Below are 56,149 nucleotides of genomic sequence, written 5' to 3' on the forward strand. Positions count from 1 at the left end.
CAGCGACAGCTGGCTCTACATCATCCTGGTGGGCTTCGTGGTCGGCCTGCTGGCGCGTTTCCTCGGCCCCAGCAGCGGGCGCTCCGGCTGCCTGTTCACCGTATTGCTGGGCATCGCCGGTGCGTTGCTGGCCGGCTGGTTCGGCCACTACATGGGCTGGTACAGCCGCGGCGAGCCGGCGGGCTTCTTGGGTGCGCTGCTCGGCGCCATCGCCCTGCTCGCCTTGTTGCGGCTGTTCTCCAGCAAGCGCTGAGGCGCGGCGCGGCGCTCGCCACGGCGGCGGCGCCCGTTTACGCTGTGCGGCTCGTTTCCGCCGCAGCCTGCCGATGAGCGCCAGCCCGACCGTTCCCGATGTCCTTGCGGCACGCGCCGCACACCGCCTGGCCTGGGCGCGCACGGCGCTGGGCGATGCACAGGCGACGCTGGAGCGCGCCTCGGTGGACGCCGGCCAGCGCAGCTACTGGCGCAGCCACGGCCATGGCGTCAGCCGCATCGTGATGGATTCGCCGCCGGACCTGGAAGACGTGCGGCCGTGGCTGCGCATGCACGCGCTGCTGCACGGCGGCGGCGTGCGGGTCCCGGAAATCCTGGCGCAGGACCCGGAAGCCGGCTTCCTGCTGCTGGAAGACCTGGGGCAACCGACTCTGGCGCAACGCCTGGACACGACCACCGCGGATGCGCACTTCGACGCTGCGCTCGGCCAGTTGCTGCGCCTGCAGGCGATCGCGCCGCCGCCCGGCATGGGCGTGTTCGGCGAGGCGCTGCTGCAGCGCGATGCCGGGCTGTTCGAGGACTGGTTCCTGCAACGCCATCTTGGGATCAGCCTGGATGACGACGAGCGCGCGGCCCTGCACGCAGTGCAGCGCCAGCTCATGGACAACGCGCTGGCGCAGCCGCAGGTGCTGGTGCATCGCGACTTCATGCCGCGCAACCTGATGCCGGCGGCCGACGGCCCGGCCGTGCTGGATTTCCAGGACTGCGTGATCGGGCCGGTGGCCTACGACCCGGTCAGCCTGTTCAAGGACACCACGGTCAGCTGGCCACTGGCACGGGTGGACGCCTGGCTGGCCGGCTACCACGCACGCGCGCTGCAGGCCGGCATTCCGGTGCCGCCGCTGGCGCAGTTCCTGCGCGACGCCGAGTGGATGGGCATCCAGCGTCACCTCAAGAACCTGGGCATCTTCGCGCGGCTCAACTACCGCGACGGCAAGGCCTGGTACCTGGACAACGTACCGCGCTTCATCGCCTACCTCGACGAGGCGCTGCCGCGGCACCCCACCTTGCAGCCGCTGGCACAGCTGCTGCAGACGCGGATCAAGCCGGCCCTGGCGCAGCGCGCGGCGGCCGGCGCATGAAGGCGCTGATCTTCGCCGCCGGCCTCGGCGAGCGCATGCGGCCGCTGACCGCGCACACGCCCAAGCCGCTGCTGGCGGTGGGCGGCACGCCGCTGATCGTCTGGCACCTGCACAAGCTCGCTGCGCTGGGCGTGCGCGAGGTGGTGATCAACACCTCGTGGCTGGCCGAGCAGTTCCCGCAGACGCTCGGCGACGGCAGCGCGTTCGGGCTGCATATCTCCTATTCCTACGAAGGCGCCACGCCGCTGGAAACCGGTGGCGGCATGTTGCACGCGCTGCCGCTGCTCGGCGAGGCGCCATTCCTGCTGGTCAACGGCGACATCTGGACCGACTTCGATTTCGCCCGGCTCGCGCCCGAGCCGCCCGGCCTGGCGCAACTGGTGCTGGTGGATCCGCCGGCCTATGCCGCGCACGGCGATTTCGCCCTGCAGGACGACGGGCACGTGCACAACACCCGCGAACCGCTGCTGACCTACGCCGGCATCGGCATGTACCGCCCTGCCCTGCTGCGCGACTGGCAGACCATCGCCACCCCGGCGCCGACCGCGCCGGGCGTGCCGCCCCGCTTCTCGGTGGTGCCGCTGCTGCGCGCGCATGCAGACCAAGGGCGACTCCATGGGCTGCGGCACCACGGACGCTGGACGGATGTGGGGACGCCGCAGCGGTTGGCGGAGTTGGATGAGGTGCTGGGAATGGGGAATCGGGAATTGGGAATGGGGAAAAGCTGAGGTCCCGCAGCTTGCCTGCGCCACGGCGGCACGCAGGCATCTCCAGAACCCTTCGATTCCGCGCACACGCGGAACATCAGCGGCGCCGTGCCCGGTCACGCGGCGCGAAGCGCGGTTTTTCTCGAATGCCGCAGTCCGGCTTCGGTTGCGGGAATCTCAGTTTTTCCCCATTCCCGATTCCCCATTCCCGATTCCCAGCCTCCGCAAAAACGGCACCGTCACCCGCCGCTGCGCCGCCAGCGATTCGCGGTCCAGGCGTTCCAGCAGGCCGATCAGGCCGGCCAGGTCGCGGCCGGCGTGCGTCAGCAGCCAGTCGATCGCCGCATCCTCCAGCACCAGGCCGCGGCGCTGGGCGCGTTCGCGCAGCACCGCGGCGCGGCCGGCGTCGTCCAGCGGCGCCAGCGCGATGCGGGTGCACTGCGACAGCCGCGAGCGCAGGTCCGGCAGGCTGAGCGCCAGGCCGTCGGGCATGGCCTGCGCGGTGTACAGCAGGGTCACCCCGGCGCTGCGCGCACGGTTGTGGAAATCGAACAGCGCCACTTCGTCCTCGCGCTGCCCGGCGATCGCTTCCAGGCCGTCGAGGGCGACCAGGTTGCGGCCCTCCAGCGCCTCCAGCGCATCGCGCAGGCGCCCGGCGGCGGCCTGCAGCGGCAGGTAGGCAGCACTGCGCCCGGCCTGTTCGGTGGCCGCGCACAGCGCCAGAGCCAGGTGGGTCTTGCCGGTGCCGGCGGGGCCGGACAGGTACACCCAGTCGTCGGCGGCGCCGTCGGCGACCGCCTGCAACTGCGCCAGCAGCCCGTCCGGCGCGCCCAGATAGCGGTCCAGGCGCTGCTCCGGCGGATAGCGCAGGGCCAGCGGCAGTTGCGGCACGCTCACGGTTGATCGGGGCTGCGCGGCGGCAGTTCGATGATGGTGGTGCGCTCGGTGGCGGTATCCAGCAGGATCGCCGACTTCTCGCCCGCATACAGATCGCTCTGCCGGTACTGCTCGTGCAGGTAGTGCAGCAGCACGTTGGCCACCGCCGCCACCGGCAGCGCCAGCAGCATGCCGAGGAAGCCGAACAGCTGGCCGCCGGCCATCACCGCGAAGATCACCGCCACCGGGTGCAGGCCGATCTTGTCGCCGACGATGCGCGGGGTCAGCACGTAGCTCTCCAGCAACTGGCCGACGGTGAACACCACGCCGACCAGGATCAGCAACTGCAGATCGAAGCCCTTGGCCTGCACCAGCGCGGCCAGTACCGCCAGCAGGATGCCGGTGGTCGCACCCAGGTAGGGAATGAAGCTGATCAGGCCGGCGACGATGCCGATCAACAGCCCGAGCTTGAGCCCGACCAGGGTCAGGCCGCCGGCGTAGATCACGCCCAGCGCCAGCATCACCAGGAACTGGCCACGGATGAACGCGCCCAGCACCTCGTTGGACTGCAGTGCCAGGCGGGTGATCGTGGCGACGTGGTTGCGCGGAATGGTGGCGGCCACGCGCGCGACCAGCAGGTCCCAGTCGCGCAGGAAGTAGAAGGTCAGGATCGGCAGCAGCACCAGGTTGACCACCCAGGTCACCATCGCGAAGCCCGAGCGCGACAGGTAGCCGAAGAAGGTCGCGGCGACGCCGCCGGCCTGCTGCCAGTGCCCGCGGATCCAGTCGATCAGCCGCTCCGGGTCCAGCCAGGCCATCAGCTCCAGCCCGGTCTTCTGCTCGGCCCACGGGATCGCGGTGCCGATGAACCAGTCGCGCGCCTGCGGCAGCACGTCGATGAAGGTGACGATCTGCCGCTCCAGCATCGGCACCAGGATCACCAACGCCAGCACCAGCAGCAGGACCATCAGCACGAACACCAGGGTCACCGCCATGTTGCGCGAGCGCCCGGCGCGCTCCAGGCGGTCCACCAGCGGATCGCCGAGCCAGCCGAGCAGCAGCGCCAGCACGAACGGGGTCAGGATCGGCGCCAGCAGCCACACCACCCACAGCACGCCGACGATCACCGCCGTCCATTTCAGGCGGCGCAGGAACAGCGCGATCTCGGCTTCGGGCGACAACATCATTTCAGGCGGTACTCCGTCGGCTCGCTGTTGAGGATCACCGGACCCTCGACCGGCGCGACCACCGGCTGCAGCGCGGCGTCCGGGCCGAGCATGCGGTTCAGGCCGGACACGCCGCTGAGCAGGTCCAGATCCAGTTCCAGGCGATCGCCGTCGGCACGGATCGGCACGATGCGCCGCACCACCGAGGCGTTCTGCAGCGCAGCGGAGGCGCGCAGATAGTCGTCGGCGCTGCGGATGCCGGTGATCGCCACCCGGTAGATGCCGGCCGGGCCGGCGCTGACCGCCTTGGCGTAGCGCTTGACCAGGGCGTCGGCGGCGCCGTCGGCACCGCTGGCCATGGCGCGGCGCGCGTCGGCGTCGCTGGCCGACCAGGTCGACAGCACCTTGCCGCCATCGACGAAGGTCCAGTCCGCGGTCCAGCCGCCGGCCTTGCCGCGGTACAGCTTGCCGATCAACTGCATCGGCGGGCTGTAGCGCGACGAGGCGCTGGCCACCGCGGCGGTGTCCTGGCGCCAGATCGCGCCGGCCAGGGCCTGCTCGGCGGCGTTGCCGGTGGGCAGGCCGAGGCGGAAGCCGCGCTCGATCGCGCGATCGAGCAGGCTGCGCGCGGCGTTGGACTGCTGCACGCCGACCAGGCGCGGGCCGCTGCCGTCGTCGATGGCCAGCCACACCACCGGCTTGGGCCGCGGCTGCGGCCACACCGGCAGCCCCAGCGCCGCGGCCAGGCCGTCCACGTCCTGCGGGCGGAAGCGCGCCACCAGGATGGTGCGGAAGGTCGGCGCGCCGCTCGGCGAGGTGCCCTGGTCCTGGCGGTAGTCGAAGGTGTCGACCAGATTCTTGGCGTTGCGCAGCGCCTGGGTCACCCCGGGCCGCGACATCACCCCCTTGTCGCCGGAGATCTTGCCCAGCACCACGCCGAGCGCGCGGGACAGGGCGCCGTTGCGGTCGGCCTCGCTCTGGCTGTTGACCGGCACTTCGGCGTCGTAGGGGCCGGTGGCGCCGGCCACGTCGCCCTCGGTGCGCAGCTCGGCCTGGGCCAGGGCGCTTGCGGCAGGCAGGCACAGCGCGAAAGACAGGAGGAAGGCAAGGCTGCGGCGCATGAAGGGTCCAGTACTCGACGTATCCGGGGCGAATTGTTGCCCGAATGCGGGCCTAGCGCCAATGCGGCCTGTTAAAATCGCCGCCTTTCCGCCGACCCCGCCGCCCGTGACCACTTCCCAGCCCCCCGCCGCCGCCCCGTTGACCTACCGCGACGCCGGCGTCGACATCGATGCCGGCAACGCCGTCGTCGAACGCATCAAGCCCCTGGTCAAGCGCAGTTTCCGCCCCGAGGTGATGGGCGGGCTGGGCGGCTTCGGCGCGCTGTTCGACCTGTCCGGCAAGTACCGCGAGCCGGTCCTGGTGTCCGGCACCGATGGCGTCGGCACCAAGCTGAAGCTGGCGCAGCAGCTCGGCCGCCACGACACCATCGGCATCGACCTGGTCGGCATGTGCGTCAACGACGTGCTGGTGCAGGGCGCCGAGCCGCTGTTCTTCCTGGACTACTTCGCCACCGGCAAGCTCGACGTGGAGACCACCGTGGCGGTGGTCGGCGGCATCGCCCGCGGCTGCGAACTGGCCGGCTGCGCGCTGATCGGCGGCGAAACTGCGGAAATGCCCGACATGTACCCGCCGGGCGAGTACGACCTGGCCGGCTTCACCGTCGGCGCGGTGGAGAAGTCGCAGCTGCTCGATGGCGCCCGCGTGCGCCAGGGCGACGTGCTGATCGGCATCGCCTCCTCCGGCCCGCATTCCAACGGCTACTCGCTGATCCGCCGCATCTACGACCGCGCCGGGCGCCCGGCCGACCTGCAGGTCGGCGGTGTGGCCCTGGCCGACGCGCTGATGGCGCCGACCGCGCTGTACGTCAAGCCGATCCTGTCGCTGCTGCGCGAACAGGGCGAAGGCATCCACGCCATGGCGCATATCACCGGCGGCGGCCTGACCGAGAACATCATCCGCGTCATCCCGGAGGGCCTGGGCCTGGACATCCGCGCCAGCGCCTGGACCCTGCCGCCGGTGTTCGACTGGCTGCAGCGCGAAGGCGCGGTGGCCGACAGCGAGATGTGGCGCACCTTCAACTGCGGCATCGGCTTCGTGCTGGTCGCCGCGCCGGCGCAGGTGGCCGCGCTGGAGCGCAGCCTGGACAGCCTGGGCCTGGCGCACTGGCAGATCGGCGCGGTGGTGGCCGCCGCGGACGCTGGCGAACGCGTCCACATCGGCTGAGCCGCATGGCGGCGGCCAAGCGCGCCTGGCTGACGCTGGCGCTGGCGGTGTTCGCCGCCAGTTGGCTGTGGCCGCTGTGGCCGGCGGAACAGGCCATGCACAGCTCCCTGGCGATGCTGGGCCTGGCCTGGCTGGTCTGGCACGACCGGCGCTGGCCGCTGCGCACCGGCCACTTCGCCGCCATCTGCCTCTTCATCAGCGTGCACAACGTCGCCGCGCACTGGCTCTATTCCAATGTGCCCTACGACCAGTGGCTGCGCGCGCTGACCGGTGGCTGGTCGCCGAGTGCGGCGTTCGGCTGGCAGCGCAATCACACCGACCGGCTGATCCACCTGCTGTTCGGGGCGTGCTTCGCGCCGGCGCTGCGCGACCATGCGCGCCAGCGCTGGCCGGCGCTGTCGGCGCGGCAGGCCTTCGTGCTGGCGACGATGACGATCATGTGCGCCAGCCTGGTCTACGAATGGCTGGAATGGCTGATCGCGCTGCTGCTGTCGCCGCAGCAGGCCGAGTCCTACAACGGCCAGCAGGGCGATCCCTGGGATGCGCACATGGACATGCTGCTGGCCACGCTGGGCTGCGCCAGCGCCTGGCCATGGCGACGTGCCGCGCCGCCACTCCCCTCCACGCTGCGCTGAGACCGACGATGTCGCTGCCACCGCCTCTTCCCGCACGCGGCCACCCCGACACCGAGGTGGCGCGCGCCAACTTCGACTTGAACACCCTGTCGACCTTGTATGGCGTGATGGCGGGAATGCAGATGGTGGCGATGCTGCTGGTGGGCGCCGTCCTGGCCTATGGCGTGCACGAGGAGGCGCAGCTCAACGCCGTCGGCCAGAGCCCGGACGAGGCCCAGGGTGGCGTCGTCGCGATCGCGATGCTGTCTTTCCTGCTGGGCGTCATCCTGCTTTCCCTGGTCCTCAACATCCTGGTAGCGCAGGCCTTGCGCCAGCGTCGCCGGCTGCGGCTGTGCTACGCCGGCGCCGCGATCACCTGCTTCGGCTTCCCGCTGGGCACTGCGCTGGGCATCGCCACCTTGCTGACGCTGCAACGCCCCGCAGTGGACGCCCTGTTCCGGAACCCTGTCCGATGACGCTTCGCCTCGCCGTGCTCGCCTCCGGCCGCGGCTCCAATCTGCAGGCCATCCTCGCCGCGATCGCCGCCGGCACCCTGGATGCCGAGGTGGTCGGGGTGTTCGGCGATCGCCCCGAGGCGCCGGCGCTGGCGATGGTCGCGCCGGACCGCCGCTGGGCGGCCCAGCCGAAGACCTTCCCCGATCGCGCCGCGTTCGACCAGGCGCTGGGCGACGCCGTCGCGGCGGCGCAGCCGGACTGGGTGGTCTGCGCCGGCTACATGCGCATTCTCGGCGCCGGCATCGTGCAGCGTTTCGGCGGACGCCTGCTCAACATCCACCCCTCGCTGCTGCCCAAGTACCGCGGCCTGCACACCCACGCCCAGGCCTTGGCGGCCGGCGACGACGAGCACGGCGCCAGCGTGCATTTCGTGGTGCCGGAACTGGATGCCGGCGCGGTGATCGCGCAGGTACGGGTGCCGGTGCAGGCCGGCGACGGCCCGGACGACCTGGCGCAGCGCCTGCTGCCGCGCGAGCACCGGCTGCTGTGCGCGGTGCTGCGGCTGGCGGCGGCAGGTCGCCTGGCTGAACGGGACGGCAAGGTGTGGCTGGACGGTCAGTGCCGGTTTAGTCCGCTGCGCCTAGATTGCGACGACGTGCTGCTTCCCTGAATGCGCTGCCGCACCTGTCCGCGGCCCCTCCCCTCTTCCCTCCCGCTCACGCCAGCCGATCCCATGAAGCTCGCTCCGCGTCCGTTCGCCCTCCTCGTCGCGTCCGGCCTCGGCCTGCTGGCGCCCATCGTCGCCGCGCAGGTCGCGCCGGCGCCCGCCGCGCAGCCGGCACCGCAGACCGCCCCGGCTCCGGCCACGCCCGCCACCGGCACCCCTGCGCCGGCTTCCGCCGCCTCGCCGGCGCTGCCCGCCGAGGCCTGGACGCCGCCGCCGCTGCAGCCCTTCGTCGCCACCTACGACGCCCTGTACAAGGGCAAGCCGGCCGGCGACGCGCGCATGGACGTGGTGCATACCGGCGGCGACCAGTGGCGGGTCGACCTGGGCGTGCACGGCCGCAGCGGCTTCGCCAGCATCCTCGGCCTGAACATCGAGCAGAGCACGGTGTTCACCGTGCAGGACGGCCGCTACGTCCCGCAGAGCCAGAGCACGGTCAAGAAGGCGGTGTTCTTCGGCAAGAAGGTCACCGGGGTGTACGACTGGAAGCAGGGCGTGGCGCGCTGGGACGGCGACCTGAAGAAGGACCGGCAGGCGCCGATCCCGCTGCAGCCCGGCGACCAGAGCGCGCTGCTGCTCAACCTCTCGCTGATGCGCGACGCGCAACCCGGCAAGACCATGACCTATCGTTTTGTCGACGTCGGCCGGGTACGCGAACATGTGTACCGCGCCGCCGATCAGACCGAGACCGTGCAGGTCGGCGACATCAGCTACGACGCATTGCGGGTGTCGCGCACCAACGGCGGCCGCAATGAGACCATCCTGTGGATCGCCAACGGCGTGCCGACGCCGGTGCGCATCCTGCAGCGCGAAGACGGCGAAGACCGCATCGACCTGCGCCTGACCGAATACCAAGGAGCCTGACCATGACCCGCATCGCCCACCCGCTGACCGCCCTCGCCGCTGCCCTGCTGGCCACCGCCAGCCTGCCCGCCCTGGCCCTGGAGCCGTTCACCGCGGACTACCAGGCCAGCTACATGGGCATGCAGGCCAACGGCGTGATGACCCTGGCCAAGCAAGGCGGCGACCGCTGGCGCTACAGCCTGGCGATCAAGAACCAGGTCGCCGACCTCAGCCAGAGCACCGTGTTCGAGGAAAAGGGCGGGCAGTTGCGTCCGCTCAGCAGCGACGACCGCTCGGTGTTCCTGATCAAGAAAAAGGCGGTGACCGCCAACTACGACTGGAGCACCGGCCAGGCGACCTGGGGCGGCGACCTCAAGGCCGACCGCCGCGGCCCGGTGAAACTGCAGCCGGGCGACATGGACGCGCTGCTGATCAACCTGGCGATCGCGCGCGACGTCAACGCCGGCAAGACCCCGAGCTACCGCATGGTCGACGAGGGCCGCGCCAAGCCGATGACCTACCACATCGCCGGCAAGGAAGCGGTCACCGTCAATGGCAAGACCGAACAGGCGACCAAGGTCAGCCGCACCGACGGCTCCAAGGAAATCGTGGCCTGGATCGTGCCGGACATGCCGGTGCCGGTGCGCATCCTGCAGCGCGAGAACGGCCAGGACGCGCTGGACCTGACGATCAAGGCGTTGCGCTGAAGAGCCGGGATTGGGGAATGGGGATTGGGGAATCGTGAAAGCGGTTCCCTGGGCGTGATCGTTCCCGTTTGGAGGCTGGGATTAGAGAATCGCAACAGCGGCTTCCCCGCCCGGGTTTTTCCCATGTAGGAGCGGCTTCAGCCGCGACGCGCTGAGCCGGGATTTGGGATTCGGGAATCGCAACAGCAATTCCCTGCCCGTGGTGCTTCCCATGTGGGAGGGGTTTCAGCCCCGACGCGCGGATGCGAATCGTCTTGCGGAAACCAGCTGGCGACTTGCAGCAGACCCCAAGCGGCGCGCGTCGACTCCTATCAACGGCACATGGACCGTGACGACCGACGGACCTTTCTCTACCGCACTCCCCACTCGGGCGCCACCTAGGCGGCGCCCTGCCCCACGCCGTTACTTCTTCTCCGCCGGCGCGGCCTTGAAGGTGGTGCGGCAATCCACGCGGATCTGCGCGCCGGTGCTGCGCCAGTAGAACGTGCTGCATTCGCGCGGGCCGTTCTGGGTGCGGCTGACGCCGACCGCGTAGAACGACTGCCAGATCTCGTCGCGGGTGACCTGGCCGTCGCCGTTCCAGTCCATGTCCCGCTCTTCGATGCCCTGGGTGATGGCGATGCCGGTGTACCAGGCATAGCCGACCCAGGCCAGCAGCACCACCACGATCGCCAGCAACACCTTGCGCCGGCGGCTGAAGCGGCCGCTGAGGATCATGCGACGCGCCGGATGGACGCGCCCAGCGCCCCCAGCTTCTCCTCGATGTTCTCGTACCCCCGGTCCAGGTGGTAGATGCGGTCGATGGTGGTGTCGCCGTCGGCGACCAGGCCCGCCAGGATCAGCGAGGCCGAGGCGCGCAGGTCGGTGGCCATCACCGGCGCGCCGCTGAGCCGCTCGGCGCCGCGCACGATCGCGGTGTGCCCTTCGATCTGGATGTCCGCGCCCAGGCGCAGCAGTTCGTTGACGTGCATGAAACGGTTCTCGAAGATCGTTTCGTTGATCACGCCGACGCCGTCGGCCACGCAGTTGAGCGCCATGAACTGCGCCTGCATGTCGGTGGGGAACGCCGGATACGGCGCGGTGGTCAGGCTGACCGCGCGCGGGCGCTTGCCGTGCATGTCCAGGCGGATCCAGTCCTCGCCGGTCTCGATGCTGGCGCCGGCCTCGGTGAGCTTGTCCAGCACCGCATCGAGGGTGTCGGCGCGCGCGCGGCGCACGGTGACGCTGCCGCCGGTCATCGCCGCGGCGACCAGGAAGGTGCCGGTCTCGATGCGGTCCGGCAGCACCGCGTGGCGACCGCCGGACAGGCGCTCCACGCCGTGCACGACGATGCGCGAGGTGCCGGCGCCTTCGATCTTCGCGCCCAGCGCGATCAGGCAGTCGGCCAGGTCGCTGACCTCCGGCTCCATCGCCGCGTTCTCCAGCACGGTGGTGCCCTCGGCCAGGGCCGCGGCCATCAGCACGTTCTCGGTGCCGGTGACGCTGACCATGTCGAACACGTAGCGGCCGCCCTTGAGCCGGCCGTTGCTGCTGGCCTTGATGTAGCCGTTCTCGACGCTGATCTCCGCACCCAGCGCCTGCAGGCCCTTGATGTGCTGGTCGACCGGCCGCGAGCCGATCGCGCAACCGCCCGGCAGCGACACTTCGGCCGCACCGAACTTGGCCAGCAGCGGGCCCAGCACCAGGATCGAGGCGCGCATGGTGCGCACCAGTTCGTACGGGGCGACGTGCTGGTGGACCTTGCGCGGGTCGACGGTGATCGCGCTGCCGCGCGACAGCGTGCCTTCGTCGATGGTGACTTCCGCGCCCAGCTCGCCGAGCAGCTTCACCGTGGTGATCACGTCGTGCAGTTGCGGCACGTTGGTGATCTCCACCGGCGCATCGGCCAGCAGGGTCGCGCACAGGATCGGCAGCACGGCGTTCTTTGCGCCGGAAATGTTCACTTCACCGTGCAGCGCGTTGCCGCCGGTCACTACGATTTTGGCCATGGGTCTCGTGGGGGAATTGAAAGGGGAGAAACGGGCGCGCGGCGGCTCAGCCGGCGGCGCGCTCGGCCTGCTCGGGGGTCAGGGTGGTCAGGGCCAGCGCGTGGATCGCCCCGCCCATCAACTCGCCCAGGGTGGCGTAGACCATGCGGTGGCGGGCCAGCGGCAGCTTGCCGGCGAAGGCGGCGCTGACCACGGTGGCCTCGAAGTGCACGCCGTCGTCGCCCTGCACCTGCACCTGCGCGTCCGGCAGGCCGGCCTCGATGAGTTTACGGATGGTTTCGGCGTCCACCGGGCTTTCCTCCTAAAATGGTCGGCCATTCTACCCCCCGACCGGCACCCGCATGGATGTATCGCCCCTGTCTCCCACGACACCCGACGACGCCGGCCTGGTCGCCAGCGGCCGCCGCGTGGTCGAGATCGAGCAGGCCGCGCTGGCGGCGGTCGGCGCCCGCATCGGCGCCGACTTCGCCGCCGCCTGCCGGCTGATCCTGGGCTCGCGCGGGCGCGTGGTCGCCACCGGCATGGGCAAGTCCGGCCATGTGGCGCGCAAGATCGCCGCCACCCTCGCCTCCACCGGCACCCCGGCGTTCTTCGTGCACCCTGGCGAAGCCGGGCACGGTGACCTGGGTATGATCACCGACGCCGACGTGGTCCTGGCGCTGTCCTACTCCGGCGAGTCCGACGAGATCCTGATGCTGCTGCCGGTGCTCAAGCGCCAGGGCAACGCGGTGATCGCGATGACCGGGCGCGCGCAGTCCACGCTGGCGCGCGAGGCCGACCTGCACCTGGACGTCAGCGTGCCGGCCGAGGCCTGCCCGCTGGACCTGGCGCCGACCTCCAGCACCACCGCCTCGCTGGCGCTGGGCGATGCGCTGGCGGTGGCGCTACTGGACGCGCGCGGCTTCACCGCCGACGACTTCGCCCGCTCGCACCCGGCCGGCAGCCTCGGCCGCCGCCTGCTGCTGCACATCACCGACGTCATGCACCGCGGCGACGAACTGCCCAAGGTGCGCGAGGACGCCAGTCTCAGCGAGGCGTTGGTGGAGATGAGCCGCAAGCGCCTGGGCATGACCGCGGTGGTGGACGCCGACGACCGCCTGCTAGGGCTGTTCACCGACGGCGACCTGCGCCGCGCCCTGGACAGCGCGCTGGACGTGCGCCAGACCCGCATCGCCGAGGTGATGACCCGGCAGCCGCGCACCATCGGCGCCGACCAGCTCGCCGCGGAGGCCGCACGGCTGATGGAGACGCACCAGATCAACGGCCTGATCGTGGTCGACACGGCCGGCCGCGCGGTCGGCGCGCTCAACATTCACGACCTGTTGCGCGCCAGAGTGGTTTAACAGGCTGAACCCGTTCACTGCCAGGGGCGCCCCACGCCGCTGGCCCTGGCCGCTGGAAAGCCGGCCTCCCCGCCCCGATATCCCGAACATGCCCTATTCCCCACTGGCCGACCTTCCCGCCGACCTGATCGACCGCGCCGCCCGGATCCGCCTGGCGTGCTTCGACGTCGACGGCACGCTGACCGACGGCCGCCTGTACTACGACCGCGACGGCAACGAGAGCAAGGCCTTCAACGTGCTCGACGGCCAGGGCCTGGTGCAGTTGCGCCGGCACGGCATCGACGTGGCGCTGATCACTGCGCGGCCGAGCCTGGCCGCGGAGAAGCGCGGCCAGGAACTGGGCCTGCTGGTGCAGATCGGGGTCAAGGACAAGCGCGCCGGCGTGCAGGCGCTGTGCGACGAGCGCGGCATCGGCCTGGAGCAGGTCTGCTTCATGGGCGACGACCTGCCCGACCTGGCGCCGCTGCGCGTGGTCGGCCTGGCGGTCGCCCCGGCCAACGCGCATCCCTGGACGGCCGAACACGTGCACTGGACCACCCGCGCCCGCGGCGGCGAAGGCGCCGCGCGCGAACTGTGCGACGTGCTGCTGGCCGCACAGGGCCATGTCCCCTCACTGCTGCAGGAGCACGGCGCATGAACTGGCGCACCACCCTCGGCGGCCTGCTGCTGGTCGGGGCGCTGATCAGCGGCTGGTCGGCCTGGAACCAACGCAGCAAGCCGACCCGCAATCCTTCAGACGAAGCCAGCGTGGACTACATCGCCCGCGACTTCGAGATCGTCAGCCTGGACAAGCAGGGCAAGGAAGCGATGACCCTGCGCGCGCCGCAGATGGAACGCAGCCGCGCCGACCAGACGATGTCGATCGTGACCCCGCTGTTCCTGCTGCCCGACGCCAACGGCCAGCACTGGGAAATGCGCAGCAAGACCGGCTGGGTCAGCGCCGACGGCGACGAACTGCGCCTGCGCGGCGACGTCGCCGGCGACAGCCCCAAGGTGCCCAGCATCCCGCCCACTACTTTCCGTACCCAGAGCCTGGACGTCTTCCCGCAGACCAACAGCGCGCGCACCGCCGACCCGGTCACGATGACCCGGCCCGGTATGATGCAGACCGGCGTCGGCTTCCAGGTCGATCTGAAATCCCGGCAGTACAAGCTCCTTTCACAGGTCAAGTCCCGTTATGAACCGAATGCTGCCCGCTAAGCTCGCCCTGCTCGCCCTGCTGCTGCCGTCCCTGGCGCTGGCCAAGTCGACCGACCGCAACCAGCCGATGGACATCAAGTCCGATGCGCAGGACGGCAACATGATGGCCGACGACGGCAAGGTCCGTTTCTTCGGCAATGTCGTCATCATCCAGGGCACGCTGGAGATCCATGCCGATACCGCCGACCTGTTCCGCAAGAACGGCGACATCGATCGCGTCGTGCTGACCGGCAAGCAGGCCACCCTGAAGCAGGAACTGGACGATGGCTCGCCGATGGACGCGGTCGCCGACAACATCGACTACAAGGTGCCCACCGACACGGTGATCCTCACCGGCAACTACCGCATGACCTCGCCCAAGGGCACCAATGCCGGCCAGCGCATGGTCTACAACACCAAGACCGGCGACATGCAGGGCGGCGGCGACGGCACGCGCGTGCACACGGTGATCCAGCCGAAGAACGCCGGCGCTGCTCCGGGCGCCACGCCTGCCAACGGCGCCAAGCCCGCCGCCAAGCCGGCCGCGGCACCCGCCAAGCCGGCCAAGCAAGGAGGCCAGTGATGCTGCTCGCCGAAGGCCTGCGCAAGCGCTACAAGCAGCGCGAAGTGGTGCGCGACTTCGCGCTGACCCTGGAGGCCGGCGAAGTGGTCGGCCTGCTCGGCCCCAACGGTGCCGGCAAGACCACCTGCTTCTACATGATCGTCGGCTTGGTCGACGCCGATGCCGGGCGCATCGTGCTCGACGGCAACGACATCACCGCGTTACCGATGTACAAGCGCGCCAAGCTCGGCGTCGGCTACCTGCCGCAGGAACCCTCGGTGTTCCGCAAGCTCAGCGTCGCCGACAACATCCGCCTGGTGCTGGAACTGCGCGAGGATCTGGATGCCGCCGGACAGGAACGCGAACTGGTGGCGCTGCTGGACGAACTGCAGATCAGCCACGTCGCCGACCAGCTCGGCGCCAGCCTCTCCGGCGGCGAGCGCCGTCGCTGCGAGATCGCCCGCGCGCTGGCGGCCAAGCCGCGGCTGATGCTGCTCGACGAGCCCTTCGCCGGCGTCGACCCGATCTCGGTCGGCGAAATCCAGCGCATCGTCACCCACCTCAAGCAGCGCGGCATCGGCGTGTTGATCACCGACCACAACGTGCGCGAAACCTTGGGAATCTGCGACCGGGCGTATATCCTCAACGAGGGCAGCGTGTTGGCGCAGGGGGCGCCGGAAGCGCTGCTGGCCAACAGCGACGTGCGCCGCGTCTACCTCGGGGAAACCTTCAGGCTCTGACCGCGCACGCGCCGGCTACGCTCCTTCCGCGCTCGGTACAGGCATGAAAGCACGGCTGCAGACATCGCTGGGACAACACCTGGTCATGACGCCGCAGTTGCGGCAGGCGATCAAGCTGTTGCAGATGTCCAGCGCCGAGCTGGAAGTGGAGATCGCCGAGGCGGTGGAGAGCAATCCGCTGCTGGAATGGTCCGAGGACGCCGCACCCGCGTTCGAACGCGGCGACGCCGCCGATCAAGGCCACGACCACGACCACGCAACGTCCGAGACGCGCAGCGACGGCGATGGCGACCGCGGCGAATCCGCGCCGGCCAGCGACGGCGCCGACTGGGCCGACGCCGAGCCGGCCTGGGCCGGCGGCAGCGGCGGTTCGTTCGACGACGACGACCTCGGCAGCGCCGCAGAGCGCGTGGCCGAGCCGGACACCCTGATCGACCACCTGCTGTGGCAGCTGCACCTGTCGCCGCTGTCGGCGCGCGACCGCAGCATCGGCGCGGCGCTGATCGACGCGCTCGACGACGACGGTTACCTGCGCGAGCCGCTGGCCGCGATCGCCGAGACCCTGCGTCCGGACATTGCCGCCGAGGAGGACGAGATCCTCACCGTGCTGCACCAGATCCAGCGCTTCGACCCGGCCGGCATCGCCGCGCGCAGCCTGGGCGAGTGCCTGACCCTGCAGTTGGACACCCTGCCCGAGGACACGCCGGGCCTGGCCTTGGCCCGCATCATCGCCAACGGTCCGCTGGAGCGGTTGCCGCGCAGCGGCGTGGCCGGGCTGGCCCACGAACTCAAGCGTCCGGCGGCGGAGGTCGACACCGCGGTCGCGCTGCTGCGCTCGCTGGATCCGCGCCCGGGCAAGCAGATCGGCGAACTGGGCAGCGACACCTACGTGGTGCCGGACTGCGTGGTCTGGCGCCAGCGCGGGGTGTGGCATGCGGCGCTGTCGGCGCACGCCCAGCCCAAGGTCACCATCCACCGCGGCTACGAGCGGCTGATCCGCCAGTGCGGCGAAAGCGACGCCGGCTACCTGCGCGGCCAGCTGCAGGAAGCGCGCTGGCTGTTGAAGAGCCTGGAGGCACGCGGCGAGACCCTGCTCAAGGTGACCCGGTGCCTGCTCAAGCAGCAGGCCGGCTTCCTGGAGTTCGGCGAACAGGCGCTGCGGCCGCTGACCCTGCGCGAGATCGCCGGCGAGCTGGGCCTGCACGAAAGCACCATCTCGCGCGCCATCGCCCGCAAGTACGTGCGCACCCCGCGCGGCACCATCCCGCTGCGCGCCTTCTTCGCCTCGGGCATCGACACCGACAGCGGCGGCGAGGCGTCCAGCACGGCGATCCAGGCGATGATCCGGCGGCTGATCGAGGCGGAAAATCCGCGCAAGCCGCTTTCTGACGCCAAGCTGGCCGACCTGCTGAAAAGTGCCGGCGTGCCTGTAGCGCGCCGCACCGTGGCGAAGTATCGTGAGGCCATGAACATTTCCGCCTCCCACGAACGCGTCCGGATCGGCTAGCGGCGGCGGCGATGGTTCATAGGTGTGAAACCCGAACCAAGGAGTATCCGATGCGTATCGAGACCTACGGCCAGCAGATCGAAGTCACCCCCGCCCTGCGCGAGTATGTGGAGACCAAGCTGCAACGGCTGAAGCGACACTACGAGGAAACCATCGAGGTCCGCGCCCAACTGGCGCTGCGCAAGCCCGACCACCATGTCGAGGCCACCGTCAATGTCCCCGGCCGCACCCTGCACGCCGACGCCAGCGCGCAGACCATGTACGCGGCGATCGACCTGCTCGCCGACAAGCTGGACCGGCTGATCATCAAGCACAAGGAAAAGAAGCACGACCACCATGCGGCCGAGGTGCGCGACAATCTCGCGTGATCCTCCCCACGTTGCGCCGCCATGCCCTTGACCGATCTGATGGCGGCCGTCAGCACCCAGGTGCTTGCGGCCGCCGATCGCGACACCCTGCTGCACACCGCCGCCGGTCTGCTGGCCTGCCAGCAGGCCGGCGCCGATGAACTCTTCGCCAGCCTGCGCGAGCGCGAGCAGCTCGGCAGTACCGCCATCGGCCATGGGATCGCCATCCCGCACGGCCGCGCGCCGGACCTGGACGCCCCACGCGGCGCCCTGCTGCGCCTGCAACAGCCGATCGATTTCGACGGCCAGGGCACCCTGGTCGACCTGATCTTCGCCATGGCCGTGCCGGCGCATTACACCCACCAACACCTGATGCTGCTGTCCGAACTGGCCGAGCAGTTCTCCATCGCCGAATTCCGCGACGCCCTGCGCAACGCGCCGGACGCCGCCGCACTGTATGCGCTGCTCGGCGGCGCGCCACGGGCCGCCGCATGAACACCAGCATCGACGCACGCGAGCTGTTCGACCAGCAGCGCGACCGCCTCGGCCTGCGCTGGATTGCCGGGCACAAGGGCGAACACCGGGTGCTGGAGGCCGGCAATGCGGTCTCGCGGCGTCCGTCGCTGGCCGGCTACCTCAACACCATCTACCCCAACAAGGTGCAGATCCTCGGCACCGAGGAACTGGCCTGGCTGGACTCGCTGGACGCGCGCCAGCGCTGGGAGACCATCGAGAAGATCGTGCAGGTGCGGCCGCTGGCACTGGTGGTCACCAAGAACCAGTCGTGCCCGGAGGACCTGCGCGCGGCCGCCGACGAATCCGATACACCACTGTGGGTCTCGCCCAAGCGCGGCCACGAGCTGCTCAATCACCTCTCCTACCACCTGGCCCGCACGCTGGCGCCGCGGGTGATCCTGCATGGCGTGTTCATGGAGATCTACTCGATCGGCGTGCTGATCACCGGCGAAGCCGGCTCGGGCAAGAGCGAACTGGCGCTGGAACTGCTCAGCCGCGGCCACCGCCTGGTCGCCGACGACGCCCCGGAATTCACCCAGATCGCCCCCGACGTGCTCGACGGCACCTGCCCGGAACTGCTGCAGGACCTGCTGGAAGTGCGTGGGCTGGGCGTGCTCAACGTGCGCGAGATGTTCGGCGACACGGCTGTAAAGAAGAACAAGTACCTTCGGCTCATCGTGCATCTGACCCGGCCCATGACCGAGCCCACGCCCCACGGCTACGAGCGCCTCACCGGCGATTCCGGCACACGCCACGTGCTGGACCTGGACGTACCGCTGATCACCCTGCCGGTGATGCCCGGACGCAACCTGGCGGTGCTGACCGAGGCCGCCACGCGCCTGCACATCCTGCGCACCAAGGGCATCGATCCGGCGGCGATGTTCATCGCCCGCCACAGCAACCTGCTGGAGCGGCGCAATCCATGACCGCCGGTGCCAACACCTCCACCCTGGTCATCGTCAGCGGCCTGTCCGGCTCCGGCAAGTCGGTGGCGCTGAAGACCTTCGAGGACCTGGACTACTACTGCGTCGACAACCTGCCGGTGGAACTGCTGCCGGCCTTCGTCAAGAGCCTGGTGCGCGAGGACGCCGGCCCCAGCAAGCTGGCGGTGGGCATCGACGTGCGCAGCCGCCACAGCGACCTCACCCAGCTCTCGCGCTGGCGCGAGGCGGTGGCGCAGTTCGGCCTGGATGCGCGGCTGCTGTTCTTCGACGCCAACGACGAGGCGCTGATCAAGCGCTACGCCGACACCCGCCGGCGTCATCCGCTGTCGCATCAGGGTCTGTCGCTGCCGGAGGCGATCGAGCGCGAGCGCGCCCTCACCGAGCCGCTGCGCGAGGCGGCCGACGCGGTAATCGACACCAGCACGCTCAACGTGCACCAGTTGCGCCGGCGGGTCACCACCGAGTTCGCGCTGTCCGCCGAGAACACCTTGTCGCTGCTGTTCGAGTCCTTCGCCTACAAGCGCGGGGTGCCGGCCGAGGCGGATTTCGTGTTCGATGCGCGGGTGCTGCCGAATCCGCACTGGGATCCGGAGCTACGCCCGATGACCGGCCGCGACAGCGGCGTGCGCGAGTACCTGGACGCGCAACCGGACGTGCAGCGCTACACCGCGCAGCTGATCGACTTCCTCGACACCTGGCTGCCGCGGCTGCGCAACGACACCCGCAGCTACGTGACCATCGCCTTCGGCTGCACCGGCGGCAAGCACCGCTCGGTGTACCTGGCCGAACGCCTGGCCCGCCACGCCCGCGAACAGGGCTGGCCGGAAGTGGCGACCTTCCATCGCGAGCAGGATTGATCGAAACGCCGGGATTCGGGATTGGGGATTCGGGATTGGCAAAAGCGGCATTGCTCTGGCGCTTGCGAATCCCCAACCCCGAATCCCCGATCCCAGCTCCCCACAGGCATTCCCTGCGCCCTGCCTGACCTGTTAACGTTCTCCCATGGCCTGTGGCATTCTCCTCATCACCCACCCTGGGATCGGCGCCGCGCTGCTGAGCGTGGCGACCCGGCTGTTGCGGCAATTGCCGCTGAAAACCGAAGCGTTCGACGTGCCGTTCGATGCCGACCTCGACGCGCTGCTGCCGCAGGCGTCTGCGGCGTTGCGGCGGGTGGACGATGGCGATGGCGTGCTGGTGGTGACGGATCTGTACGGGGCCAGCCCGAGCAACCTCGCCGCACGGCTGGCGCGCCTGGGCACGCCGGTGCGGCGCGTCTCGGCGCTGAGCCTGCCGATGCTGCTGCGGATCATGAACTACCCCGAACAAGGACTGGAGCAGTTGCCCGCGACCGCCGCGGCCGGCTCGCGCAACGGCGTGGTGATCGACGATGCTTGAACGCGAACTGCTGGTCTCCAACCGCCTCGGCCTGCATGCCCGCGCCACTGCCAAGCTGGTGCAGACGCTGTCCTCGTTCCGCTGCAATGCCACGCTGGCGGCCAAGGGCCGCGAGGTCAACGCCAAGAGCATCATGGGCGTGATGCTGCTGGCCGCCGCGCAAGGCACGCCGGTGACGGTGCGGGTGGACGGGGCCGACGAAGCCGAGGCGCTCAAGGCCGTGGTCGACCTGTTCGAGCGGCGCTTCGACGAGGACAGCTGAGCATGCGCCGCCGGCGGCCGCAGGCAGGGACGCGGTGCCGCCGCACGGGGCACGCGCGATGAGCGTGCGCATCGCCGGCCATGGCGCCTCGCGCGGCAATGCCCTGGGCCGGGCGCGGGTGCGCCTGCCGCATGCGCTGGAGGTGGCCGAGCAACGCATCGGCGCCGCGCAGATCCCCGAAGAACTCGATCGCCTGCACCGCGCGGTGGACGCCGCGCGCGAGGAAATGCACGGCCTGCGCCAGCGCCTGCACGGCGCCCTGGCCAAGGAGGTCGGCGAATTCCTCGACCTGCACGCGCTGCTGCTCGACGACCCGGAACTGCTGCACGGCCTGGACGAACTGATCCGCACCGGCCGCTACAGCGCCGACTACGCGCTGCGTCTGCAACGCGACCGCCTGGCGACCGTGTTCGACGACATGGAAGACGCCTACCTCAAGAGCCGCATGGACGATCTGGACCATGTGATCGGGCGGATCCATGCGTTCCTGCAGAAGCGCCAGCCGGACAGCGAAGGCCTGGCTGGCGAGATCCTGGTGTGCGAGAACGTGGCGCCGTCGGAACTGGCGCAACTGCAGGCGCAGGGCGTGGTTGGCATCGTCACCAGCGCCGGCAGCACGCTGTCGCACAGCGCGATCCTGGCGCGCAGCCTGCACCTGCCGCTGGTGGTCGGCGTCGCCGACGCGCTGCAGAAGATCAACGACGGCGACGTGCTGATCGTCGACGGCACCCAGGGCGCGGTGCTGGTCGACCCGACCCCGGACGACCTGCGCGACTACCGCAGCCGCGTGCGCGAGCAGGCCAGGCTGCAGCGCGGCCTGAGCAAGCTGCGCTCCAAGCCCAGCCGCACCCGCGACGGCGTGGACATCACCTTGCTGGCCAACGCCGAGTCGCGCGACGACGTCACCCGCGCGCATGCGCTGGGCGCCGACGGCCTGGGCCTGTACCGCACCGAATTCCTGTTCCTGCAACGCGACGCCCTGCCCGACGAGGAGGAACAGTTCCACACCTATCGCGACGCGGTGCTGGGCATGAGCGGGCGGCCGGTCACCATCCGCACCCTGGACCTGGGCGCGGACAAGGCCGATCGCACCGGCCTGACCATGAGCAATGAAGAAAACCCGGCACTGGGGCTGCGCGGCGTGCGCCTGTCGCTGGCCCGGCCCAAGGTCTCGGACACGCAGTTGCGTGCGCTGCTGCGCGCCTCCGCCTACGGGCCGGTGCGGGTGCTGGTGCCGATGGTCAGCGCGCGCGAGGAACTGCTGGCGATGCGCCGCCATCTCAAGCGCATCGCCGCGCAGTTGCGCCGCGACGGCCACGCCATCGCCGAGCAGGTGCAACTCGGCGCGATGATCGAGGTACCGGCGGCGGCGCTCGCGCTGGACACCTTCATCGACGTCATCGACTTCCTGTCGATCGGCACCAACGACCTGGTGCAGTACCTGCTTGCCGCCGACCGCAACAACGAGGCGGTGGCCGAGCTGTATTCGCCGCTGCATCCGGCGGTGCTGCGCCTGATCGCGCAGGTGATCGCCACCGGCCAGGCCCACGACAAGCCGGTGGCGGTGTGCGGCGAGATCGCCGGCGATCCGGCGCTGACGCCGATGCTGCTGGCGCTGGGGCTGCGCGAATTCAGCCTGCACCCGGCGACGATGCTGGAAGTGCGCCAGGTGATCCGCGACACCGACCTGCAGGCCCTGCGCCAGCGCGGCACCAAACTGCTGCAGGCCCGCGACCGCAAGGGCATCGAGCGTTGGCTGGCTTGAGAGCCGGGATTGGGGATTGGGGATTGGGGATTGGGCAGGATGTCCTTCCTCTGATCGCGCAAGCGATTTTCTGAAAGGCGCGCCGCTTGGTCTCTGCGAGCACAGCGCTCTCTCTCGTCAAGAAACCCATCGATCTTCTGTAGGAGCGGCTTCAGCCGCGACGGGCGTTCCCGGGAATGCCGTCGCGGCTGAAGCCGCTCCTACATGCGCAGACGTCCGCATGCGGAAACCCGCGAATCCCCAATCCCGACTCCCCAATCCCCGCCATCCACTGTGCTTCCCGCAACATGCAGGCGATAATGTTGGGATGAACATCTGACCGACCGCGTTTCTCCGGAGCGCGGCCTCACCCGAAGGGAGCAGCGCATGGCCGACGCCGTCCGCCACGACAAGACCGCGCGGCAGCTGCGCATGCTGTCCGATGCGCTGGACAGCGGGCGCCTGGGCCCGGTGCGGCGCCTGGTCAATACGCTGGCGCCGGCCGAGATCGGCAACCTGCTGGAGTCGCTGCCGCCGGGCAAGCGCGAGGTGGTGTGGGGGCTGGTCGATCCGGAGGACGACGGCGAGGTGCTGGTCCACGTCGGCGAGGAAGTGCGCGAGAGCCTGCTCGCGGACATGGACCCGGACGAAATCGTCGCCGCGGTCGAAGATCTGGACATCGACGACCTCGCCAACCTGGTCGAGGACCTGCCGGACACGGTCATCGACGAAGTGCTCAAGTCGATGGACCGCGAGAACCGCGAGCGGCTCGAGCAGGTGCTGTCGTATCCCGAGGACAGCGCCGGGCGCCTGATGAACCCGGACGTGGTCACCGTGCGCGCCGACGTCAATGTCGACGTGGTGCTGCGCTACCTACGCCTGCGCGGCGAACTGCCGGACCACACCGACCACCTGTTCGTGGTCAGCCGCCGCCACCAGTACCTGGGGCGGGTGTCGCTGGCGGCGCTGGTGACCCACGAGGATTCCACCCCGATCAACCGGCTGATCGACGACGAGCAGCCGGCCATCGACGTCGGCGAGGGCGCCGACGAGGTCGCGCGGCAGTTCTCCGACCACGACTGGATCTCCGCGCCGGTGGTGGACGACAACAACATCCTGCTCGGCCGCATCACCATCGACGACGTGGTCGACATCATCCGCGACCAGGCCGAGCACCAGGCGATGAGCGCCGCCGGCCTGGACGAGGACGAGGACCTGTTCAGCCCGGTGCGGCGCGCGTTCCGGCGGCGCCTGCTGTGGCTGACCATCAACCTCGGCACCGCCTTCATCGCCTCCAGCGTGGTCGGCCAGTTCGAGGGCACCATCGCCAAGCTGGTGGCGCTGGCCGCGTTGATGCCGATCGTGGCCGGCATGGGCGGCAACGCCGGCACCCAGGTGCTGGCGCTGATGGTGCGCGGCCTGGCCCTGGGCCAGATCGGCGCCTCCAACGTGATCGTGCTGCTGCGCAAGGAGCTGTCGGTGGCGCTGATCAACGGCCTGGCGCTGGGTATCGGCCTGGGCCTGATCGTGCTGCTGTGGTTCAAGCAGCCGCTGCTGTCGCTGGTGATCGGCTCGGCGCTGACCATCAACCTGCTCACCGCCGCGCTGGGCGGCGTGCTGGTGCCGCTGACGCTCAAGCGCCTGGGCTTTGACCCGGCCCTGGCCGGCGGGGTGATCCTGACCACGCTGACCGACGTGATGGGCTTCCTCAGCTTCCTCGGCCTGGCCACCCTGGTCCTGCTGTAGAACGTGCGCGTGCGCGGCGACTGCACGCGTCGCTGCAGCCACCCCGGCACGACGCGCACGCCGCGCCGGCACGCGCCTTGGCCGCCGGCTGACTGGCGCATGTCCGCCGCCGCTGTCCGGGTTGTCGGAAAGACGCCAAGGCCACGATACTGCGGGCTCACCACCCGAGGGCCAGCCATGTCGATGCGTTCGTTGCTGCTTCTGCTGTGCCTGTCGATGGTCGGCTGCAGCAGTTTGCCCAGCGACCCGGCCACCGGCCACTTCGTCAGCCGCCAGCTCACCCTCGACGGACGCATCTACCGCTACCAGGTGTTCGTGCCGGCGCCGGCGCATCGCCAGGGCCCGGTACCGGTCGTGCTGTTCCTGCACGGCTCCGGCGAGCGCGGCGACGACGGCCGCGACCAGACCACGGCCGGCCTGGGGCCCTACCTGCGCCGCCATCTGGCCGATTTCCCGGCCCTGGTGGTGATGCCGCAGGCGCCCGACGGCGAGGAATGGAACGGTGCCAACGCGACCATGGCGCTGCAGGCACTGGACGACAGCAGCGCCGAGTTCAACGGCGACCCGCAACGCACCTATCTGACCGGCATGTCGATGGGCGGCTACGGCACGTGGGAGATCGCCCTGAAGCAGCCGCAGCGCTTCGCCGCGCTGGTGCCGATCTGCGGCGCGATCCTGTCTCCGCACGAGGACCGCGAGTACCTGGTGGTGACGCCGGTGGCCTATCTGGCCGATCCCTACAGCGCGCTGGCGCAGCGCCTGCGGCACGTGCCGGTGTGGATCTTCCACGGCGCCCAGGACGACGTGGTGCTGCCGCACGACGACCGCAAGATCGTGCGTGCCTTCAAGAACCTCGACGCCGACGTGCGCTACACCGAATATCCGCAGGGCAACCACAACGCCTGGGATGCCACCTACCGCGACCCGAAGATGTGGCAGTGGCTGTTCGCGCAGAAGCGCAGCGACGCCGCCACGCCGACCACCGCCGACAACTGAGTGAGGCGGCCATGCGCTGCGCTTGCCTTGGTGTAACCGGGATGCTTACCTGACAGCGACTTTCCACCACCGTTCGATGCAGGGGGATGCATGCGACACAAGGGGATGCTGCGCGCCACAGTGTGCGCGCTGTTGGCCTGCGCCAGCCACGGCGCAGCGGCACAGGCGCTGACCGAGCCGGTCACCACCTACCTGCAAGGCAAGGCGGCAACCGCACGCCCAGGCGTGGAGTACCGCAAGGACATCGCCACGCTGCAGACACGCCTGGACAGCATGGATGCGGCGGACATCGCCCTGCTGGACCGGATCATCGCCCATTGCGGCACCTGGCAGCGGCCCGGCCTGCGCGTGGTCAGCGTCGCCGACGTGCACGAGTACGAGGCCTACATGGCCGCCCATGACGATGGCCTGCCGACCGAATGGATCGACCTCAGTTGCGCCAACGCGCTGCAGATGCGTGGCTTTGCAGCCGCCGCACAACGCCAGTGGTCGGAGGCGCTGGTATGGCTTGACCAGGCGATCGCGCTCGGGCCGTATCTGTTCTCCGCCTATACCGAACGCGGCTATGCGCTGCGCAATCTCGGGCGCACGGACGAAGCGCTCGCCAGCTATCGGCAGGCGCTGGCGCTGGCCGACGTCTCGCCGCGGGCGCGCGCGGGCCGCGCGATCGCGCTGCGCGGCATCGGCTCGCTGTTGATCGACACGCCGGACAAGGCCGGCGCCCGCGCGGCCCTGCAGCAATCGCTGGAGCTGGAACCCGGCAATGCCGTCGCCCTGCACGAACTGCAGTATCTCGACCATATGGAAGCGGCAGCGTCGCCACCGCATTAGGCCCCGCGCACGCTCCCGCGCATGTCGCGCGACGAGCATGCACGCCTGCGGCGACCGCAACGACGCAGATCTGTGCGCGCCAATGCGCCACGGCCACGTCTGTCGGCTTCGGCCCGGCAGTACGCGCGGCATGCATCGGCGGCCAGCACCACCGCGGGTGCGATCGGGCAGGACGCGGCAAACATGGAGCGCGGCGCGGCAGGCAGGGCGCAGCGGTCCTGCGGTGACGCAGGACAGTCCCCATCGCGCGACGCCATCACCTGTCGGCGATGCGCCAAAGCGCGTACAGTCCGCGCTTTCGCGCACAGGGCCGGCATGGCGACCATTCCTTCCGCATCGCAGACCGCCTTCCACGCCCGCCTGCGCGCCCTGGATGCAGGGGCGGCGACGATCCCCGGTGCGGCGATTCCACCGCTGCTGCTGCCGGCATGCGACCACGATGCCTCTCCCCTGCAGCTCAGCGACAGCGGACGCTGGCTGTTGCAGGTGCTGGACGCACTGGACGCCCTGCACCAGGCCGCGCAGGCCAGCCGCCTGTCCGCCGATGCGCTGCGTCGCGACCAGAAGTTCGCCCCGCCCGGACGGCCGTCGCTGCACCTGGTGCAGTTGCGCCAGCAGCAGGCGGCCGCGCAGCAGGCCGTGCGTCGCGCCAACCAGGCACTGGCCCAGGCCGCCACCGGCTTCGTGCGCAGCGCCGGGCTGACGCCGCCGCCACGGACCGGACCGGTGGCGTTCGTGCAAGGGTGGATCGCACGCCATCTGGGGTAGCGGCACCGCGGTGCCGCGCGGCCCTGGCGTGCAGGGATGTGCGGACAGCCCCGCGACGCATGTCTACGCAAGCTAAACCGCGGGCGCCGGAGCGCCCATGTCGGCCCGGCCTGCACCTGCCCCGCTGCTATCCTGCACGCCCCTCGGACTGCGCTGCCCGACGCCCCATGCCCGTGCCCTCCCCCATCGCCCTCCCCTGCCTCGCCCCAGCGGCCTGTTCGCGCGCGCGCCTCGGCGCCCGTGCCACGGCAGCGGCGGCATGAGCATGCCCTTCGCGCTTACCGCCAATCTCGCCACCTGGAGCATCTGCGCACTGGCCACGGCCGGCGTGATCGCGCGACCGTTCAAGCTGCCCGAGGCGTGCTGGGCGGTGGGCGGCGCGCTGCTGCTGATGGCGCTGGGGCTGATGCCCGGCGGCGAGGCGTGGCAGGCGGTGCTCAAGGGCCTGGACGTGTACCTGTTCCTGATCGGCATGATGCTGCTGTCGGAGACCGCGCGCGCCGAAGGCCTGTTCGACTGGGTGGCGATGCATGCGGTGAACCTGGCCAAAGGCTCGACCCAGCGCCTGTTCGCCCTGGTGTTCGGCGTCGGCATCGTGGTCACCGCGTTCCTGTCCAACGACGCCACCGCGGTGGTGCTGACCCCGGCGGTGTACGCGGCCGCGCGCAAGGCCGGCGCCAAGCCGCTGCCGCTGCTGTTCGCCTGCGCGCTGATCGCCAACGCCGCCAGCTTCGTGTTGCCGATCTCCAACCCGGCCAACCTGGTGCTGTACGGCGGCAAGATGCCGACCCTGGGCGCGTGGATGGCCGCGTTCGCGCTGCCGTCGCTGCTGGCGATCGGGGTGACCTTCGTGATGCTGCGCTGGGCCGAGCGCAAGGACCTGACCGGCCATTGCGCCGCGCGCGTGGACACGGTGCCGCTGACCCGCGGCGGCACCTTCGCCCTGGTCGGCATCCTCGCCACCGCGGTGCTGCTGGTCGGCGTCTCCGCGCTGGGCCTGGACCTGGGCCTGCCGACCTGCCTGGCCGGCCTGGCCACGCTGGGCGTGGTCTGCCTGGGCGGCCGGCAGTCGCCGCTGCCGATGGCCAAGGCGGTGTCGTGGTCGGTGCTGCCGCTGGTGGCCGGCCTGTTCGTGCTGGTGGAGGCGCTGTCGCGCACCGGCGTGATCGGCCTGCTCGCGCGCACCCTGGCCGACGCTGCCGCGCACTCGCCGCAGGCCACCGCCGGCGTCGCCGGCACCCTGCTGGCGTTCGGCTCGAACCTGATGAACAACCTGCCGGCCGGCCTGATCGCCAGCACCACCGTCGCCCAGGCGCAACCGCCGCAGCTGGTGGTGGATGCGCTGCTGATCGGCGTGGACCTGGGTCCGAACCTGTCGATCACCGGTTCGCTGGCGACCATCCTGTGGCTGACCGCGATCCGCCGCGAAGGCGAGGACGTGGGCTTCTGGCGCTTCCTCAAGGTCGGCGCGCTGGTGATGCCGCCGGCGCTGCTGTGCGCGCTGGGCGCGCGCCTGCTGCTGGGCTGAGGAGCGCGCGTGCGCGTCGTGGATCGCCCATGGCGGTCAAGCCCGCGGGATGGGCGCCCAGGCTCCGCCTGCAGCGATCGCGGATCGGTCGCGGTGTCTTCCATCGCAGCGCGTCGCGGCTGAAGCCGCTACTACGCGGGCATCGGACAGCTCGCAGAATTCCCCTGTAGGAGCGGCTTCAGCCGCGACAAGGCCTTACCGCGGACACCTGCCGCGGTTGCTCCATGAAAAGCGACAAGCGCCGCCGCTACGGCGTACACATGACGCGCGCAAAGCCCCCTGTGGGAGCGACTTCAGTCGCGACGCGAGAAGCCCAACGCCGTCCGACACCCTCACGCGCCGGGACTGAAGTCCCTCCCACAACGGCATGCCGCCACCGCTGGAGCGCGCGCCCTACCCCGCGCGCAGCCGCCGCGCCACCCCGCTGACCACGGCGATCACCGCGGTCAGGGCCGCCATCGACAGGAACTGCGTGCGGGTGTCCGGCGAGGCCACCAGCAGGCCGAAGATCAGCGCCAGGATCGCCAGCGCCAGCACGGTGAGCAGCGGGTAGCCGCGCATGCGGAACGGCAGTCGGGTGCCGGCGCGGTCGGCGCGCGCGCGCAGGATCAGCTGCGACAGCAGCGAGATCGTCCACACCAGCAGGCAGGTGGCGCCGACGATGTTCAGCAGCACCGGCAGCACCCGGTTGGGATACAGCAGCTCCAGCACCGCGGCGACGAAGCCGAACAGCACGCTGGCCAGCACCGCCAGCCACGGCACCTGCTGACGACTGGACGCGGCCAGCGCGCGCGGCGCTTCGCCGCGCTGGGCCAGCGAGAAGATCATCCGCGAAGCGCCGTACAGATTGGCGTTGAGCGCCGACAGCAACGCGATCACCGCGATCAGGGTGATGCCGGTGGCGGCGCCGGGGATGTTGGCCACCTGCAGCACCGCGGCGAACGGCGAACTCAGCGCCTTGCTCTGCCATGGCACCACCGCGATGATCACGCTCAGCGAGCCGATGTAGAACACCAGGATGCGCCAGGCGACGGTACGGATGGCACGGGCGATGCTGCGCTCCGGGTCGGCGGTCTCGGCCGCGGCCACCGCCACGATCTCGGTGCCGCCGAAGGCGAACACCACCACCAGCAGCGCCGCGCCGATGCCGGCCAGGCCCTTCGGCGCGAAGCCGCCGTTGCCGGTGACTTTGGACAGGCCCGGCGAGGGAACACCAGGCAGCCAGCCGGCCAGCAAGGCGATGCCGACCAGGATGAAACCGACGATCGCCGCCACCTTGAGGATGGCGAACCAGAATTCGAACTCGCCGAAGTTGCGCACGCCCAGCAGGTTGATCGCGGTGAACGCGGCCATGAACGCGATTGCGGCCGCCGGCACCGGCAAACCCGGCCACACGGTCGCCAGCAGGCCGGCCGCGCCCACCGCCTCGGCGGCGATCACGATCACCAGTTGCAGCCACCACAGCCAGCCCACGGTGGCGCCGGCGGTCGGCCCCATCGCGTCGGCGGCATAGACCGAGAACGCACCGCTGGCCGGCTTGGCCGCGGCCATCTCGCCCAGCGCGTTCATCACGATGATCACCAGCGCGCCAGCGACCAGGTAGGAAACGAGCACCGCGGGGCCCGCCGCGTGCACGCCGACGCCGGAGCCCAGGAACAGGCCGGCGCCGATCGCGCTGCCCAAGCCCATCATGATCAGTTGCCGTGGTTTCAGCGCATGGCGCAGAGCGGGAGCGGCGGCAGGCGGGACAGGCGCGGACGGATGCGGCATCGGCTAGGTCGGGTGCGGAAAACGCGACACGATACAGGCTGACGGCGACGACGTGCGGCTGCGCACGCGTTTGGCCGCTTGCGGCCGCGGATCGGCGCGCCGCAGCGGGATGGCTGCTGCAACGCAGCGCGGATCCGCGCACGCGGTTGCCAGCAACATCGCGCGGGGATGCCGACGGCCGCCTTTCCCTGCAAACGACACGGCGGAACGGCCCAACCCTGCCAATGTACGGAATCACCTTACATCCGATGCCAACGTCATTTCCGCCCATACGGTTGATTTTGCTTGTTGACAGCAATACTAACGTCAGAAATACTGAACTATACGCCTGCAAAGTCTCCTGTTTCCGCACCAGCCGATGAGGGCGAACGCGGAGCCGGGAGGACGGCAGGCGACGACGGACCGGGAGACGGCCCGTTGCGGGCGCTCCGGCCGGAAAGGACCACGGCTGTCGCTCGTCCCATGGCGTACAGGTCCGTACTTCCAGACAAGGAGAGACACCATGATCAAACCGCTGCTGACCCTCACCGTACTGGCGGCTGCGCTGGCCGCGCCCTGCCTGCAGGCCGCCCAGCGCGCGCCGCTCAACGCCGCCGACGCGATCCAGGGCATGGGCGAACGCCTGCCCATCGGCAAGCAGAACGTCAGCCTGTCGCCGCTGTTCAAGGTCTACACGTTCGAGAAGGCCGGCCTGCGCTTCGTGCAGATCAACTCGCTGCAGGACGAGGTCATCACGGTGCTGAGCGCTACGCCCGGCACCGACACGCGGCTGCCGATCGGCAGCGCCGCCGAGGAGCAGATGATCGCGGTCAACGACGCGAAGAACCAGCCGCTGGGCATGGTGACCGCCGCGGCCAGCTGCCCGTGCAACGCCACCGTGGTCTACCGCGATGCCAACACCACCATCGTGGTGGTCTATGACTCCAATGGCCAGTACATCACGTCCTACGTGATCAGCACTCCGCGGGGCACGGCGCCCAAGTAAGCTGACATGTGTGTCTTTGCTGCGTCCTGCAGCGAAGGAAAGTGATTTCACGCACTTGGGGTTACCGCCCCACAGCGTTCGCACGGCGTGACCCCCTTCTATCGGAGGGGGTCACGCACGCTGCAACTCAGCAATGCCAGGCTGACAGGCTCAGAACTCCTGCCAGTCCTTGTCCAGCGCCACCGCCGCGGCGAACGCCGGCGCGCGTCGTGCCGGTGCGGCCGCGGCCAGCGGGCGCGGGCTGCGGGTGGCTGTCGGCACGACAGTCCTGGCACGCGCCTGCACCGGTGCTGGCGACGGCGCAGCAACGGGTGTGCCCTCCAGCTTGAACAGCGCCACAGCCTGGGTCAGCTCCACCGATTGCTGCTCCATCGAACGCGCGGCCGCGGTGGCTTCTTCCACCAGCGCCGCATTCTGCTGCGTGCTTTCGTCCATCTGGGTGACGGTCTGGTTGACCTGCTCGATGCCGGCCGACTGTTCCTGCGAGGCCGCGGAGATCTCGCCCATGATGTCGGTGACGCGCTGCACCGAGGCCACGATCTCCTGCATGGTGCTGCCGGCGCGATCGACCAGCGCCGAGCCCTCGGCGACGCGGGTCACCGAGTCGTCGATCAGCGTCTTGATCTCCTTGGCGGCGTTGGCCGAGCGCTGCGCCAGGGTGCGCACTTCGCTGGCGACCACCGCAAAACCGCGGCCCTGCTCGCCGGCACGCGCCGCTTCCACCGCAGCGTTGAGCGCCAGGATATTGGTCTGGAAGGCGATGCCGTCGATGACGCCGATGATGTCGGCGATCTTCTTCGAGGACGCCTCGATGCCGCTCATGGTCTCGACCACCTGGCCCACCACCACGCCGCCCTGCGAGGCCACCGAGGCCGCGCCGCTGGCGAGCTGGTTGGCCTGGCGCGCGTGCTCGGCGTTCTGCTTGACTGTGGAGGTCAACTCTTCCATCGAGGCTGCAGTCTCTTCGAGGCTGGCAGCCTGCTGCTCGGTGCGGCGCGACAGGTCGTCGTTGCCGGTGGCGATCTCGGTGGCCGCGGCATTGATGCTGACCGCGGCGGTCTGGATGCGGCCGACGATGCCGGTCAACTGGTCGGCAGTGGCGTTGGCGTCGTCGCGCATCCGCGCGAACACCCCGTGGAACTCGCCGTGCATGCGCGCGGTGAGATCGCCGGCGGCGATGGCCTGCAGCAGCGCCGACAGCTTTCCGAGATTGCGATCGCTGACCTCCATCATCGCGTTGAGGTCCTGCACCATCAGCCGGAAATCGTGCTGGAAGTGCGTGGCATCGCCGCGCGTGCTGAAGTCGCCGGCCGCGGCCGACGCGGCCAGGCGCTTGATCTCGGTATTGATCGCCAGCAGGCTGGCCTTGGCCGCGTCCATCGACTCGTGCAGCACCGCGCGGCTGCCGGGCAGGCGACGCGCGTCGCGGCGCAGGTCGCCGTTGGCGTATTCGTTGAGGACGGCGATGGCATCGACGATGGCGTCCAGGTGCTCGAACATCATGGTATTGATGCCCTTGCTCAGCTCGCCGTACACACCCGGGAAGTCCTGCGGCATGCGGTGGCTGATGTCCTTGTCCGCATGCAGTTCGATCATCAACGCGGTTTCGCGGGAGAAGCGCTGCAACTGGGTCTGCATTCCGCCCATCGCGAGCAGCAGGCGGCCAGGTTCGTCGCGTGCGTCGGTGGCCACGTCGTTGTCCAGGCGGCCGGCTGCGATGGCCTCGGCGGCACGGGTGGCGCGATTCAGCGGCACGGTCAGGCTGCGGGTGATCAGCCAGGCCAGCACACTGCTGACCAGCACCACCGCCAGGCCGCCGGCGATGAGCATGGCGCGCCCACGCGCCATCGCCGCCGTTGCGGCCGCATAGGCCTCGTTGCTGCGGGTGGCCTGCAGATCGGCGTAGCGGCCGATCGCGTCCTGCCATTTCTGTGTCAGCGGCGCCGACTTCCCCATCAGCAGGGCCAGTGCCTCATCCGGCTTGTAGTGCATGCCCAGGTCGATGACGCGGTTGTTGACGTCCACGGTCAGCGCGCGGGCGCGATCGACCTCCTCCAGCACGGCCTGGCTCTGCGCACCGCTGGGAATGGCACCCGCCCGATTGCGTGCCGCCTGATAGCGCGCGCGCTGCTCGGTGATGACCTTGGCGAAGCGGATGTTGTCCTCCTGGGAGGTCGGCAGCACGATGTTGCGGACATTGATCGCGACGGCCGAGCTCGCGTTGAGCATCTCGCTGGAAGCACGGATGGCGGCGATGTTGCGTTGGACGATGCCGTCCAGCCGCTCGCGCGCTTGGACCAAGGTCAGCAGCCCGGCAACGACCAGTGCCGAGGACAGCAGGATGAGGAGGCCGAACGCGGTGGCGAGCCGAGCGCCAACGTTGTAGCGCTGAAGGAATGCAATCATGGAGTGGCCTGTCTGGGGGAATGAAAGAGGCGATGGGATCGCCCCGGATCACGCACGACGACGCGATGGCCGTTGTGCGCGCCCGCATCGAGCGAGGATGAAGAAACCGTGAAAAAACGTTTGGAATCAAACGCTTGATGACGCACCCCGCTCGATGTGCGGGCGATGTAACGGCCCCTTGTGGCGGGACTTGAGAGGCGATTGCAGACAATTTATTGAACACCCTCAGGCATATGACAGGGGTGTGGAGAGCCCATGCGCGCGACGCGCGGACCGGCGGTTTTGCGTGAAAGGCGTGTGCATTTTTTATTGCAACAAGCGGCATGACGTTTGCATGCAGCACACGCGCGCGGCCAATGGAAAATGGAGCGATCCGATGGCGCACGCCGCCATCAGGGTGCGCGGCACAGGCGAAGAATGCGATCGCGTTCGCATTGCCGCACCGGTCGGAGACGATGAGTTGCGCGACGGCGCTCGGCGCGTGCGCGACATGGAGGCACGTCGACGGTGACGCGCGATGGATGCACGGATGACGGCGACGCGTGGAGCGGTCTACGCGCGCGCACCTGCACAGGGAAGCAACGTGACGGCGATGCACGGCGCAGAGGCGCGCGGTGGCGACGCCCTCCGGCCAGTCGCCGCATCGACCAGGGTGCGGTCGCTCGGCTGCCGCGCGCGGCGCCCGGATCGACCGGATACGACGCCGGCGGCACCAGGGCCGCCGGCCTTCGACAGAGCGAGCGGCGCGCACTGCGCCGCCCGCCCGATGACACAACCTCGTGCGGCTCAGAACTCCTGCCAGTCCTTGTCCAGCGCCATCGCCGCTGCCGGCTGCGCCGCACGTCGTGGCGGCAAGGCCTTCACGACTGCCGGACCGACGCTGCGCTTGCCTGCGGGCGTCGGGGCGGTGTGCTGACGCGGCGCCTGGACCACCGGCGTGGCCGCCGAGGCGTCCAGCTTGAACAGCGCCACGGCCTGGCTCAGTTCCACCGCCTGCTGTTCCATCGAGCGCGCCGCCGCACTGGCCTCTTCGACCAATGCCGCGTTCTGCTGGGTGCTCTCGTCCATCTGCGTCACGGTCTGGTTGACCTGCTCGATGCCGGCGGATTGCTCCTGCGAAGCCGCGGAAATCTCGCCCATGATGTCGGTGACGCGCTGCACCGAGCTCACGATCTCGGTCATGGTCTTGCCGGCCTGGTCGACCAGCGCCGAGCCCTCGGCGACACGGCTCACCGAGTCGTCGATCAGACCCTTGATCTCCTTGGCGGCGCTGGCCGAGCGTTGCGCCAGGGTGCGCACCTCGCTGGCGACGACGGCGAAGCCACGGCCCTGGTCGCCGGCGCGCGCCGCTTCCACCGCGGCGTTCAAGGCCAGGATGTTGGTCTGGAAGGCGATGCCGTCGATCACCGAGATGATGTCGGCGATGCGCCGCGACGCATCCTCGATCCCGCTCATGGTGGTCACCACCTGGCCGACCACCGCCCCGCCCTGCGAGGCGACCGAGGCGGCGCCCACCGCCAACTGGTTGGCCTGGCGGGCATGCTCGGCGTTCTGGCGCACCGTGGAGGTCAACTCCTCCATGGAGGCTGCGGTTTCTTCCAGGCTGGCGGCCTGCTGTTCGGTGCGGCGCGACAGGTCGTCGTTGCCGGCAGCGATCTCGGTGGCCGCGGCATTGATCGATACCGCCGAATGCTTGATGCGGCCGACGATGCCAGCCAGCTGTTCGGCGGTGGCGTTGGCGTCGTCGCGCATCTGCGCGAACACGCCGCGGAAGTCGCCGTGCATGCGCGCGGTCAGGTCGCCCGCGGCGATGGACTGCAGCAAGGCCGACAGCGCCTGCAGGTTGCCGTCGGCGGTGGCCATCAGCTGGTTCAGGCTCTCCACCATCACCCGAAAGTCGTACTGGAAGCGTTCGGCGTCGCCGCGTGCGCTGAAATCGCCATCGGCGGCGGAGGTCGCCAGTTGCTTGATCTGCCCGTTCATCGCCGACAGGTTGGCCTTGACCTCGTCCATGGTCTGGCTCAGCACCGCTTCCTCGCCCGGCAAGCGATCCATGTCCTGCGACAGGTCGCCGATCGCGTAGCGGCCCATGATCTGCGCCAGGCGCGTCTTCACCGCCAGGTGCGAGGCCACCAGCGCGTTGGTCTCGGCGGCCATGCGGCCGTAGTCGCCGGGGAACGCCTGCGCTTCGATGCGGTGGCTGACCTCGCCGGCATCGTGGCGCTTGGCCATCTCCAGCTGCGCGCCGATCAGGTTGCTGACCTGCTGCTGCATGCCCTGCATCGCGACCAGCAGACGCCCGGTCTCATCGCGGGCATCGGTGCGCACATCGTTGTCCAGCTTGCCGCTGGCGATGGCCTCGGCGACGCGCGTGGCGCGGGTCAGCGGCACGGTCAGGCTGCGGGTGATCAGCCACGCCAGCAGGCCGCTGACCAGCACCACGAGGACGCCGCCGGTCACCAGCAGGCTGCGGCCGCGGTCCATCGCCACGTTGGCGCTGGCGTAGGCCTGCGCGCCCCGCGTGCGCTGCCGGTTGGCATAGGTGTTGATCGCCTCCTGCCACTGCTGGGTCGCCGGCCCGGCCTCCGTCATCAGCACTTTCAATGCCTCATCGGCCTTGTTGGCCATGCCCAGGTCCAGGACCTTCTGGTTGGCGAGGCGGGTCCGTTCGTAGGCGTCGTCGATGGCCTTGCGCATCTGCGCGCCGGTGGCGTCGCTGACCGGAATCGCGTAGAGCTTGTCGTGGATCTCGCCGTAGTAGCGGCGCTGCTGGTCGACGACCTTGGCGAACCGCTCGTTCTCTTCCTGCGTGGTCGGCAGCACGATGTTGCGCAGGTTGACCGCCACCTGCGCGCTGGCGTTACGCATCTCGCCGGTGTAATCGAGGATCTGCATGCGCCGATTGACGATGGTGTCCATCATCTCGCGCGCCTGTTTCAACGTCAGCAAGCCGGCGACCACGAGCGCACAGGACAGCAGGATGAGGACGCCGAAGGCGGACGCGAGCCGCGTCCCGACGTTGTAGCGCTGAAGGAATCCGATCATGAGGGGCCACCAAGTAAGGAAAGGAGAGGAGCCCGCGCCACGACCGGGATCGCGCAAGACAGCGGCAGGCCTGTGGCCCGACGCAATGCGACGGAGAGGAAGACGAAACCACTTCCAGCCCCGACCGCATCGGGGATGTCACCTGCGGGTACTCATTTCAAATAACGGCGGCGGCGTGCCGTTCTTGATGCGTAACTAAGCACACTCTTCAGGACCTCCTCAGCATCGTGACCATGGCGTGCACGATGCTGCGCGCGCACAGCGAAAGCCGCTGATCGCGTCAAACTCATGTGAAACAACGATAAATTTGGCGCCTTCCGGTGCAACCGCCCCACAACCACGCACCAATTTGGGGATTTCGGTTAGAAGCATAAGATGCTGCAAACGGCACAAATACGACATCTTCACGACGCGTCCAGCGACGGCCTCCGCTCGCTACGGCAAGCGGAGGCCGTGTGTTTCACTCGGCCAGATTGGTGCCGGCACCGGCGGTGGCGATGACCTTGGCCTTGACCTGCGCGGCGGGAATCGCCGTGTACAGATAGCCCAGCGGCTCCGGGTAGGTCTTGGACGAAATCCAGGTGGTGGCGTTGGCGTAGGGCTTGCTGGTGCTCTCCGGCACGGTCCAGGTGATGCCGCTGCCGACGTAGTTGTTGATCAGGTCCCAGTAGCCGATTTCGCTGCTGTCGCGCGAGGTGACCGGGTTCTTGATGTTCTCGAAGTAGTTGGCCTCGATCAGCGCCACGCCGCCCATGCGCACGTTGATGCCGGAGGTGAAGACGTTGTTGAAGTAGTTGTTGTAGATGTGGCTCAAGCCGCGCCGCTGCAGCGGCAGGCGCGATTCCACGTTCTCGAAGCGGTTGTGGTGATAGGTGGTGCGCGCGGCGGCGTTCTGGGTGTCGCTGTCGCTGTAGCCGTTGAGCGCGACCTTCTGGTAATCGTGGATGTAGTTGTAGGACACGGTGACGTGGTTGACGCCCTTCTTCATGTCGATGCCGCCGTCGAAGGAAGCGTCGCCGGCGCCGGCACACTTGGTCAGCGAGGCGAAGATGGTGTTGTGGTCCACCCAGATGTTGGACGGCTGGCCGCTGGAATTGCCCTCCAGGGAGATCGAATCGGCATCCTCGCCGCCGGGCAGCAGGCCGATGGTCATGTTGCGGATGATGACGTTGTGCGCGTTGCCGACCACGCGCACGCCGAAGTTCGCCGACGAGCCATTCGCGCCCTTGATGGTGATGTCGCGCTTGTTCTTGATCTGCACGGTCTTGGCAGGCAGCTTCCATTGCGTGCACACGTCGGTGATGCTGGCGAAGTTGAAGCTGCCGGTGTAGTTGAGCACCAGGCCGCCGGAGCCGGCGTAGTTGTCGATCGCCGCCTGCATCGCCTCCATCGTGGCGACGTTGACCGGGATGGCACTGCCGCCGCCGGTGGTGTTGGCCCCATAACCGACCGGGCCGGCGAAGGCCGGAGCGGCGCACAAAGCCAGAGCGAGCGCCAATGCGCCCTTGCGGAACTGCTGCTGCATGATCTCTCTCCCATCTGTCGCGATGAGTGCAGGCCGCATGGCAGTACGCGCATGCGCCGGCACGGGGGCGTGGGGGCCGGCGCATTCTTGGAATGCGCGCGGCGGCCCACGCAATCGCCGCGACGCCGAAATGGAATCCCACGCTCCGTTCGCCGCACAGGACAGGACAAGCGGACACGCACGGTCCGCAGGAGACAGACAGCGACAGGCGGAGACAGGCCGTCTGCACGCGCGCCACGGTGGGCGCACGCCGCCGGCAACGACGGCGAACGCACGCGCATCGCACGCGCCGCCAACACCAACGGCGCGGCGAACAGGGACAGGCGCGCGCCGATGGCGGGCGGCCGCGAATGTTGCGGCCGCAGCACGTTTGCGCGGGCCATCCGACGCCGACGACGGCGCGGATGGCCGCGGCGCGATCAGCTCACCGTATCGAGGCGGTTGTCGCTGCGGTCGGCGTCGGGCAGCACGTGGTCCGGATCCAGGGTCACGTGCAGCACCTTCTGCGTGCTCGGCACACGGATCTGCGGTTGGGTCTGCTGCATCCAGGTCTCCACCGGCACGCGCTGGTCGAGGTGGCTGCCGTCGGCGAAGTCGATGCGCAGGGTCGCCGGCATCACCAGCTTCTGGCGGCTGCGCAGGGTCACCAGCAGGCCCTTGGCCGGATCGTGATCGATGTAGGCCGCCGCGCGCACACCCATGTCCAGCTGCCAGTTGTTGAAATACCAGCCGCGCCACCACCAGCTCAGGTCCTCGCCCGATTCGCTCTCCATCAGCCGGAAGAAGTCCGACGGCGTCGGGTGCTTGTAGGCCCAGGTGGCGATGTACTTGCGGAACGCCGGATCGAAGCGCGCCGGCCCGAGGATCTGTTCGCGCAGCAGCACCAGGCCCAGCGCGCCCTTGAAGTAGGTCAGCGGATGCCGGTAGGTCTCGCTGGTGGCGTCGGCGCGATCGAGCAGGGTCGGCGCCTTCGCGTCGGCCAGCAGCGGCAGGATCTCGTCCACCGGGTTGCCGCCGCCGGGCGCGTACTCGCCATCGCGCTTGGGCGCGAATTCGCCATGGTTGATCGCGTCGGAGGCGTAGACGTCGATGAAGGTGTTGAAGCCCTCGTCCATGAAGGCGTGGCGGCGCTCGTTGGAGCCGACGATCATCGGGAACCAGCCGTGGCCCAGTTCATGCGCGGTGATCCAGAACAATTGCTTGCCGCCGTCCTCCATGTCGTCGAAGACGATGCCCGGGTACTCCATGCCGGCGCCGTGGCCGCCCAGGTTCACCGCCGCCGGCCACGGGTACGGATACCACTGCGAGAAGTGCTCGATCGAGGCCTTCACGAACTCGGTGGAGCGGCCCCACTTGGCGCTGCCGACCGCGCTGCGCGGATACACCGACATCGCCAGCGCATGCTTGCCTTCGGGCAGGTTGATCCGCGCCGCATCCCAGACGAAGGCCGGCGAGGCGGCGAAGGCCACGTCGCGGGTGTGGTCCATGTGGAAGCGCCAGGTCTGGGTGCCGCTGGCGCTGGGCCGGCTGGCCGGCGTGCCCACCTCATCGGCGCCGCGGATGGTCACGGTGCTGTCGCTGGCGGCCGCCTGCGCCAGACGCTGGCGCTGGGTGGCGGTGAGCACCTGCGCCGGGTTCGCCAGTTCGCCGGACCCGGCGACCAGGTAGTCCCACGGCACCGTCACCGCGTAGTCGAAATCGCCGTACTCCAGGTAGAACTCCGCGCCCAGGTAGGGCTGGGTGTCCCAGCCGCGCAGGTCGTCGTACACCGCCATGCGCGGATACCACTGTGCGATCTCGTAGATGTCGCCATCGGCGGTGGGCGTGACCGCGGTGCGGCCGCCCCAGGTGCCGGGCACGGTGTAGGCGTAGTCGATGTGCAGCTTCAGCGCCTTGCCGCTGGCCAGCGGCTGCGGCAAGTCCACGCGCATGCGCGTGTCGTCGATCAGGAAGGTGGCCGGCACGCGCTTGCCGCCCTGCTCCAGTTCGACCTTGGCGATGCGGTAGCCGTCGGTGCTTTGCGGCGCTGGCCGGTCGGCACGCGCGGCGCGCAGGGTACGGGCACGGGCATCGGCGCGGTATAGGTTCTGGTCCAGCTGCAGCCACAGCACGTCCAGGGTGTCCGGGCTGCGGTTGCTGTAGGTGATGGTTTCTTCGCCGCGCAGCGTGTGCGTGGCCGGCTCCAGGGTGGCGTGCAGGTCGTAGTCGGCGCGGTTCTGCCAGTACTGCGGGCCGGGCACGCCGCCGCCGCTGCGGTAGGCGTTGGCCGGCTGCGGCAACTGCAGCGGTGCGAACAGCGCCTGCGGATCGTAGGTGCCGGCGCTGTCCGCGGCAGCCGTGGCAGCAGTGGCGGCGTCGGCCTGGGCGGCGACAACAAGGGAAACACAGGCCGCGGCGAACGCAGCGCGGCGCAGGACAAGGATCATGGTGGCGTCCGTGGGGAGGATCGCTACCGATGGTAGGCCGAATCGGGATGGCGCGGATGTGCCGATCGCCACCTTCGGCAACGGATGCCTGGCAGGACGGGGTAGGAGCGGCTTCAGCCGCGACAGGCCTTACCGGGAATGCCTGTCGCGGCTGATCCCCGAAAAGGGGACAAGAGCCGCTCCTACGACAGCGGGGAGACACTTGCCGGGCTCAGCCCAGCAGCGTCTCCAGCACCGCCATGCGCACCGCCACGCCGTTGGCGACCTGGCGCAGGATGCACGACTGCGCGCCGTCGGCGACCTCGTCGGTGATCTCCACGCCACGGTTGATCGGCCCCGGATGCAGCACCACCGCGTCCTTCGACGCACGGCGCAGCCGCTCGGCGGTGAGGCCGTACTGGCCGTGGTAGTCCTCCAGCGAGGTCACCAAGCCTTCCTCCATGCGCTCGCGCTGCAGCCGCAGCATCATCACCGCGTCCACGCCGTCGAGCATGGCATCGAAGTCCTCGCCGACCACGCAGCCGTCCAGGGTGCCGTCGTCGGGCAGCAGCGCACGCGGGCCGCACACGCGCACTTCGCCGGCGCCGAGGGTGCGCAGCGCGTGCAGGTCCGAGCGCGCCACCCGCGAGTGCTTGACGTCGCCGACGATGACCAGCTTGAGCTTGGAGAAATCGCCGCCCTTGGCGTGGCGCAGGGTCAGCATGTCGAGCAGGCCCTGGGTGGGATGTGCGCTGCGGCCGTCGCCGGCGTTGATCAGCGCGGTGCCCTCGCCCGCCGCCTCGGCCAGGCGCTCCACCGCGCCGTCCTCGGGGTGACGCACGACGAAGCCGCGCACGCCCATCGCTTCCAGGTTCTTCAGCGTGTCGCGCGCGGTCTCGCCCTTGCGTGTGGACGAGGTGGAGGCGTCGAAGTTCAGCACGTCGGCGCCGAGCCGCTGTGCGGCCAGGTGGAACGAACTGCGGGTGCGCGTGGACGGTTCGAAGAACAGCGTGCACACCGCGGTGCCGGCCAGCACGCTGCGCTTGCCGACCCGGCCCACCGCCGCGTCGCGGATCTGCCCGGCGCGGTCCAGCAGTTGCAGCAGGGTCGCCCGCGGCAGCCCTTCCAGGGTCAGCAGGTGGCGCAGGCGCCCGTTCGAATCGAGTTGCGGATCAGTCATGGCGGGTCCGGGCTGTGGATCAGGAAAGGGGAATGGCGTCGTCGGGCGCGGCCAGCCAGCGCTCCACGATCACCGCGGCGGCCACCGCGTCCAGCGCGGCGGCGTCGCGGCGGCGCTTGCGGCCGGCGGCACGGTCGACCGCGAAACGTTGCGCGGCCTCGACCGAACTGGAGCGCTCGTCGACCAGCACCACCGGCAGGCGGTAGCGCGTGCCGAGTTCGCGCGCGAAGGCGTGCGCACGCTTGCGGTTGGGCTGGTCGGCACCGTCGAGGGTGAGCGGATCGCCGACCACCAGGCCGTGCGGCCGCCATTCGGCGTGCAGACGGTCCAGCGCCGGCCAGTCCGGCCCCTGCGCGTGCACGTCGATCACCGCCAGCGCGCGCGCGCCGGTGCCGAACGGGCTGCCGACCGCCACGCCGATGCGGCGGTGGCCGACGTCGAAACCGAGCACGGTGCCGTCGCGGCGGATCGTCGCGGGCGCCGGCGCACCAGCCTCAGGCAGGCCGGACTCAGGCATGCCCGCTGTAGTCGGTGAGGCGGAACAGGTCCACGCCGATGCGCCCGGCCGCGGTCTGCCAGCGCCGCTCCAGCGGCAGCTCGAACAGCAGCTCGGCATCGGCCGGTGCGGTCAGCCAGCTGTTCTCGCCCAGTTCGTACTCCAGTTGGCCGGCGCCCCAGCCGGCGCAGCCCAGCGCGACCACCGCGTTGCGCGGCCCTTCGCCGCGCGCCATCGCCTCGAGTACGTCGCGCGAGGTGGTCAGGTACAGGCCGTCGGCGAAGGCCAGGCTGGAATCCCAGCCGTGCGCGCCGTCGTGGATGACGAAGCCGCGCTCCGGATGCACCGGGCCGCCGCTGAGCACCACCTGCTCGCGCAGCGTGGCGTCGATGGTCTCGATGCCCATCTGCTCCAGCACTTCGCCCAGGGTGTATTCGGAGGCGCGGTTGACCACCACGCCCATCGCGCCGTTTTCGTCGTGCTGACAGATCAGCGCCACGCTGCGGGCGAAGTTGGGATCGGACAGCGCCGGCAGCGCGATCAGCAGTTGGTTGGCCAGAGGCGTGGGCAAAGCGGACATGGCCCCATTCTATCGTCCCTCCCGCGTGCGCGCTGCCCAGGCTGCGGCGGGCTGCCATAATCCGCCCGACCGCGGCCGCGACCGGTCGCTCAGGAGCACGCACGCATGGACACGCCCCCCGACCTGCCACGCCAGACCCGCGCCTTCATCGTGCTGGTGGCCCTGCTGCAGGGCGCGCTGCTGTACCTGGCGCAGCGCGGCGCCGAGAGCGGCCTGTGGCCGTTCGGCTCCCTGGGCGGACAGGTGTGCTGGTACACCCTGGTGTTGACCGTGCCGACCATGACCCTGCTGTCGGTGCGGCACCTGGGCGCGCTGCGCCTGTGGCAGCACACCATCGCTGTGGCGGTGCTGGTGGCGGCCCTCTCCGCCTGGGCGGTGTGGAACGCCACCGGCGCGCCCGGCCTGCGCGCCAGCGAGGTACTGGGCCCGTTCGGCGCGACCCTGGCGCTGGCAATGTTCGTGCTGCTGCCGTGGCTGCAGTGCCGGCTGCAGCACGGGCGCTGGCAGGCGCCGTACCGCGACCTGTTCGAGCACGCCTGGCAGAACGCGCTGACCCTGGCGCTGGCGCTGCTGTTCGTGGGGATCTGCTGGCTGGTGCTGTGGCTGTGGGGGGCGCTGTTCGCGCTGGTCAAGCTGACCCTGTTCCGCGACCTGTTTCGGCAGACCGCCTTCGTCTACCTGGCCACCGGCACCATGTTCGGTCTGGGCATCCTGATCGGCCGCACCCAGCAGCGCGCGGTGCAGGTGATGCGGCAGATCCTGTTCGCGATCTGCACCGGGCTGCTGCCGCTGCTGGCATTCGTGGCGGTGCTGTTCGCGCTGAGCCTGCCGTTCACCGGCCTGCAGCCGCTGTGGGAAACCCGCGCGGCGGCCAGCATCCTGGCCGCCGTGGTGGTCACGCTGGTGGTGTTCGTCAATGCGGTGTACCAGGACGGCACCGCCGACGCGCCCTACCCGGCCTGGCTGCAACGGGTGATCGACGCCGGGCTGCTGAGCCTGCCGCTGTACGCAGGGCTGGCGCTGTACGCGCTGTGGCTGCGCATCGCGCAGTACGGCTGGAGTACCGAGCGCTTTGCCGGCGTGCTGGTCGCGGTGGTCGCCTGCGGCTACGCATGCGGCTATGCCTGGGCGGTGCTGCGCCCGGGCGCGCGCTGGCTGCAGCCGCTGGCGCCGGTGAACCGGGTATTGTCGTGGGTGGTGATCGGCCTGGCGCTGGCGACCAGTTCGCCGCTGTTGGACCCCTACCGCCTGGTCGTCGGCGACCAACTGCAGCGCCTGGCCGATGGCCGCACCAGCGCCGCGCAACTGGACCTGGCCTATCTGCGCTTCGACAGCGGCCGCCGTGGCTATCGCGCGGTGCAGGCGCTGCGCGAGGTGCCCGCGTTCGCCGACGATCCGGTGCAGCGCGAGCGCCTGCAGCGGATGCTGCAGCGCCAGAAGCGCTGGGGCGACGAGGACGACGAAACGCCGCGCAGCGACGATCCGCTGCAGGTGCGCCAGCGCATCGTGCTGGCCGCCGGCAGCGCCGATCCCGACGCCGCGTGGTGGCAGGCGCTGCTGGCCGGGCGCATCGAGGACGCCAACTGTCGGCGCGAGCACGCGCACTGCGTAGCGCTGCGCCGCGACCTGGACGGCGATGGCCACGACGAGGTGCTGCTGTGCAATGCCAGCGTCGGCTATGGCGTCGAATGCCGCATCCACACCGACCCGGGGAGCGGCTGGCGCGACGTGGCGCGGACGCATTTCTTTCCGCGTCGTGGCGACAACGCCGAGGCGCTGTACCAGGCGCTGCGCGACGGCAAGCTGCAAGTGCTGCCGCGGCGCTGGCCCGACCTGCAACTGCCCGGCACCCAGCGGACCGAGCTGTACCCCGCCGACCCCAACGACCAGACCGACTGACGGACACCCGCCGCATGAGCAGCTATTGCGATATCGCCCCTGGCCATCCGGTGCATGGCCACTACCACGACCACGAGTATGGCGTGCCGCAACGCGCCGAAGCCGACCTGTTCGAGCGGCTGGTGCTGGAGATCAACCAGGCCGGGCTGAGCTGGGAGCTGATGCTGAAGAAGCGCGCGGGTTTCCGCGCCGCCTACGCCGGCTTCGACGTGGATATGGTGGCGGCCTTCGGCGAGGCCGACGTGCTGCGCCTGCTCGGCGATGCCGGCATCATCCGCAACCGGCTCAAGGTGCAGGCGGCGATCCACAACGCGCAGGTGATCCAGGGGCTGCGGACCAGCCACGGCAGCTTCGCCGCGTGGTTGGACGCACAGCATCCGCGCAGCAAGGCCGAGTGGATCAAGCTGTTCAAGCGCACCTTCCTCTTCACCGGCGGCGAGATCACCGGCGAGTTCCTGATGAGCCTGGGCTACCTGCCCGGCGCGCACCGCGAAGACTGCCCGGCGTTCGCGCGCATCGCGCAGCTGGATCCGCCGTGGATGCGCGCCGGCTGAGGCCGACGGCACGCGAGAGTCGGCACGACGCCGCCTTGGCGCGGCCTGCACGAGCACTGCACGACAGCGACGGCATGGTCGGCGCATGGCTTTGCGCATCGGCATTTCCGGCTGGCGCTACCCGCGCTGGCGCGGCGTCTTCTACCCGTCCGAGCTGACCCAGCGGCGGGAGCTGGAATATGCCGCGCGATGCTTCCGCTCGGTGGAACTCAACGGCTCGTTCTATTCGCTGCAGACCCCCAAGAGCTACGCCACCTGGCATGACGCCACCCCGCGCGACTTCGTGTTCGCGGTCAAGGGGCCGCGCTTCGTCACCCACCTGAAGCGGCTGCGCGACTGCGAGCAGCCGCTGGCCAATTTCTTCGCCTCCGGCCTGCTCGCATTGGGCCCGAAGCTGGGTCCGCTGCTGTGGCAACTGCCGCCGTCGCTGGCCTTCGATCACGACCTGCTGGATGCCTTCCTGACGCTGCTGCCGCGCACCAGCGAGGCCGCCCTGGCGCTGGCGCGCAAGCGCGACACTGCGCGCATGAGCGAACGCAGCGTGCTGCGGATCGACCGCAACCGACGCCTGCGCCATGCGCTGGAAGTGCGCCACCCCAGCTTCGCCACGCCGGAGGCGGTGGCATTGCTTCGGAAACATCGGGTGGCGCTGGTGCAAGCCGACACCGCCGGCAAGTGGCCCTATCTGGAAGACGTGACCGCCGATTTCCTGTACCTGCGCCTGCACGGCAATGCGCAGCTCTATGCCAGCGGCTACGACGACAAGGCGCTCGACGCCTGGGCCAGGCGCATCGACGCCTGGCACCGCGGCAGCGAGCCGGCCGACGCACAGCGGGTCGGCCCACGCGCCCCGGCTCGGGCGCGGCGCGACGTGTACTGCTATTTCGACAACGACATGAAGGTGCACGCGCCGTTCGACGCGCGGCGCCTGGCGCAACGGCTGGGCGTGCCGACGCCGTGCCCGGCGCGCGGCGACAGCAACAGCGACGATTGAGCAGCCCGCTGTGTCGGAACTGCACGTCACGCCAGGGCGCTGTCCCACCGCTATCCCGCAGGAGCGGCTCCAGCCGCGACGCGGCGGTACCGGCCATGCCCGTCGCGGCTGAAGCTGCTCCTGCGCATTGCCTTTCGTCGTGATGAAAGGATCGCGGACGTCACGCCTGCGCGTGCCTGCCTCTCCCATCGCGCGCAAGACGCGATGCCGACGCACTTAGGCGGGCCAGGCGCCTCGCCTCAGCGCAACCGCATCACCCCGCCAGCCGCGCCTGCCAGAACGGCGCCTGCGCCCAGCGCCGCTCGCGCGCATACAAGGCCCCGCGTTCGCGCAGGTAGGCGCGGAAGCGCGCGAACACGCCGTCCTGGTACGCCGCCAGCGGTGCCGGGCCAGCACCTTGCAGATGCGCCGCCAGCGCGTGCGCGGCCGCCTCGCCGTCCTGCAAGGCCTTGACGATGCCGTGGGCGGTCAGCGGATCGTAGGCGCTGGCCGCGTCGCCCACCGCCAGCCAGTCCTCACCCACCACGCGGCTGAGAATCGCCGACGGCCCCAGCGCCGCGATCAGGCCATCGGCCTCGGGCGCACGTGCCTGGCCCTGCGCCAACCATTGCGCAACGTGCCGGGTCTGCTGCGCCGCCGCCAGCCACACGTCGCGGTCCAGGTACTGCCGTTGCCGGCGCGGCTCCAGCGCCAGGGCCAGCATCAGGCGCTGGTCCGGCAACTTCGCCGCATACCACCAGCCGTCGGCGCAGGCCTCCAGCAAGGCCTGCGAGGGAATCGCCTCGGCCTGCTCCAGCGCGAACACGCCGGCGACGAAGGCCAGGCAGTCCACCTCGTTGCGGGCAACGCCCAACCGCCGCACGGCTGCGGCGGCGATGCCGCTGGCATCCACCAGGAACCCGGCGCGCAGCCGGCGCACGTCGCCCTGCGCGCCGTGCAGCTCCAGCACGTGATCGCCATCGGCGGCGCGGCCGACCGCGCCCAGGCGCAGGCCGCGCAGCAGGGTGCCGCCCTGCACCGGCACCGCCGCGGCCAGCATCGCGTCGAAGGCGGCGCGGTCCACGTGCCAGCCCTTGCCCTGGCCGGCGACGATGAAATCGTTGTAACCCAGCTCCGGCCGGCCCCAACTGGCGCAACTGCCGGCCGAGGCCAGCGGCCGCTGCGCCAGGAACGCCTCCCACACGCCCAGCCGCTGCAGCGCCGCGCTGGCGGTCGGCGCCAGCGCCTCGCCCAGCCGCCAGCCCGCGGCGCGGCCCATGTCGGCCACGACCACGTCCTCGATGCCACGCGCGGCCAGCGCCAGCGCGGTGGCGCAGCCGGCGGCACCGCCGCCGACAATGGCCACCGCATGGCGTGCATCCGGCGTCGTCGCTGCCGCCGGCTCAGCCACGCGCATCGCACTCCACGTGCGCGCTCATGGCAGATCCGGATCGACTGGCACGTTCGCCATCGGCCAGGGTGCGACGAACTCCTTGCCCGGATCGAACCGGCTCGCCACTTCGAGAAACAACTCGGGCGGATACGGCGGCTTGCCGGGCACCTGAGCGATCTGCGATCCGCTGATGACGAAGCCGACCTTGGACCAGTTGGCGACGAAGTCCGCATACGCCTGGAAGCGCCCGGCCCTGGTCGGATACGGGCTGTCGGTGCCGGTGCCGCGCACCGAGTACACCTGCGGTCCCAGGTACCAGGTGTCGTCGTCCGGATCGACCTGGCACAACTGCGCCGGATACACCGCGAACGGCCGCTCCGACGGCCACGACCAGAACAGGGTGTTGTTCGGATTCACCGTGTCCTTCCCCGGATTGGGATCGGGTAGATGGGTGGCGCACGAGTTGTAGTCGGTATGCCACGGCACCGACATGAACTTGGACAGGTCGCCCGGCTCCACCGGATGCGTTTGCAGCGGCACATAGCCGAAGCTCAGCAGCGCGCTGTCCTTGCTCGCCTTGCTGTAGTCCAGCGACGCCTGGTTGATGCGGAACGGCCCGCAGTCCTTGGCCTGCCAGTCCTGCACGTAGAGATTGACGTCGCGGATCGGGAACGACACCTCGATCCCCGGGCTGTAGCGCCCGCCCAGGCAATTCTGCAGGGTGACACGGTCCAGCACTTCGCCGGCACCCAACACGGGTGCGCCGCCTTGCGCGTAGTTTTTGCTGTGCCACTGGCTCAGCAAAAAATACTGGGTGGAACTGACACTGAGGAAGCTCTTCTGCGCGTCGCCTAGAGAAAGCGGCATCATCGGCGAGCCGGTCTTGGCATCGTCGCTGGAGGCTGGGTCGCGGATCAGCGTCTTCAGGTTGGGGATCTTCACGGTCGGGTCGTCGGTCGGCTGGATCGCCCCGATCATGTCGTGCCCCTTGATCGCCCCCTTCGGCAGGTTGGTGTTCCACCGCTGTAGCATCGCCGCGTGGAAGATCGGCTGGATGTCGTCGCTGAAGGACGGCCGGTAGCTGGCAAGGAAGTCGCCGTTGGCGTATAGCGACGGCACCAAGCCCAATTCGCGTACCCACACGTCGTAGACGTCATCCCAGGTGGAGACCACGTTGCGCGTCTGCGGCGCATAGCCCGGATCGCCGGTGACGTACCACGCGCCCTGCACGCTGGCGGTGCTGCCGTCGGTGAACAGCAACACGGCATTGACCGGGCCATCGGCGGCATCGTCGAACCACAGGCCGTTCTCGGTCGGGTCGCCCAACTCCGGATACTTGCCGTCGGCCCCTATCACCGCCGAGGTCCGGGCGAAGCCGCCAGCGACGATCAACGCGCCGGTGCCCGACTCCACCCGCATGGCGCCGAGCGAATCCAGTGGCCCCAGCGGCTCATGAAGCTGATGGAAGTCGGCCGGGAAGCTGCGCGGATAGTCTGGCTGCTGGCGGATAGCGCCACTGGCATCGGCATAGCTGGCCGGAGTGCGCGTGTCGAAGCCGACCACGGAGGCATTGGCAGCCGCGGCGCTGATCGCGCGCGGGCCGGGATCGATCACCAACTGCCGAAGGCGCACCGGGTCGTTGGGGTCGCCGGACTTGGTGTAGTCCGCATTGCGCAGTTCCAATAGGCTGGGTGACTCGTATGCGCCGATGCCGCGAAACTTGCCGTCCTTGCTCACCGTCGAATAGTTGTTGAGCTTTTTGTTGGCAAGATGCACGGTCCAGACGATGTCCTTGACCCGCTTGCCATCGACGACGCTACCCACGTCCACGCGCACGCCGCCGCCGTTGGGATAGGTGCCGGAACTGCCGCTGGGATAGGCGTAGATATGGAAGCGCGCCGCCTGGCGCTTGACGTTGCCGGCGGCATCGCGGAAGTCGTGCTCGGAGATCGGCGTGGACTCGGTTCCCGGTTGCACCGGCAGTCCGCCGAACATGCCGTCGGCGTCGCGGGTACCGGCCGCGGTGACCGGTGCCAAATAGAACTCCTGGCTGTCGCCGACGCGGCCGATACCGATCGCCGGATGCACGCGAAACACGTTGCTGGTCATGATGACTTGCTCCTGGTCCGGGTGAGAGGGGCGCGCTTCAGCGCGGCGTGGCCGGCCGCGCTGCCGGTGGTGCCTTCTGCGGCACCTGCGCCTGGAAGTAGTCGTTGATCACCACGTGGCTGATGTTGACGTTCAGCCCCGGCAACGACTGCGCGCGCGGATCGGACGAGATGACCTGCGTGGTGTTATGGCAGGCGAAGCAGTTGTTCTGCGTGCTCTGCACCTGGGTGAAGGTCTCGATGGTGGAGTTGGACAGCTTGATCGAGCCGGTGATCAGCGGCGGCGCACCCGCGGGTGTCGGCTTAGGAATGCACTCCAACGCCGACCCGGGCTGGAACGTGCAATTGGGCTTCAAAGCATCGGGGGCGACGAACCAGATGGCACCGACCTCGAAGTAGTTCTTCCACACATCGTTCAACTGGGTCTGTACCGAGGCATTGAGCGCCTTGATGTTGTCGATGTTGCAGTCGCTGCCGCTACACGGCTTTTCTCCGCCATAGGGCTCCATGCGGCATACCTGGGTGACGGGACTCAGCGTCTGCGCCGTCTGGTTCAAGGTGAGCGCACCGGCACCGGCCGCGTTGACGTTGCATTGCTCGATCGGGGTACCGGCCTTGTAGAAGGTCCAGTCTCTCTTCGAGACGGGCTCGCCAGGATTGAGGTTCTTCGTCACGTCCGGCGCGTTGTTGCGGTGCTCGAAGGTGGCCCAGATCATTTCCGGGTGGCCCTTGACCGTGCCGCCAATGTGGAAGCCGACCAGGGCCACGGTCTCGGTCCTGGGCACGGTCTTGCCCGACTTGTCCGTGCTCACGATCTTGCCCTTGCGTGTGTAAAGTGTCGCGATCTCCGCCTGGCGGGTATAGAACCCGGACACATCCTCGCCCGGTTGCACCACTTTCCAGGCCGCCTTCAGGGTCATGCTGCCGACCGGGAACGGCGTGTCGGCATCGAAGTGGCGCAGCGTCTCGGGATCCTTCAAATTTTTGCTGGCGATGAAGTTGCCGAACACGTCGTTGGAGTGGATCGAGTAGTACACCGCGCGTCCGTCACGATCCACCAGCACGCCATCCGGCCCTGCCTGCTCGATCAGTTCAACGGTGCGCGCCTGCTGCGAGCGCCCGATCAGCGGGTCGAGCACGCCATCGGGGATACCGGCGATGCCGTCGGCGGTCATGCTCAGGAAGCGCGGCTGCCCTTCCCCCACGTCCTGAGTCAGCCACAGAAACGCATTCCACGACCACTGATGGAACTGGCAATTGGTCTCGAACGTAAATGACGCCAGGTTCGGGTCCTGCGTCTTCGCGTGCGGGAACCAGCTCGGGAAGTCGGGAGAGGGGGTCGGCGGCAGGCATGGTCGTGGTGCTGGTTGGTCGGTACTGGTCACCACACTGCTGTTGGGGCCGGGGCCCGTGTCAGGACGTCCATTGGCACCCGGATTCACGGCAGAACATGCCGCGACCACCACACAGACCAATGCCGCGAATCCCATCGCACGTTTCATCGCACTGCCCTCGTTCCGTGGAAAAGCTGTAGGCGCCGGCATCCGCCGCAGTGCACCGGACAGGCGGCACCGCGCCGCCGCGCAGGCGCGGCGTCGAACATCATGGTCATGTCGTGCAGGTGGATCGCGCTCCCCGCGATCGCATGCGCCATCTGTGCGCACTCACCCTTTCTGCAAGGTCAGCATGCGCTGCGTCACACTCGAGCGGCAAGACCATTCCGTAGACACCGCGGAGATTCCGTAGACAGTTGCCGTGCAGCGCGGCGGCTGTCGCGCGCAGCACGGCGCGACAATGCGTCGTTGGCCTGCAGCCGGTGCATGCAGGTGATGCGTGATCAGATGCGGTGCGTGCAGATCGCGAGACGTTCGCGCATCCGCGAGGAACACCTGCATGCGGCGATGCGTACATCGCCGATCGCGCGACGGCGACCGGCCGTGGACTCACACGCCCATGTAGCGCCCGGCGCGATGGTTGAACATCAGCACCAGGCTCAGCACCACTGCGCCGATCGCCGAGTACAGCACCTGTTGCGGCGCCAGCAGCCAGAACGCCACCGCCATCAGCGCCGCGTCGAAGCTCATCTGCACCTTGCCCGCACTCCAGCCGCGGCTGCGCTGCAGGTAGACCGCAAGGATACCGACGCCGCCCAAGCTGGCGCGGTGGCGGATGAAGAACAGGATGCCGAGTCCGACCAGCGCGCCGCCGACCAACGCCGAATAAAGCGGCGTCATCGTCGCGTACTGCGCCCAGCGCGGCAGCAGGTCGGTCAGCAGGCCGCAGGCGGCGACCGCGACAAAGGTCTTGAGGGTGAATTCCCAGCCCATGCGCCGCACCGCCAGCCAATAGAACGGCAGGTTGACCAGCACGAACATCAAGCCGAAGTTCCAGCCCAGCGCGTAGTGCAGCAGGAACGCCACGCCGGCCATGCCGCCGATCATCAGGCCGCCATGGGCGAACACCGCCAGCCCCAGCGAGGCCACCAGGGTCGCCAGCACCATCCCCTGCACATCCTCGGCCACGCTGTGGCGCAGCGCGCGCGCATCCTGCACGGTGCCGGCCGAATCCGGCGGCGGCGTCAGCGGTCCGGCGGTGACGACGGTGCCGTCGTCGGGCAATGGGTCCAGGTCCGGACGCAGATCGGAATCGGGAAGGCTCACGGGAGGGGCACAGCGTGGGGGGCGGTATTAGACACCAGCCAGGAGGTGGTTGCACATGAAACTTTGAAGACGCGCAGCGGATCGTCCCTGCCGCGTGTCGGCACCGGATGCCGACCCTGTGGCCTCCCCCGATTCCGCCGAGCGTTCGCGACCTATCGCTGTGGCAGAGCGATGTGGACGGGGAGGCCGACGGTCACCGCCCTCACCATCGAGATCACCACCAGCAACACCACCGGCCCGGCGATGGCCAGCCACGTCCACGTCCAGGCGTTGAACCGCTCCACCACGCCGCGCGGCAGCCCGCGCGCCTGCTTGAACCGCGCCAGGCGCTGGTTGACCAGCACGACCGGCGTCCACGTCAGCAGCGTCAACAAGGACAACGCGGAGGGCCACGCGCCCAGCAGGCTCAGGCAGACATAGGCCAGCGCCGGCCCGAGCCAGCCGACCAGCGCGCCGCGCTGCGCGCCGACGGTGCGTTCAAGCCCGCGAAAGCAGGCGAACACCCAGATCAACGAGAACACCGAGCGCCACACCGGGGAGATGCGCCGGCGCCCGGACAGCAGGCGCAAGGCGCGCCAGTTGCGGTAGAACCAGTACAGCGCGTACCAGCCGAAGCTGGTCGCGCACAACAACGCCAGCTTGGCCGTCGAGGGCGCGAACAGCATGGACAGTGGGTCGGCGGTTGCCGCAGCGCTCTCGGTGTCGGGCAGCGTGGCGACGGGAGCGGCGTAGGGGTTGTCTGTTTGCATGGGTGGCATTCTGGCTTACCGCACCCTCATCCGCCCCTTCGTGGCACCTTCTCCCGGCGGGAGAAGGAACGACTAAAGCCCCTCTCCCACCGGGAGAGGGGTTGGGGTGAGGGTACGGCGCGAACGCGGCCCGCCGAACCAAGACCACGAGGCTCCGCCCGTACCCTCATCCGCCCCTTCGGGGCACCTTCTCCCGAGGGGAGAAGGAACGGCTAAAGCTCCTCTCCCCTCGGGAGAGGGGTTGGGGTGAGGGTACAGCGCGAAGCGTCTCGCAGCGCCAGGACGCACGAGGCTCCGCCCGTACCCTCATCCGCCTCTTCGGGGCACCTTCTCCCGAGGGGAGAAGGAACAGCAAAGCCCCTCTCCCCTCGGGAGAGGGGTTGGGGTGAGGGTACGGCGCGAAGGCGTCCCGCCGAACCAAGACCACGAGGCTCCGCCCTCCCCTCATCCGCCCCCTGCGGGCCACCTTCTCCAGACGGGACAAGCGCAACCCTCACCGCACCGCCACGGCGCGGCGCTGCCGCTTGTCCGCGTACATCTCCGCATCCGCGCGTGCGAGCAGTTCCTCCAACGCTTCCGCGTCCAGATCCCGCAGGCTGCACAGGGCCAGGCCGAAGCTGGCCGACAGGGCGGTCGCGAAGCCGTCGTCGTCGCCGGGTTTGGCCAGCGCCCCGCGCAGCGCGTCGATCAGCGCATCCGCCCGCTCCGGCGTGGTCAGCGGCAGATACAGCGCGAATTCGTCGCCCCCGCGACGCCCCAGCAACTGGCCCGGCCGCAGGCAGCGCCGGCAGCGCTTGACGAAGGCGCGCAGGGCGGCATCGCCGGCGGCATGTCCGAACTGGTCGTTGATCGCCTTGAGGTTGTCCATGTCGGCGACGATCACCGCCAGCGGACGCGGATCCTGCGCGGCCAGTTGCAGATCGTTGAGCACCTGCTCCAGGAATCCGGTCCGCGACAGCGCCCCGGTCACCGGATCGCGTACCAGCGCATGGCGCAACCGCGTGTTGTCGGCGTAGAGCCCCGGGACCGCCAGCCCGAAGTAGCTGTTCGCCGCCAGGCTGATCATGGCGAACTGCAGCGCCAGCGCCTGCGCCTCGAGCCGCAGCAAGGGCGTGGCCAGGGCGATCAGCAGGCTGAAGGCGGCGATCGCCACCAGCGCCTGCAGCATCCCGTGGGTATGCACGATCCACAACTGGATGACCACCACCACGAACAGCGCGAACACCACCGCCGGCTGCCGCGGCAAAGCGGCGGCCAACCCCATCACCGCCAGGGTGACGCCGAGCAGCAGCGCCAGCTTGACCAGATAGCCCGACACACTGCCGGCGGGCGCGATCATCCCCGAGAAGCGCGGGATGCCCGGCTGCGGCACGATCCGCAGCGCCTCGGCCAGGCGCAGCACCGCGACGATCGCCAGCGGGCCGAGCGCCAGCAGGCCGGCGTAGTCGCCGATCGCCCATGGGATCGACTGGGCAAGCAGGGTCGGCAGATCGATGGCGCCGGTGACGGCCAGGCCGGCCCCGCCCAGGCAGGCGGACAGCAGCGCGGCCACGCCGCCGCCCAGGATGAAGGAGGTGACCACGCGCGGCAGGCTGGTCGAGGACACGCCACGGCCGACCCGGCGCAGCAGCCAGGCCAGCCCACCCCAGATGCAGAACTGTTGCGCGGTGAACAGCAGCGCATAGGCCAGCACCGCACGGTCGGGGACGGCCGCGTGGTCGCTCGCGCGATAGAAACTGAGCAGCGTGGCCAGCACGCAGGCCATGGCGATCGCCGGCGCGCCGCGCCAGCCCAACACCATGAACGTGGCCAGCGTCACCGCCACCGGCGGGAACCACAGGCTGGTGTGCGGCTGATAACCCAACACCCGCGCCAACTCGAAGACCGCCAGCCACGCCACCACCAGTACCGCCGACAGCAGCACCAGCGCGCCAGGGCGGCGCGGCGCCGCGGCGCGCGTGCGAAACGGCGCCTCGGCGTCCCTGCCTGTCATCCATCCGACTCCGCGCGGCCACGGCCGACGGCCGAACCGGGGCCGACGAAGGCGGTGACCGTGCTGTCGTCGCTGCCGCCCACCACCACCGTGGCACCGCTGTTCAGACGGATCGGCCAGCTCATGTTGTCCGTGCCATAGGACCATTGCTGCGTGCCGTCGCCCGCGTTCCAGAGCGTGAACGCGCCGGGCGTCCCGTCGGGATGGCCATCGGCCAGCCCCAGCCATTGTCCGTCCGGGTCGAACGCCAGGTCGTTGGGCGAGTGCGCGCTATGCGCGGTCCACTGCAGCGTCGCGGCGGTGCCGGCATCGGCGTACACGGCGACGACGCCACCACCGGTGAGATTGCCGGCGATCGCGACCTTGTCGCCGGCGCGATCGCAGGCCACCCCGTAGATGGTCGTGGCGCCCTCGGGCACCGTCTGGGTCCAGGCCGGCCCAGGGGTTTTCTGGAACGCCGCCACGTCGAACGCGTACAGCGTGCCGTCGCTGGCACCGGCATAGGCCCGGCGCCCATCGCCCGACAGCGCCGCGGCATGCACGCGGGCCTGCTTGGGCAACTGCCAGCGCGTCAGCGTCCCCGGTTGTCCCGCGGCGATCGGGAACAGGATGATCTCGCCCTGTGCGCTGGCCACCAGCCCGACCGTGCCATCGGCGGCGATGCCGGTGGCGATGACGTTGTCGGCGCTGTCGCCGGTGCCCCCGGCGGTCAGCGCGATGCACGCGGGCGTGGCGGAGAACGCCGCATCGCCCTCGCGATAGAACAGATAGCCCTGCTCGGCGCCGGCCAGCAAGGTCCGCCCGCCCGCGTCCAGCGCCACCATGTTGCCGCGGACGGGGAGCGCAAAGGACAGCAGCTCGTCGCCGCCGGGAACCGCCCAGGCACCGACGAAGCCCGCATACGGCGACTGGCTCTTCCAGCCGCAGCTGGCCATGGTGCCCCCGTCCGCCGCCACGTCCACCCAGTACACGCCCTGCCAGCCGTCGAACTCCTTCGTCAGCAGCCGGTTGCCGGCGCGATCCCAGGCATAGGTGCCGAAGCATCCCTGCTGGTTGCCGCCGACGTCGCTGCGGGTGGCCGCAGGCGCGATGCGCTCGAAGATCTTGCGTTGCTCGACCGGCACCGCCTCCAGCCCGGGAATCTGCGACAAGCCGCCGTACTGGTGGAAAAAGGTGCCGGCGACGATGACATTGCCATCGTCGGACACCGCCACCGAGTTGATGTAGTAGCCGGCATGCGGCTGGGTCGACCAGAGCAGTTCAGGCACGTCGTTCATCGCGGCTCTCTCCCTTCGGCT

At 69.6% G+C, this 56,149-nt stretch carries 53 protein-coding genes (1 of these 53 cut by a window edge); 32 read left to right on the top strand and 21 right to left on the bottom strand.

Translation table 11 applies throughout. From position 1 onward, the window contains the following. From AC1PLR_RS13895 to murU, 3 genes are all read left to right on the top strand, one after another. Positions 1-253, top strand: the 3' portion of a protein-coding gene (locus AC1PLR_RS13895; protein ID WP_010344083.1) for a GlsB/YeaQ/YmgE family stress response membrane protein. The gene continues 17 nt to the left of window position 1, outside the view; the window shows 253 of its 270 coding nt (coding positions 18-270); its start codon lies beyond the left edge, outside the window; its stop codon occupies positions 251-253. Between the two features lie 73 nt (positions 254-326). Beyond that, positions 327-1,355, top strand: a complete 1,029-nt coding sequence (locus AC1PLR_RS13900) for an aminoglycoside phosphotransferase family protein (protein WP_481101362.1) — start codon at positions 327-329, stop codon at positions 1,353-1,355. Then, the gene (gene murU, locus AC1PLR_RS13905) at positions 1,352-2,083 is read left to right on the top strand and encodes an N-acetylmuramate alpha-1-phosphate uridylyltransferase MurU (RefSeq protein ID WP_481101363.1); all 732 of its coding nucleotides are present in this window, start codon (positions 1,352-1,354) and stop codon (positions 2,081-2,083) included. Before AC1PLR_RS13900 ends, murU begins: the two co-directional genes overlap by 4 nt. A gap of 156 nt (positions 2,084-2,239) precedes the next feature. Here murU and hda read toward each other — a convergent pair whose 3' ends face one another. Genes hda through AC1PLR_RS13920 form a run of 3 tightly spaced genes read right to left on the bottom strand, consistent with a single transcriptional unit; the run spans position 2,240 to position 5,225 of the window. Next, the gene (gene hda / locus AC1PLR_RS13910) at positions 2,240-2,959 is read right to left on the bottom strand and encodes a DnaA regulatory inactivator Hda (RefSeq protein WP_481101364.1); all 720 of its coding nucleotides are present in this window, start codon (positions 2,957-2,959) and stop codon (positions 2,240-2,242) included. Beyond that, the gene (locus AC1PLR_RS13915) at positions 2,956-4,125 is read right to left on the bottom strand and encodes an AI-2E family transporter (protein WP_481101365.1); all 1,170 of its coding nucleotides are present in this window, start codon (positions 4,123-4,125) and stop codon (positions 2,956-2,958) included. The genes hda and AC1PLR_RS13915 overlap by 4 nt, the downstream gene beginning before the upstream one ends. Continuing rightward, a complete protein-coding gene (locus tag AC1PLR_RS13920; RefSeq protein WP_420009398.1) occupies positions 4,122-5,225 on the bottom strand; it encodes a DUF2066 domain-containing protein in 1,104 nt (367 codons plus the stop codon). Before AC1PLR_RS13920 ends, AC1PLR_RS13915 begins: the two co-directional genes overlap by 4 nt. A 106-nt stretch (positions 5,226-5,331) precedes the next feature. Here AC1PLR_RS13920 and purM point away from each other — a divergent pair, with 106 nt between their 5' ends. The 6 genes from purM (at position 5,332) to AC1PLR_RS13950 (ending at position 9,734) form a co-directional block, all read left to right on the top strand. Then, a complete protein-coding gene (purM, locus tag AC1PLR_RS13925) occupies positions 5,332-6,390 on the top strand; it encodes a phosphoribosylformylglycinamidine cyclo-ligase (RefSeq protein ID WP_481101366.1) in 1,059 nt (352 codons plus the stop codon). A gap of 5 nt (positions 6,391-6,395) precedes the next feature. Then, positions 6,396-7,025: a DUF2238 domain-containing protein gene (locus tag AC1PLR_RS13930; protein ID WP_481101367.1), complete on the top strand. Its 630-nt coding sequence runs from the start codon at positions 6,396-6,398 to the stop codon at positions 7,023-7,025. Positions 7,026-7,033: 8 nt separating this feature from the next. Next, positions 7,034-7,480, top strand: a complete 447-nt coding sequence (locus tag AC1PLR_RS13935) for a hypothetical protein (RefSeq protein WP_481101368.1) — start codon at positions 7,034-7,036, stop codon at positions 7,478-7,480. Then, complete coding sequence (gene purN, locus AC1PLR_RS13940; RefSeq protein WP_481101369.1) at positions 7,477-8,130, top strand: phosphoribosylglycinamide formyltransferase; 654 nt, start codon at positions 7,477-7,479, stop codon at positions 8,128-8,130. The genes AC1PLR_RS13935 and purN overlap by 4 nt, the downstream gene beginning before the upstream one ends. A gap of 63 nt (positions 8,131-8,193) precedes the next feature. Further along, complete coding sequence (locus AC1PLR_RS13945) at positions 8,194-9,048, top strand: DUF3108 domain-containing protein (protein ID WP_481101370.1); 855 nt, start codon at positions 8,194-8,196, stop codon at positions 9,046-9,048. Between the two features lie 2 nt (positions 9,049-9,050). Then, positions 9,051-9,734 (top strand): DUF3108 domain-containing protein, encoded by a 684-nt coding sequence (locus tag AC1PLR_RS13950; RefSeq protein WP_481101371.1) that lies wholly within the window; start codon positions 9,051-9,053, stop codon positions 9,732-9,734. A 402-nt stretch (positions 9,735-10,136) separates the two neighbouring features. Here the strand turns inward: AC1PLR_RS13950 and AC1PLR_RS13955 are convergent, their stop codons facing one another. Genes AC1PLR_RS13955 through AC1PLR_RS13965 form a run of 3 tightly spaced genes read right to left on the bottom strand, consistent with a single transcriptional unit; the run spans position 10,137 to position 12,011 of the window. Continuing rightward, positions 10,137-10,451: a hypothetical protein gene (locus AC1PLR_RS13955; RefSeq protein WP_010344096.1), complete on the bottom strand. Its 315-nt coding sequence runs from the start codon at positions 10,449-10,451 to the stop codon at positions 10,137-10,139. Next, positions 10,448-11,722, bottom strand: a complete 1,275-nt coding sequence (gene murA / locus AC1PLR_RS13960) for a UDP-N-acetylglucosamine 1-carboxyvinyltransferase (protein ID WP_148827760.1) — start codon at positions 11,720-11,722, stop codon at positions 10,448-10,450. Before murA ends, AC1PLR_RS13955 begins: the two co-directional genes overlap by 4 nt. A 46-nt stretch (positions 11,723-11,768) precedes the next feature. Further along, on the bottom strand, positions 11,769-12,011 hold the full coding sequence (locus AC1PLR_RS13965; RefSeq protein ID WP_267086070.1) for a BolA family protein: 243 nt from the start codon (positions 12,009-12,011) through the stop codon (positions 11,769-11,771). Positions 12,012-12,063: 52 nt separating this feature from the next. On the opposite strand from AC1PLR_RS13965, the gene AC1PLR_RS13970 reads away from it, so the two are divergent. From AC1PLR_RS13970 to AC1PLR_RS14055, 18 genes are all read left to right on the top strand, one after another. Then, positions 12,064-13,065, top strand: coding sequence for a KpsF/GutQ family sugar-phosphate isomerase (locus tag AC1PLR_RS13970; protein WP_481101372.1), 1,002 nt, complete (start codon positions 12,064-12,066; stop codon positions 13,063-13,065). Positions 13,066-13,153: 88 nt separating this feature from the next. Continuing rightward, entirely contained in the window at positions 13,154-13,702 is a 549-nt protein-coding gene (locus AC1PLR_RS13975; RefSeq protein WP_017910666.1) for a KdsC family phosphatase, read from the top strand. Continuing rightward, complete coding sequence (lptC, locus tag AC1PLR_RS13980; protein WP_481101373.1) at positions 13,699-14,265, top strand: LPS export ABC transporter periplasmic protein LptC; 567 nt, start codon at positions 13,699-13,701, stop codon at positions 14,263-14,265. The genes AC1PLR_RS13975 and lptC overlap by 4 nt, the downstream gene beginning before the upstream one ends. After that, a complete protein-coding gene (lptA, locus tag AC1PLR_RS13985; RefSeq protein ID WP_481101374.1) occupies positions 14,243-14,827 on the top strand; it encodes a lipopolysaccharide transport periplasmic protein LptA in 585 nt (194 codons plus the stop codon). Before lptC ends, lptA begins: the two co-directional genes overlap by 23 nt. Then, entirely contained in the window at positions 14,827-15,546 is a 720-nt protein-coding gene (gene lptB, locus AC1PLR_RS13990; protein WP_019799410.1) for an LPS export ABC transporter ATP-binding protein, read from the top strand. The genes lptA and lptB overlap by 1 nt, the downstream gene beginning before the upstream one ends. Before the next feature lie 43 nt (positions 15,547-15,589). Beyond that, positions 15,590-17,053: an RNA polymerase factor sigma-54 gene (locus AC1PLR_RS13995; protein ID WP_481101375.1), complete on the top strand. Its 1,464-nt coding sequence runs from the start codon at positions 15,590-15,592 to the stop codon at positions 17,051-17,053. A 50-nt stretch (positions 17,054-17,103) separates the two neighbouring features. Further along, positions 17,104-17,421, top strand: a complete 318-nt coding sequence (gene hpf / locus AC1PLR_RS14000) for a ribosome hibernation-promoting factor, HPF/YfiA family (protein WP_010344105.1) — start codon at positions 17,104-17,106, stop codon at positions 17,419-17,421. Positions 17,422-17,442: 21 nt separating this feature from the next. Further along, entirely contained in the window at positions 17,443-17,895 is a 453-nt protein-coding gene (locus AC1PLR_RS14005) for a PTS sugar transporter subunit IIA (protein ID WP_481100317.1), read from the top strand. After that, positions 17,892-18,842, top strand: a complete 951-nt coding sequence (gene hprK / locus AC1PLR_RS14010) for an HPr(Ser) kinase/phosphatase (RefSeq protein WP_019795906.1) — start codon at positions 17,892-17,894, stop codon at positions 18,840-18,842. The genes AC1PLR_RS14005 and hprK overlap by 4 nt, the downstream gene beginning before the upstream one ends. Then, positions 18,839-19,717, top strand: a complete 879-nt coding sequence (rapZ, locus tag AC1PLR_RS14015) for an RNase adapter RapZ (RefSeq protein ID WP_010344108.1) — start codon at positions 18,839-18,841, stop codon at positions 19,715-19,717. The genes hprK and rapZ overlap by 4 nt, the downstream gene beginning before the upstream one ends. Positions 19,718-19,862: 145 nt before the next feature. Further along, complete coding sequence (locus AC1PLR_RS14020) at positions 19,863-20,255, top strand: PTS sugar transporter subunit IIA (RefSeq protein WP_010344109.1); 393 nt, start codon at positions 19,863-19,865, stop codon at positions 20,253-20,255. After that, the gene (locus AC1PLR_RS14025) at positions 20,248-20,517 is read left to right on the top strand and encodes an HPr family phosphocarrier protein (RefSeq protein ID WP_010344110.1); all 270 of its coding nucleotides are present in this window, start codon (positions 20,248-20,250) and stop codon (positions 20,515-20,517) included. The genes AC1PLR_RS14020 and AC1PLR_RS14025 overlap by 8 nt, the downstream gene beginning before the upstream one ends. A gap of 58 nt (positions 20,518-20,575) precedes the next feature. After that, entirely contained in the window at positions 20,576-22,282 is a 1,707-nt protein-coding gene (ptsP, locus tag AC1PLR_RS14030) for a phosphoenolpyruvate--protein phosphotransferase (protein ID WP_481101376.1), read from the top strand. Between the two features lie 366 nt (positions 22,283-22,648). After that, complete coding sequence (gene mgtE, locus AC1PLR_RS14035) at positions 22,649-24,007, top strand: magnesium transporter (protein ID WP_010344112.1); 1,359 nt, start codon at positions 22,649-22,651, stop codon at positions 24,005-24,007. Positions 24,008-24,184: 177 nt separating this feature from the next. Continuing rightward, positions 24,185-25,003: a carboxylesterase family protein gene (locus AC1PLR_RS14040; protein WP_209229518.1), complete on the top strand. Its 819-nt coding sequence runs from the start codon at positions 24,185-24,187 to the stop codon at positions 25,001-25,003. Positions 25,004-25,093: 90 nt separating this feature from the next. After that, positions 25,094-25,834: a tetratricopeptide repeat protein gene (locus AC1PLR_RS14045; protein ID WP_481101377.1), complete on the top strand. Its 741-nt coding sequence runs from the start codon at positions 25,094-25,096 to the stop codon at positions 25,832-25,834. A gap of 315 nt (positions 25,835-26,149) precedes the next feature. Continuing rightward, positions 26,150-26,602, top strand: coding sequence for a hypothetical protein (locus tag AC1PLR_RS14050; RefSeq protein ID WP_420009384.1), 453 nt, complete (start codon positions 26,150-26,152; stop codon positions 26,600-26,602). A 259-nt stretch (positions 26,603-26,861) separates the two neighbouring features. Then, complete coding sequence (locus AC1PLR_RS14055) at positions 26,862-28,130, top strand: arsenic transporter (protein ID WP_481101378.1); 1,269 nt, start codon at positions 26,862-26,864, stop codon at positions 28,128-28,130. Between the two features lie 393 nt (positions 28,131-28,523). Here AC1PLR_RS14055 and AC1PLR_RS14060 read toward each other — a convergent pair whose 3' ends face one another. After that, positions 28,524-29,900: an amino acid permease gene (locus tag AC1PLR_RS14060; protein ID WP_481101379.1), complete on the bottom strand. Its 1,377-nt coding sequence runs from the start codon at positions 29,898-29,900 to the stop codon at positions 28,524-28,526. Positions 29,901-30,402: 502 nt separating this feature from the next. On the opposite strand from AC1PLR_RS14060, the gene AC1PLR_RS14065 reads away from it, so the two are divergent. Then, complete coding sequence (locus tag AC1PLR_RS14065) at positions 30,403-30,885, top strand: hypothetical protein (RefSeq protein ID WP_019801155.1); 483 nt, start codon at positions 30,403-30,405, stop codon at positions 30,883-30,885. Between the two features lie 150 nt (positions 30,886-31,035). Here AC1PLR_RS14065 and AC1PLR_RS14070 read toward each other — a convergent pair whose 3' ends face one another. Beyond that, the gene (locus tag AC1PLR_RS14070; protein ID WP_481101380.1) at positions 31,036-33,291 is read right to left on the bottom strand and encodes a methyl-accepting chemotaxis protein; all 2,256 of its coding nucleotides are present in this window, start codon (positions 33,289-33,291) and stop codon (positions 31,036-31,038) included. A 334-nt stretch (positions 33,292-33,625) separates the two neighbouring features. Between AC1PLR_RS14070 and AC1PLR_RS14075 the strand changes: the two genes are divergently transcribed. Next, on the top strand, positions 33,626-33,802 hold the full coding sequence (locus AC1PLR_RS14075) for a hypothetical protein (RefSeq protein ID WP_481101381.1): 177 nt from the start codon (positions 33,626-33,628) through the stop codon (positions 33,800-33,802). Between the two features lie 275 nt (positions 33,803-34,077). On the opposite strand, the gene AC1PLR_RS14080 is transcribed toward AC1PLR_RS14075, so the two are convergent. The 6 genes from AC1PLR_RS14080 to AC1PLR_RS14105 form a co-directional block, all read right to left on the bottom strand. After that, complete coding sequence (locus AC1PLR_RS14080; protein WP_481101382.1) at positions 34,078-36,336, bottom strand: methyl-accepting chemotaxis protein; 2,259 nt, start codon at positions 36,334-36,336, stop codon at positions 34,078-34,080. 460 nt (positions 36,337-36,796) lie between these two features. Then, positions 36,797-37,861, bottom strand: coding sequence for a pectate lyase family protein (locus AC1PLR_RS14085; protein WP_019799374.1), 1,065 nt, complete (start codon positions 37,859-37,861; stop codon positions 36,797-36,799). A gap of 419 nt (positions 37,862-38,280) precedes the next feature. After that, positions 38,281-40,287 (bottom strand): M1 family metallopeptidase, encoded by a 2,007-nt coding sequence (locus AC1PLR_RS14090; RefSeq protein ID WP_481101383.1) that lies wholly within the window; start codon positions 40,285-40,287, stop codon positions 38,281-38,283. Positions 40,288-40,498: 211 nt separating this feature from the next. Next, positions 40,499-41,446, bottom strand: a complete 948-nt coding sequence (locus AC1PLR_RS14095) for an aspartate carbamoyltransferase catalytic subunit (RefSeq protein ID WP_481101384.1) — start codon at positions 41,444-41,446, stop codon at positions 40,499-40,501. A gap of 19 nt (positions 41,447-41,465) precedes the next feature. Further along, positions 41,466-41,948 carry a Holliday junction resolvase RuvX gene (gene ruvX, locus AC1PLR_RS14100; RefSeq protein ID WP_481071061.1) on the bottom strand — a complete coding sequence of 161 codons (483 nt, stop codon included), beginning with the start codon at positions 41,946-41,948 and terminating at the stop codon, positions 41,466-41,468. Between the two features lie 7 nt (positions 41,949-41,955). Then, entirely contained in the window at positions 41,956-42,522 is a 567-nt protein-coding gene (locus tag AC1PLR_RS14105) for a YqgE/AlgH family protein (RefSeq protein WP_010344126.1), read from the bottom strand. Positions 42,523-42,627: 105 nt separating this feature from the next. On the opposite strand from AC1PLR_RS14105, the gene AC1PLR_RS14110 reads away from it, so the two are divergent. The 3 genes from AC1PLR_RS14110 (at position 42,628) to AC1PLR_RS14120 (ending at position 45,969) form a co-directional block, all read left to right on the top strand. Continuing rightward, on the top strand, positions 42,628-44,421 hold the full coding sequence (locus AC1PLR_RS14110) for a DUF4153 domain-containing protein (RefSeq protein ID WP_481101385.1): 1,794 nt from the start codon (positions 42,628-42,630) through the stop codon (positions 44,419-44,421). A gap of 14 nt (positions 44,422-44,435) precedes the next feature. After that, positions 44,436-44,975, top strand: a complete 540-nt coding sequence (locus AC1PLR_RS14115; protein ID WP_481101386.1) for a DNA-3-methyladenine glycosylase I — start codon at positions 44,436-44,438, stop codon at positions 44,973-44,975. A gap of 85 nt (positions 44,976-45,060) precedes the next feature. After that, complete coding sequence (locus tag AC1PLR_RS14120) at positions 45,061-45,969, top strand: DUF72 domain-containing protein (protein WP_481101387.1); 909 nt, start codon at positions 45,061-45,063, stop codon at positions 45,967-45,969. A 253-nt stretch (positions 45,970-46,222) separates the two neighbouring features. Here AC1PLR_RS14120 and AC1PLR_RS14125 read toward each other — a convergent pair whose 3' ends face one another. The 7 genes from AC1PLR_RS14125 to AC1PLR_RS14155 form a co-directional block, all read right to left on the bottom strand. Beyond that, positions 46,223-47,365 (bottom strand): FAD-dependent monooxygenase, encoded by a 1,143-nt coding sequence (locus AC1PLR_RS14125; protein ID WP_481101388.1) that lies wholly within the window; start codon positions 47,363-47,365, stop codon positions 46,223-46,225. An 18-nt stretch (positions 47,366-47,383) separates the two neighbouring features. Then, entirely contained in the window at positions 47,384-49,450 is a 2,067-nt protein-coding gene (locus tag AC1PLR_RS14130) for a LodA/GoxA family CTQ-dependent oxidase (RefSeq protein ID WP_481101389.1), read from the bottom strand. A gap of 37 nt (positions 49,451-49,487) precedes the next feature. Next, a complete protein-coding gene (locus tag AC1PLR_RS14135) occupies positions 49,488-50,951 on the bottom strand; it encodes a hypothetical protein (protein WP_481101390.1) in 1,464 nt (487 codons plus the stop codon). Positions 50,952-51,392: 441 nt separating this feature from the next. Continuing rightward, positions 51,393-52,067 carry a YitT family protein gene (locus AC1PLR_RS14140; RefSeq protein WP_481103600.1) on the bottom strand — a complete coding sequence of 225 codons (675 nt, stop codon included), beginning with the start codon at positions 52,065-52,067 and terminating at the stop codon, positions 51,393-51,395. Between the two features lie 194 nt (positions 52,068-52,261). Continuing rightward, entirely contained in the window at positions 52,262-52,858 is a 597-nt protein-coding gene (locus AC1PLR_RS14145; RefSeq protein ID WP_481101391.1) for an MFS transporter permease, read from the bottom strand. A 493-nt stretch (positions 52,859-53,351) separates the two neighbouring features. Further along, the gene (locus tag AC1PLR_RS14150) at positions 53,352-54,851 is read right to left on the bottom strand and encodes a GGDEF domain-containing protein (protein ID WP_481101392.1); all 1,500 of its coding nucleotides are present in this window, start codon (positions 54,849-54,851) and stop codon (positions 53,352-53,354) included. Then, positions 54,848-56,128, bottom strand: a complete 1,281-nt coding sequence (locus AC1PLR_RS14155) for a WD40 repeat domain-containing protein (protein WP_481101393.1) — start codon at positions 56,126-56,128, stop codon at positions 54,848-54,850. The genes AC1PLR_RS14150 and AC1PLR_RS14155 overlap by 4 nt, the downstream gene beginning before the upstream one ends. Between the last annotated feature and the right edge of the window lie 21 nt (positions 56,129-56,149).

The organism is Xanthomonas sp. NCPPB 3570, from assembly GCF_056725115.1.

Excerpts from the sequence above, each read along its gene's own strand:
- AC1PLR_RS14090 (WP_481101383.1), bottom strand. The coding sequence starts at position 40,287 with ATGATCCTTGTCCTGCGCCGCGCTGCGTTCGCCGCGGCCTGTGTTTCC.
- lptB (WP_019799410.1), top strand. The coding sequence starts at position 14,827 with ATGCTGCTCGCCGAAGGCCTGCGCAAGCGCTACAAGCAGCGCGAAGTG.
- AC1PLR_RS13995 (WP_481101375.1), top strand. The coding sequence starts at position 15,590 with ATGAAAGCACGGCTGCAGACATCGCTGGGACAACACCTGGTCATGACG.
- murA (WP_148827760.1), bottom strand. The coding sequence starts at position 11,722 with ATGGCCAAAATCGTAGTGACCGGCGGCAACGCGCTGCACGGTGAAGTG.
- AC1PLR_RS14020 (WP_010344109.1), top strand. The coding sequence starts at position 19,863 with ATGGCCTGTGGCATTCTCCTCATCACCCACCCTGGGATCGGCGCCGCG.
- AC1PLR_RS13950 (WP_481101371.1), top strand. The coding sequence starts at position 9,051 with ATGACCCGCATCGCCCACCCGCTGACCGCCCTCGCCGCTGCCCTGCTG.
- AC1PLR_RS14025 (WP_010344110.1), top strand. The coding sequence starts at position 20,248 with ATGCTTGAACGCGAACTGCTGGTCTCCAACCGCCTCGGCCTGCATGCC.
- AC1PLR_RS13915 (WP_481101365.1), bottom strand. The coding sequence starts at position 4,125 with ATGATGTTGTCGCCCGAAGCCGAGATCGCGCTGTTCCTGCGCCGCCTG.
- AC1PLR_RS14115 (WP_481101386.1), top strand. The coding sequence starts at position 44,436 with ATGAGCAGCTATTGCGATATCGCCCCTGGCCATCCGGTGCATGGCCAC.
- AC1PLR_RS14145 (WP_481101391.1), bottom strand. The coding sequence starts at position 52,858 with ATGCAAACAGACAACCCCTACGCCGCTCCCGTCGCCACGCTGCCCGAC.
- AC1PLR_RS13920 (WP_420009398.1), bottom strand. The coding sequence starts at position 5,225 with ATGCGCCGCAGCCTTGCCTTCCTCCTGTCTTTCGCGCTGTGCCTGCCT.
- AC1PLR_RS14150 (WP_481101392.1), bottom strand. The coding sequence starts at position 54,851 with ATGACAGGCAGGGACGCCGAGGCGCCGTTTCGCACGCGCGCCGCGGCG.
- AC1PLR_RS14155 (WP_481101393.1), bottom strand. The coding sequence starts at position 56,128 with ATGAACGACGTGCCTGAACTGCTCTGGTCGACCCAGCCGCATGCCGGC.
- AC1PLR_RS14065 (WP_019801155.1), top strand. The coding sequence starts at position 30,403 with ATGATCAAACCGCTGCTGACCCTCACCGTACTGGCGGCTGCGCTGGCC.
- AC1PLR_RS14005 (WP_481100317.1), top strand. The coding sequence starts at position 17,443 with ATGCCCTTGACCGATCTGATGGCGGCCGTCAGCACCCAGGTGCTTGCG.
- AC1PLR_RS14120 (WP_481101387.1), top strand. The coding sequence starts at position 45,061 with ATGGCTTTGCGCATCGGCATTTCCGGCTGGCGCTACCCGCGCTGGCGC.
- AC1PLR_RS14095 (WP_481101384.1), bottom strand. The coding sequence starts at position 41,446 with ATGACTGATCCGCAACTCGATTCGAACGGGCGCCTGCGCCACCTGCTG.
- AC1PLR_RS13970 (WP_481101372.1), top strand. The coding sequence starts at position 12,064 with ATGGATGTATCGCCCCTGTCTCCCACGACACCCGACGACGCCGGCCTG.
- AC1PLR_RS13930 (WP_481101367.1), top strand. The coding sequence starts at position 6,396 with ATGGCGGCGGCCAAGCGCGCCTGGCTGACGCTGGCGCTGGCGGTGTTC.
- AC1PLR_RS14080 (WP_481101382.1), bottom strand. The coding sequence starts at position 36,336 with ATGATCGGATTCCTTCAGCGCTACAACGTCGGGACGCGGCTCGCGTCC.
- AC1PLR_RS14040 (WP_209229518.1), top strand. The coding sequence starts at position 24,185 with ATGTCGATGCGTTCGTTGCTGCTTCTGCTGTGCCTGTCGATGGTCGGC.
- AC1PLR_RS14045 (WP_481101377.1), top strand. The coding sequence starts at position 25,094 with ATGCGACACAAGGGGATGCTGCGCGCCACAGTGTGCGCGCTGTTGGCC.
- ptsP (WP_481101376.1), top strand. The coding sequence starts at position 20,576 with ATGAGCGTGCGCATCGCCGGCCATGGCGCCTCGCGCGGCAATGCCCTG.
- AC1PLR_RS13935 (WP_481101368.1), top strand. The coding sequence starts at position 7,034 with ATGTCGCTGCCACCGCCTCTTCCCGCACGCGGCCACCCCGACACCGAG.
- AC1PLR_RS13900 (WP_481101362.1), top strand. The coding sequence starts at position 327 with ATGAGCGCCAGCCCGACCGTTCCCGATGTCCTTGCGGCACGCGCCGCA.
- AC1PLR_RS14105 (WP_010344126.1), bottom strand. The coding sequence starts at position 42,522 with ATGTCCGCTTTGCCCACGCCTCTGGCCAACCAACTGCTGATCGCGCTG.
- hprK (WP_019795906.1), top strand. The coding sequence starts at position 17,892 with ATGAACACCAGCATCGACGCACGCGAGCTGTTCGACCAGCAGCGCGAC.
- purN (WP_481101369.1), top strand. The coding sequence starts at position 7,477 with ATGACGCTTCGCCTCGCCGTGCTCGCCTCCGGCCGCGGCTCCAATCTG.
- AC1PLR_RS14125 (WP_481101388.1), bottom strand. The coding sequence starts at position 47,365 with ATGCGCGTGGCTGAGCCGGCGGCAGCGACGACGCCGGATGCACGCCAT.
- AC1PLR_RS14070 (WP_481101380.1), bottom strand. The coding sequence starts at position 33,291 with ATGATTGCATTCCTTCAGCGCTACAACGTTGGCGCTCGGCTCGCCACC.
- AC1PLR_RS14135 (WP_481101390.1), bottom strand. The coding sequence starts at position 50,951 with ATGAAACGTGCGATGGGATTCGCGGCATTGGTCTGTGTGGTGGTCGCG.
- murU (WP_481101363.1), top strand. The coding sequence starts at position 1,352 with ATGAAGGCGCTGATCTTCGCCGCCGGCCTCGGCGAGCGCATGCGGCCG.
- AC1PLR_RS14085 (WP_019799374.1), bottom strand. The coding sequence starts at position 37,861 with ATGCAGCAGCAGTTCCGCAAGGGCGCATTGGCGCTCGCTCTGGCTTTG.
- AC1PLR_RS13975 (WP_017910666.1), top strand. The coding sequence starts at position 13,154 with ATGCCCTATTCCCCACTGGCCGACCTTCCCGCCGACCTGATCGACCGC.
- AC1PLR_RS14055 (WP_481101378.1), top strand. The coding sequence starts at position 26,862 with ATGAGCATGCCCTTCGCGCTTACCGCCAATCTCGCCACCTGGAGCATC.
- AC1PLR_RS13945 (WP_481101370.1), top strand. The coding sequence starts at position 8,194 with ATGAAGCTCGCTCCGCGTCCGTTCGCCCTCCTCGTCGCGTCCGGCCTC.
- AC1PLR_RS14050 (WP_420009384.1), top strand. The coding sequence starts at position 26,150 with ATGGCGACCATTCCTTCCGCATCGCAGACCGCCTTCCACGCCCGCCTG.
- lptC (WP_481101373.1), top strand. The coding sequence starts at position 13,699 with ATGAACTGGCGCACCACCCTCGGCGGCCTGCTGCTGGTCGGGGCGCTG.
- mgtE (WP_010344112.1), top strand. The coding sequence starts at position 22,649 with ATGGCCGACGCCGTCCGCCACGACAAGACCGCGCGGCAGCTGCGCATG.
- AC1PLR_RS14075 (WP_481101381.1), top strand. The coding sequence starts at position 33,626 with ATGCAGCACACGCGCGCGGCCAATGGAAAATGGAGCGATCCGATGGCG.
- lptA (WP_481101374.1), top strand. The coding sequence starts at position 14,243 with ATGAACCGAATGCTGCCCGCTAAGCTCGCCCTGCTCGCCCTGCTGCTG.
- hpf (WP_010344105.1), top strand. The coding sequence starts at position 17,104 with ATGCGTATCGAGACCTACGGCCAGCAGATCGAAGTCACCCCCGCCCTG.
- AC1PLR_RS14110 (WP_481101385.1), top strand. The coding sequence starts at position 42,628 with ATGGACACGCCCCCCGACCTGCCACGCCAGACCCGCGCCTTCATCGTG.
- AC1PLR_RS13955 (WP_010344096.1), bottom strand. The coding sequence starts at position 10,451 with ATGATCCTCAGCGGCCGCTTCAGCCGCCGGCGCAAGGTGTTGCTGGCG.
- AC1PLR_RS14130 (WP_481101389.1), bottom strand. The coding sequence starts at position 49,450 with ATGACCAGCAACGTGTTTCGCGTGCATCCGGCGATCGGTATCGGCCGC.
- AC1PLR_RS14060 (WP_481101379.1), bottom strand. The coding sequence starts at position 29,900 with ATGCCGCATCCGTCCGCGCCTGTCCCGCCTGCCGCCGCTCCCGCTCTG.
- rapZ (WP_010344108.1), top strand. The coding sequence starts at position 18,839 with ATGACCGCCGGTGCCAACACCTCCACCCTGGTCATCGTCAGCGGCCTG.